Source organism: Streptomyces sp. NPDC005574 (genome assembly GCF_040605435.1).
Classification (GTDB): Bacteria; Actinomycetota; Actinomycetes; order Streptomycetales; family Streptomycetaceae; genus Streptomyces.
Genome location: NZ_JBEXCW010000072.1, coordinates 1 through 43,592, shown reverse-complemented (window position 1 = coordinate 43,592; position 43,592 = coordinate 1). Strand labels below are relative to the sequence as shown.

At 70.9% G+C, this 43,592-nt stretch carries 37 protein-coding genes, 1 rRNA gene, 1 pseudogene and 1 riboswitch; of the genes and pseudogenes, 10 read left to right on the top strand and 29 right to left on the bottom strand.

The window, feature by feature from the left end; all coding sequences use genetic code 11:
* Nucleotides 1-56: 56 nt before the first annotated feature.
* The 4 genes from ABZT03_RS32255 to ABZT03_RS32240 all read right to left on the bottom strand — a co-directional run bounded on the left by ABZT03_RS32255 (nt 57) and on the right by ABZT03_RS32240 (nt 3,777).
* Nucleotides 57-896: a class II glutamine amidotransferase gene (locus tag ABZT03_RS32255; protein WP_356045989.1), complete on the bottom strand. Its 840-nt coding sequence runs from the start codon at nt 894-896 to the stop codon at nt 57-59.
* Between the two features lie 39 nt (nt 897-935).
* On the bottom strand, nt 936-1,415 hold the full coding sequence (locus tag ABZT03_RS32250; protein ID WP_356045987.1) for an SHOCT domain-containing protein: 480 nt from the start codon (nt 1,413-1,415) through the stop codon (nt 936-938).
* A gap of 118 nt (nt 1,416-1,533) precedes the next feature.
* Entirely contained in the window at nt 1,534-2,892 is a 1,359-nt protein-coding gene (locus tag ABZT03_RS32245; protein WP_356045986.1) for a hypothetical protein, read from the bottom strand.
* Nucleotides 2,893-3,114: 222 nt separating this feature from the next.
* Nucleotides 3,115-3,777: a DUF308 domain-containing protein gene (locus ABZT03_RS32240; protein WP_356045985.1), complete on the bottom strand. Its 663-nt coding sequence runs from the start codon at nt 3,775-3,777 to the stop codon at nt 3,115-3,117.
* A gap of 195 nt (nt 3,778-3,972) precedes the next feature.
* Here ABZT03_RS32240 and ABZT03_RS32235 point away from each other — a divergent pair, with 195 nt between their 5' ends.
* Nucleotides 3,973-4,542 carry an ion channel gene (locus tag ABZT03_RS32235; RefSeq protein WP_356045983.1) on the top strand — a complete coding sequence of 190 codons (570 nt, stop codon included), beginning with the start codon at nt 3,973-3,975 and terminating at the stop codon, nt 4,540-4,542.
* A gap of 81 nt (nt 4,543-4,623) precedes the next feature.
* Here ABZT03_RS32235 and ABZT03_RS32230 read toward each other — a convergent pair whose 3' ends face one another.
* The 3 genes from ABZT03_RS32230 to ABZT03_RS32220 all read right to left on the bottom strand — a co-directional run bounded on the left by ABZT03_RS32230 (nt 4,624) and on the right by ABZT03_RS32220 (nt 7,204).
* Nucleotides 4,624-4,821, bottom strand: a complete 198-nt coding sequence (locus ABZT03_RS32230) for a hypothetical protein (RefSeq protein WP_356045996.1) — start codon at nt 4,819-4,821, stop codon at nt 4,624-4,626.
* Nucleotides 4,822-4,965: 144 nt separating this feature from the next.
* Nucleotides 4,966-5,484 (bottom strand): hypothetical protein, encoded by a 519-nt coding sequence (locus ABZT03_RS32225; RefSeq protein WP_356045981.1) that lies wholly within the window; start codon nt 5,482-5,484, stop codon nt 4,966-4,968.
* Nucleotides 5,485-5,566: 82 nt separating this feature from the next.
* Nucleotides 5,567-7,204 (bottom strand): MFS transporter, encoded by a 1,638-nt coding sequence (locus ABZT03_RS32220; protein WP_356045979.1) that lies wholly within the window; start codon nt 7,202-7,204, stop codon nt 5,567-5,569.
* A gap of 328 nt (nt 7,205-7,532) precedes the next feature.
* On the opposite strand from ABZT03_RS32220, the gene ABZT03_RS32215 reads away from it, so the two are divergent.
* Nucleotides 7,533-8,342: a PhzF family phenazine biosynthesis protein gene (locus ABZT03_RS32215; protein ID WP_356045977.1), complete on the top strand. Its 810-nt coding sequence runs from the start codon at nt 7,533-7,535 to the stop codon at nt 8,340-8,342.
* Nucleotides 8,343-8,478: 136 nt separating this feature from the next.
* On the opposite strand, the gene ABZT03_RS32210 is transcribed toward ABZT03_RS32215, so the two are convergent.
* On the bottom strand, nt 8,479-9,279 hold the full coding sequence (locus tag ABZT03_RS32210) for a type II CAAX endopeptidase family protein (RefSeq protein ID WP_356045975.1): 801 nt from the start codon (nt 9,277-9,279) through the stop codon (nt 8,479-8,481).
* Nucleotides 9,280-9,465: 186 nt separating this feature from the next.
* Here ABZT03_RS32210 and ABZT03_RS32205 point away from each other — a divergent pair, with 186 nt between their 5' ends.
* Entirely contained in the window at nt 9,466-11,235 is a 1,770-nt protein-coding gene (locus ABZT03_RS32205; RefSeq protein ID WP_356045973.1) for a substrate-binding and VWA domain-containing protein, read from the top strand.
* Nucleotides 11,236-11,244: 9 nt separating this feature from the next.
* Here ABZT03_RS32205 and ABZT03_RS32200 read toward each other — a convergent pair whose 3' ends face one another.
* Nucleotides 11,245-12,762 (bottom strand): glutamate--cysteine ligase, encoded by a 1,518-nt coding sequence (locus ABZT03_RS32200; RefSeq protein ID WP_356045972.1) that lies wholly within the window; start codon nt 12,760-12,762, stop codon nt 11,245-11,247.
* Nucleotides 12,763-13,323: 561 nt separating this feature from the next.
* Here ABZT03_RS32200 and ABZT03_RS32195 point away from each other — a divergent pair.
* The 3 genes from ABZT03_RS32195 to ABZT03_RS32185 all read left to right on the top strand — a co-directional run bounded on the left by ABZT03_RS32195 (nt 13,324) and on the right by ABZT03_RS32185 (nt 15,871).
* The gene (locus ABZT03_RS32195; protein WP_356045970.1) at nt 13,324-13,911 is read left to right on the top strand and encodes a hypothetical protein; all 588 of its coding nucleotides are present in this window, start codon (nt 13,324-13,326) and stop codon (nt 13,909-13,911) included.
* A 434-nt stretch (nt 13,912-14,345) separates the two neighbouring features.
* Nucleotides 14,346-14,552 carry a DUF5999 family protein gene (locus tag ABZT03_RS32190; RefSeq protein WP_356045968.1) on the top strand — a complete coding sequence of 69 codons (207 nt, stop codon included), beginning with the start codon at nt 14,346-14,348 and terminating at the stop codon, nt 14,550-14,552.
* Nucleotides 14,553-14,818: 266 nt separating this feature from the next.
* Entirely contained in the window at nt 14,819-15,871 is a 1,053-nt protein-coding gene (locus ABZT03_RS32185; RefSeq protein WP_356045966.1) for a LacI family DNA-binding transcriptional regulator, read from the top strand.
* Here ABZT03_RS32185 and ABZT03_RS32180 read toward each other — a convergent pair whose 3' ends face one another.
* From ABZT03_RS32180 to kdpF, 8 genes are all read right to left on the bottom strand, one after another.
* On the bottom strand, nt 15,872-16,951 hold the full coding sequence (locus tag ABZT03_RS32180; RefSeq protein ID WP_356045964.1) for an endo-1,4-beta-xylanase: 1,080 nt from the start codon (nt 16,949-16,951) through the stop codon (nt 15,872-15,874).
* A gap of 56 nt (nt 16,952-17,007) precedes the next feature.
* A complete protein-coding gene (locus ABZT03_RS32175; protein ID WP_356045994.1) occupies nt 17,008-17,772 on the bottom strand; it encodes a carbohydrate ABC transporter permease in 765 nt (254 codons plus the stop codon).
* 59 nt (nt 17,773-17,831) lie between these two features.
* Nucleotides 17,832-18,830 (bottom strand): sugar ABC transporter permease, encoded by a 999-nt coding sequence (locus tag ABZT03_RS32170; protein WP_356045962.1) that lies wholly within the window; start codon nt 18,828-18,830, stop codon nt 17,832-17,834.
* A 6-nt stretch (nt 18,831-18,836) separates the two neighbouring features.
* On the bottom strand, nt 18,837-20,129 hold the full coding sequence (locus ABZT03_RS32165; RefSeq protein ID WP_356045992.1) for an extracellular solute-binding protein: 1,293 nt from the start codon (nt 20,127-20,129) through the stop codon (nt 18,837-18,839).
* Between the two features lie 498 nt (nt 20,130-20,627).
* The gene (locus ABZT03_RS32160) at nt 20,628-21,296 is read right to left on the bottom strand and encodes a potassium-transporting ATPase subunit C (protein ID WP_356045961.1); all 669 of its coding nucleotides are present in this window, start codon (nt 21,294-21,296) and stop codon (nt 20,628-20,630) included.
* Nucleotides 21,297-21,319: 23 nt separating this feature from the next.
* Nucleotides 21,320-23,416, bottom strand: a complete 2,097-nt coding sequence (gene kdpB, locus ABZT03_RS32155) for a potassium-transporting ATPase subunit KdpB (RefSeq protein ID WP_356045959.1) — start codon at nt 23,414-23,416, stop codon at nt 21,320-21,322.
* 29 nt (nt 23,417-23,445) lie between these two features.
* Nucleotides 23,446-25,110, bottom strand: coding sequence for a potassium-transporting ATPase subunit KdpA (gene kdpA / locus ABZT03_RS32150; RefSeq protein ID WP_356045958.1), 1,665 nt, complete (start codon nt 25,108-25,110; stop codon nt 23,446-23,448).
* A gap of 8 nt (nt 25,111-25,118) precedes the next feature.
* Nucleotides 25,119-25,208, bottom strand: a complete 90-nt coding sequence (kdpF, locus tag ABZT03_RS32145; RefSeq protein ID WP_356045956.1) for a K(+)-transporting ATPase subunit F — start codon at nt 25,206-25,208, stop codon at nt 25,119-25,121.
* 521 nt (nt 25,209-25,729) lie between these two features.
* On the opposite strand from kdpF, the gene ABZT03_RS32140 reads away from it, so the two are divergent.
* The 3 genes and pseudogenes from ABZT03_RS32140 (at nt 25,730) to ABZT03_RS32130 (ending at nt 29,442) form a co-directional block, all read left to right on the top strand.
* Nucleotides 25,730-27,682 carry an APC family permease gene (locus ABZT03_RS32140; protein ID WP_356045954.1) on the top strand — a complete coding sequence of 651 codons (1,953 nt, stop codon included), beginning with the start codon at nt 25,730-25,732 and terminating at the stop codon, nt 27,680-27,682.
* Between the two features lie 809 nt (nt 27,683-28,491).
* A complete protein-coding gene (locus ABZT03_RS32135) occupies nt 28,492-28,890 on the top strand; it encodes a helix-turn-helix transcriptional regulator (RefSeq protein ID WP_356045952.1) in 399 nt (132 codons plus the stop codon).
* A 131-nt stretch (nt 28,891-29,021) separates the two neighbouring features.
* Nucleotides 29,022-29,442: pseudogene (locus ABZT03_RS32130) on the top strand (TOBE domain-containing protein).
* A 67-nt stretch (nt 29,443-29,509) separates the two neighbouring features.
* Here the strand turns inward: ABZT03_RS32130 and gcvP are convergent.
* Nucleotides 29,510-32,395, bottom strand: coding sequence for an aminomethyl-transferring glycine dehydrogenase (gene gcvP / locus ABZT03_RS32125; RefSeq protein ID WP_356045950.1), 2,886 nt, complete (start codon nt 32,393-32,395; stop codon nt 29,510-29,512).
* 178 nt (nt 32,396-32,573) lie between these two features.
* Nucleotides 32,574-32,668: riboswitch (glycine riboswitch) on the bottom strand.
* A 114-nt stretch (nt 32,669-32,782) separates the two neighbouring features.
* On the opposite strand from gcvP, the gene ABZT03_RS32120 reads away from it, so the two are divergent.
* Nucleotides 32,783-33,154 (top strand): PRC-barrel domain-containing protein, encoded by a 372-nt coding sequence (locus tag ABZT03_RS32120; protein ID WP_356045949.1) that lies wholly within the window; start codon nt 32,783-32,785, stop codon nt 33,152-33,154.
* Here the strand turns inward: ABZT03_RS32120 and ABZT03_RS32115 are convergent.
* The 11 genes from ABZT03_RS32115 to rrf all read right to left on the bottom strand — a co-directional run.
* Entirely contained in the window at nt 33,076-34,584 is a 1,509-nt protein-coding gene (locus tag ABZT03_RS32115; protein ID WP_356045947.1) for a DNA polymerase IV, read from the bottom strand. The genes ABZT03_RS32120 and ABZT03_RS32115 overlap by 79 nt on opposite strands.
* Nucleotides 34,585-34,673: 89 nt before the next feature.
* Entirely contained in the window at nt 34,674-35,318 is a 645-nt protein-coding gene (locus ABZT03_RS32110) for a MerR family transcriptional regulator (protein ID WP_356045945.1), read from the bottom strand.
* A 262-nt stretch (nt 35,319-35,580) separates the two neighbouring features.
* Nucleotides 35,581-36,054 (bottom strand): bifunctional nuclease family protein, encoded by a 474-nt coding sequence (locus ABZT03_RS32105; protein WP_356045943.1) that lies wholly within the window; start codon nt 36,052-36,054, stop codon nt 35,581-35,583.
* A gap of 84 nt (nt 36,055-36,138) precedes the next feature.
* Nucleotides 36,139-36,882: a MerR family transcriptional regulator gene (locus ABZT03_RS32100; RefSeq protein WP_356045941.1), complete on the bottom strand. Its 744-nt coding sequence runs from the start codon at nt 36,880-36,882 to the stop codon at nt 36,139-36,141.
* A gap of 43 nt (nt 36,883-36,925) precedes the next feature.
* On the bottom strand, nt 36,926-37,885 hold the full coding sequence (locus ABZT03_RS32095) for an FHA domain-containing protein (RefSeq protein ID WP_356045939.1): 960 nt from the start codon (nt 37,883-37,885) through the stop codon (nt 36,926-36,928).
* 61 nt (nt 37,886-37,946) lie between these two features.
* Nucleotides 37,947-38,831 (bottom strand): DUF881 domain-containing protein, encoded by an 885-nt coding sequence (locus tag ABZT03_RS32090; protein ID WP_356045937.1) that lies wholly within the window; start codon nt 38,829-38,831, stop codon nt 37,947-37,949.
* Between the two features lie 5 nt (nt 38,832-38,836).
* The gene (locus tag ABZT03_RS32085; RefSeq protein WP_006134295.1) at nt 38,837-39,169 is read right to left on the bottom strand and encodes a small basic family protein; all 333 of its coding nucleotides are present in this window, start codon (nt 39,167-39,169) and stop codon (nt 38,837-38,839) included.
* Nucleotides 39,166-40,002 (bottom strand): DUF881 domain-containing protein, encoded by an 837-nt coding sequence (locus ABZT03_RS32080; protein WP_356045991.1) that lies wholly within the window; start codon nt 40,000-40,002, stop codon nt 39,166-39,168. Before ABZT03_RS32080 ends, ABZT03_RS32085 begins: the two co-directional genes overlap by 4 nt.
* A gap of 167 nt (nt 40,003-40,169) precedes the next feature.
* On the bottom strand, nt 40,170-42,665 hold the full coding sequence (locus tag ABZT03_RS32075) for a mannose-1-phosphate guanyltransferase (RefSeq protein WP_356045934.1): 2,496 nt from the start codon (nt 42,663-42,665) through the stop codon (nt 40,170-40,172).
* Between the two features lie 114 nt (nt 42,666-42,779).
* Nucleotides 42,780-43,388 carry a CDP-alcohol phosphatidyltransferase family protein gene (locus ABZT03_RS32070; protein ID WP_356045932.1) on the bottom strand — a complete coding sequence of 203 codons (609 nt, stop codon included), beginning with the start codon at nt 43,386-43,388 and terminating at the stop codon, nt 42,780-42,782.
* Nucleotides 43,389-43,497: 109 nt separating this feature from the next.
* A 5S ribosomal RNA gene (gene rrf, locus ABZT03_RS32065) occupies nt 43,498-43,592 on the bottom strand; the annotation flags it as partial.

Sequence of the window (43,592 nt, the reverse complement as noted above, 5' to 3'; positions counted from 1 at the left end):
CGGGGACGATGGTCCCCGGGGAGTCCCGCGCGCTTGCTGCGCCCCACCGGTGTCCGCTACGCGGCCATGGGGGTGAAGGGGAGCAGGTCCTGGTCGTCCTCTCCCGGGCGGACCACGCCGTAGGTGTTCTCTGGGACCTCGTTCCAGGCGCCGGGCAGGTCGCCCAGCGGCTCGGAGACGAAGAGGCGGGTGTCGTCGGATATCCCGCGGAGGAACGCCACGTCCGGGTGCAGCGCCCGGAGCGTCTCGACCTTGGTGCTGTAGTACAGCGAGCGGGAGGCACCCTGGCTGGAGTAGCGGAAGGCCCACAGGCCCCGCCCGTCGGTCACCGCCACCGTCATCTGCAGCGGGAACTCCACGCCGTGCCGGTGCCCGACCTCCTCCACCAGGCCCGCCATCCGCGCCACGGCGCCCGGCGGGTCCTTCTCCAGGCCGAAGGTGAGGGCCAGGAAGAACATCATCTCGGAGTCCGTCGACCCCTCGATGTCGAGGAAGAGGTCCGGGTCCACGACGAGGGCCAGGTCACGCCGCATCCGGTGGAATTCGGCGATCGCCCCGTTGTGCATCCACATCCAGTGGCCGTGCCGGAACGGGTGGCAGTTGGTCTGCTGCACCGCCGTCCCGGTCGAGGCCCGGATGTGCGCGAAGAACTGATGCGAACGGACGTGGTTGGCGATCTCCCGCAGGTTGCGGTTGCTCCACGCCGGGGCGGTGTCCCGGACGACCGCCGGAGTGTCGACGTCCGTCGCGTACCAGCCGACGCCGAACCCGTCGCCGTTGGTCGTCTCGACGCCCAGCTTGGAGTGCAGGCTCTGGTCGATCAGCGAGTGCGCCGGTCGGTAGAGGATCGCGTCGAGCAGGATGGGTGTTCCCGAGTAGGCCAGCCACCGGCACATCGGCTACCGCCTTCCTTGTGCTTTCTCGTGCGGGCGCCGTCAGCGGGCGGACGCGGTGGGGGCCGCGGGCGTGGCGCCGGTGCGTTCGGCGGGACCGGAGCCGCTCAGGACCAGTTCCTTGGCCCTGCGGAACTCGTCGTCCGAGATGTCGCCGCGGGCACGGATCTCGGAGAGCTTGGCGAGCTCGTCGACGCTGCTGGTCCGGCCGTCGCCGCCCTGTGCGGTCTGCCGGATGTAGCTGTCGAACGCCATCTGCTGGTCGCGCGCCTGCGCCACCTCACGCCGGCCCATGTTCTTGCCACGGGCGATCACGTAGACGAACACGCCCAGGAAGGGCAGGAAGACGACGAAGACCAGCCAGCCGCCCTTGGCCCAGCCGCTCATCGTGTCGTCCCGGAAGATGTCCACGACGATCCGGAACAGCAGAACGAACCACATGATCCACACGAAGAACACCAGCATGGACCAGAAGACGCTCAGCAGCGGATAGTCGTAGGCGAGGTACGTCTGCCCACTCATGTCTTTCCTCCGATCCGGGCCTTCGCCCGGCAGCAGTTCGATGACGTAGTCAGCGTGCCCGCGGCGAGCGCCGTCGTCCTCACCCGAGAAGGGTGAGCGTGCGGGCCGCCGCCCCGGCTCACGGGACCGCATCCCCGGTGCCCCGGGCGGTCCGGTCCGGTTCGGCGGCCGCGGCGGCCAGCACCGCCACCAGCGCGAGCACGATCAGGATCAGACCGACGACCAGCACCACCCCGCCGATCGTGGGGTGGTTCCAGAGCAGCAGCGTCAGCGCGCCCGCCCCGATGGCCACACCCGTGATCCAGGTGTGGTGGGTGCCGAGCCAGCGCCCGGCCGACCCGGTGCGCAGTCCGGCGCCGCTCAGCGTCCGGCCGGCCGCCGTGGCACCGCGATGGGTCATCGCCCGGGTCCAGCGGGCCGGACGCCCGGGGCCGTAGAGATAGGCCGTCAGCGCCACGATCAGGAAGACGACCAGCAGGGTGCGCGTGCTGTCCCGCAGGAAGCGCAGGAAGGTGTCGAAGATCGCGGCGGCGGTGTCGGGCGGCAGCGCGCCGACGGGCACCGCGTCCAGGTACACCCGTCGTACGACGGCCAGCGCGACGAGCAGCACCACCATCATCACGCTGACGCCGAGGGACGTGATCATCAGCATCAGGCGGTGTCCAGGGGCCGTCCACACCGTGAGGGCGCCGAGGGCGAGCACCACCAGGGGCAGCCAGGTGCCGAGGATGTCCAGCAGCCGCATCCCGTCCTGGGCCTTGCCCAGTTCCTCGGTGCGGAAGAGGGTGACCGTCCGTTCGCTGTCCGGGATGGCGGCCGCCTTGTCGAAGCCCCGGTCGACGAGGCGTTGCCGTACCTGGTCGACCACGGTGCCGATGTCGAGCTGGATGCTGTCCCCCTCGGCGCGCAGCGCGCCCTGCCCCTCGCCGGTGAGCATGCCGACCACGGCGGCGTGCGCCCGCCGGTTCGAGTCCTCCCACGCCTGCCGGAACGCGTCGCTGGTGACGACCCGTTCGACGTTGCGGCGCACCACCGTGTCGACCGCGGAGCGCAGCGGGGCTTCGAGCGCCTGCGCGCCCTGCACCACGCGGGGCGGGGACCCGGCGTCCTCGAGGACCTTGGTGAGCGAGTCCGTCACCGCCCTGACGTCGACCTTCTTCACCACCCGGGCGGTCAGCCGGTCGGTCACGGTCTTCTGTACGGCCGGGTCCGAGGCGAGGGGCGCGACGGTCTGCACGTACCGGTCGGTGTCGGAGACGATGTCGTTCACCCACACGGCGACGACGGCCAGGGGCGCCAGTACCAGGGTCAGCACCAGCAGGATTCCGGCACCCGCCCGGCGCAGTCCCTTGTGGCGCATTCCCGCGGCCCGGCGCAGCCGTTCGTACTCCGCCCGTTCCGCCGCGCTGAGCTCGGCACCGGACTGCGTGGTTCTCCCGGAGTGGGCCGGTTCGGGGGCGCTGCCCGACGGGTCCATGGCTCCTCCTCGAGGTCGGTGCCGTTCCCAGCCGCGGCCGGCTGTCGTCCATGAGGTGACGCGGCGTCAAGGCGCTGAGGGCGTACGGAAGTCGGGCGTCCGCGGTGGAGAGGCGGGGCCGGGACCCGTACGGTCACGAGGGAGCCGTACGACGGGACGGCGCGCGTCCTGCCGGGCGGTGGCCGCGCACCGGGCCGGGCGCCCGGGTCAGCGGGCCGGCGCTCAGACGGTGCCCGCCGGGTCCTGCTGCAGCGCGGCCCGCGACCTGCGCAGGGCGGCCCGCCACGCGAACGCGACCGCCACCTCGACCAGCCCCAGCAGCACGAGCCACAGGCCGAGCAGGCGGGTCAGCGCCAGGGCCGACTCGGCGGGCAGGGCGAGCACCACGATCCCCGCGAGAACCGCGATCACCGCGGCGCCGATGACGAAGCCGCGGTGGGGCAGGTCCTTGGCTGCGAGGGCCGTGTAGAGGGTGAGGATGCCGGACACCAGCCAGACGACACCGACGATCAGCGAGAGCGCGGCGATGGTCTGCAGCGGGTTGCGCAGGCAGAGCACTCCGGCCAGGACGTACAGCACCGCGAGGAGCAGGCTGGGCAGCCGCTCGCCGTGGTCGTCGCGGGCGAAGGTGGCGACGAACCGGAACGACCCGGTGACCAGCAGGTACAGGCCGATGAGGATCGCCAGCACGTTGAGGGTCTCGTCCGGCCAGACCAGTACCAGGATGCCCGGGACGAGGGTGGCGACGGCCGAGCCGAGGATCCACGTCCAGGACCGCCCGAGCTTCGCCAGCACCTCGGCGGGGTCGTCGGCGGCCGGAGGGGCCGCCCCGTCGGGCCTGTGTTCCGGTCCGGTACGCGATGCCGGATCACGCGACACGGTCATGGCTCCTCCTCGCACGATCCAACGGGTCGCATCCGGACCGCCGACGGGGCGGTGTGCGGTGACCTCACGCACCCAGACTCCCGCCGGCCGGCGGCGTCCGGATCACCCTCGACGGGTGATCCCGGCGCGTTTACCCGACGATGGGGTGGGACGCCGAGGCCGCGCCCGTGAGCGGCGGAACGGACGAAAAGACACATGGAAGATCCAGAGGCTGCCGGGAAGGGGCCGGCGCCGTCCGGTACGGCCCCTGTCCGGGGGCGAACCGGCCGGCGCGCGGCCGCCCTGGCGCTGGCGCGTGCGCTGGGCGTCACGGTGGGGCTGCTCACCGCGTACTACCTGCTGCCTCTCGACGAGAACGTCAGCGGCGGCACCTCTGTCCTGCTGGTGACCGGCCTGGTGGCGGTCGCCCTCGTCTTCGTGTGGGAGGTCCGCGCGATCGTCCGCTCGTCCCACCCGCGGCTGAAGGCCGTCGAGGCCCTCGCCGCCACGCTGGTGATGTACCTGGTGCTCTTCGCGAGCGGCTACTACCTGCTGGAACGCTCCACCCCCGGGTCCTTCAGCGAGCCGCTGACCAGGACGGACGCCCTGTACTTCACCATGACCACGTTCTCCACGGTCGGCTACGGCGACATCACCGCCCGCTCCCAGACCGGCCGGGTGGCGACGATGTTCCAGATGGCCGGCGGGCTGCTCCTGGTGGGCGTCGCCGCGCGGATCCTCGCCGGAGCGGTCCAGGCGGGCCTCCGCCGCCAGGGGCGGGAGTAGCGGGTGGAGGCGGGAACAACGGGCGGGGGCTCCGCACCCGCCCCGCGCCGTGGCCGTGGCACATGCTCCGCGTCCGGCCCGTCACTCCGGCAGTTGGCGCATCTCCATCACCCGTAGGCCCAGGGACTGGCAGCGGGCCAGGAGGCCGTACAGGTGGGCCTCGTCGACCACGGGGCCGAACAGGACGGTCTGCCCGGACATCAGCACATGCTCGAGTTCCGGGAAGGCACTGGTCAGCGTCTCGGACATATGTCCCTCGACGCGGATCTCATAGCGCATCAGCTGCTCTCCCCCGGTGGCCTGGGACAGGCGGGCCGCGCCCTTCGTCTGCCCTTCGATGGTCCGTCCCGCCACGCCGTACGACCTCACCCTGCGGAGGTGATACTCCCGCGCCCACGGGTGGTGAGCTGCGTCGACGCGTCGTCAGTGCGTGAGGAACAGCTTGAACGAGATGATCACGAGCCCCAGCAGGAGGTTGATCGAGGCCGCGGTGACCACCAGACGCCAGGCGGCACCCGCGTGCCGTGCCGCGGCCGCCGACCAGCCCACCTGCCCGGCCACGGCCACCCCGAGCGCCAGCCACAGGGCGCCGTCGACTCCGAGGCCGAGCAGCGGGCTGACGGCCACGGCGATCGCCGGCGGGCCCGACGCCTCGACGATCGGCCACTCCTCCCGGCAGACGCGCAGCACCACCCGGCGGCTCAGCTGCCGCTGCGCCAGGCGCTCGCCGAACAGCTGGGCGTGCACGTGCGCGACCCAGAACGCCACCCCGGTGAGCAGGAGCAGCAGCACGAGCTCCAGGTGCGGGAAGGAACCCAGGGTGCCGGCGCCGAGGATCACGGAGGAGGCGATCATGGAGCCGTAGACGCCACCGGTGTAGTCGGCGTCGGCGCCGCGCTCCCCCCGGTGGGGACGGGGTGTGGTCTGTCCGGCCGTGGCCATCGCGGCCTCCCTTCACGGTCGGGGCGCCGGGCCCCGGGAATCGGCGCGGCGGATCCTCGGTCCCGTCCGGCCGGCCGGCTCGTCACACACGGGGTGTCGGGTCGAGCGCGCCGGCGGGTGCCCGGCCGGTGTCGGGCCGTTTCGTGCGGCCCGCGCCACCGGTGGGCAGGTGCGGTGTGACCAGGAAGGCGGCGAGCGTGATGCCTCCGGTGGCGAGGATCGCGGCCCGCAGTCCGTCCAGCTGCGCCGTCGCGTAGGAGTCCGTGACGGCGTCGACCTCCGCGGGCGGCAGCCCGGCGTCCTCCGCCGCCGTGCGCACCTCGCCGGTGGGGACGAAGCTGATCCCGGCCTCCAGGGCGACGCTCGTCTGCTGCTGGGTCTCCGCCGACAGGCGCGGGTTGTCCTGCACCTGGGTGGTGAAGGCGTTCGCGAGGGCGCCGATGAGGATCGATCCGATGAGCGCGGTGCCCAGGGCGGAGCCCAGGTTCTGGGCGGTGAACTGGAGACCGCCGACCTCGCTGCGCTCCTCCTCGCCCACGCTCGACTGCACCACGTTGCCGAGCTGGGAGGCGAGCAGGCCGACGCCCACCCCGAGCAGGGCCATGGCTCCGGCGAACTGGGCGTCGTCGATGACCGGGTCGATGGTCGCCAGCAGCCACACGATGGCGGCGACCAGGATCACCAGGGCCAGCCGGACCACCTGGCGCGGTCCGGCGAAGCGTCCGAGCCGGGACGCGCCGAGGGAGGCGACGAGCATGGTGACGGACACGGGGAGCAGCCTCAGGCCCGTCTCGAAGGCGTTGAAACCCTGGACGACCTGGAGATAGAGCGGGATGGCGAAGAACAGTCCCAGCAGGATGAGGTTCTGGCTGAGCAGGGCCATCAGACCGGAGCGCAGCGGCGGAATCCGCAGCAGGGCCAGGTGGACCAGGGGGTCGGCACCGCGTGCCTCCCGGTGGCGTTCCCAGCGCACGAAGACGGCCAGTACGGCCACCCCGGCCGCGATGACGAAGAGCGTCGGCGCGAAGCCCAGCACGGTGAAGGGCGGGTTGCGGGGTTCCAGCCAGCCCCAGCTGCTGCTCTGCAGCACGCCGAGCACGCCGAGCGCCAGGCCGGTCGCGGAGAGCGCGGCGCCGACGCCGTCCAGCCGGGGGCGAGGGCCGGTCCGGGTGGTCTCCGTGATCGCCTTGCGCAGGCACAGGACGGCGGCGACGACCACGACCTCACCGGCGAAGACCAGCCGCCAGGTGAGGTACGTCGTCACCCAGCCGCCGAGCAGGGGGCCGACCGCGATGCCGGCGCCGGCGAGTCCGCCGATGACGCCGTAGGCGACGGCCCGGTCCCGTCCCCGGTAGGCCTCGGCGACCAGGGCCGCCATGGCCGGCAGCACCATCGCGGCGCCGAGCCCCTCGATGACCGACCAGCCCAGCACGAGGACCCACAGGGTGGGTGACACGGCGGTGAGGGCCGACCCGACGCCGTAGACCATGAGACCGAGGAGGAAGACGCGGCGGCGGCCGAGGATGTCTCCCAGCCGACCACCGATGATCATGAAGGCGGCCATGACCAGGGCGTACAGCGTGATGACGGCCTGGATGGCGGTGACCTCGGTGTCGAAGTCCTCGACCAGTTGGCTGATGGAGACGTTCATGACGGACGTGTCCAGGACCATCAGGAACTGGGCCGTGCCCAGGACGATCAATGCCCGCCAGTGCCTCACCGTGTCCACCTCGCCGAGTCGGCCCGGGATGCCGGCGGAGTCCGCCGGGCGGCGGCCGGCATGTCCCCGTCCGCCAGCTCCATGGCAACGGACGTCGCGGCCGGCCGCCTCACCCGCCACGGGCGAGGCGCCCGGCGAGCGACCAGGCGGCCGGCCCGCTCCGGCGCCGTACTCACGGTAGGCGGCGGTCGGCGGCCCCGCACCTCGCCCGGGCTCGTGCCGCACACCCCCTCCCCGCCCGACCGCTCCCTGCCCCGCGCCCGAAATCGGTCCAGCGACCCGCGATTGGCCTTGGTCCGGCAGGTCGCACGGCCTCTAGCGTCGGGGCATGCGCATCCGAATTGTCGACGCCTTCACCGACCGTCCCTTCGCCGGCAACCCGGCCGGGGTGCTGCTCCTGGACGACTTCCCGGACGACGAGCGCCTCCAGCGGGTCGCCCTGGAGGTCAACCACGCGGAGACCGCCTTCGCGCACCGCCTCCCCGCGGGCGGGGACGCGGACTGGGCGCTGCGCTGGTTCACGCCCGCGGCCGAGGTCGCCCTGTGCGGACACGCGACGCTCGCCACCGCCCACGTCCTGCGCACGACCGGCGCCCATGAGGGCCCGGTGCGGTTCGCCACCCGCAGCGGTGTCCTCGTCGCGTCGCCCCACGAGGACGGTTCGATCACCCTGGACTTCCCGACGGCCCCGATCGCTCCGGTCGAGGTCCCGGACGGGGTCGCCGAGGCCCTCGGCGCCGTACCGCTCGCCGCCCTCGACACGGGTCCGTACGTCGGCGACCTGCTGCTGGAGTTGGCCGACGAGAAGACGGTCCTCGGTCTCTCCCCCGACCACCGGGCGCTCGGGGCGTACTCCGAGCGGGGTGTCATCGCCACCGCCCGCGCCGAGAACCCGGCCCTGGGCTACGACTTCGTGTCCCGCTGCTTCTTCCCGAACGTCGGCATCGACGAGGACCCGGTCACCGGCAGCGCCCACACGGCTCTCGCACCGTTCTGGTCGGAGCGTCTGGGCCGCCCCGTGCTCACCGGCCTCCAGGCGTCCGCGCGCTCCGGCCGCGTCCGCACGGAACTGCGCGGTGAGCGCACCCTGCTCACCGGGCGTGCGGTGACGGTGATCGAAGGCGAACTGCTGGCCTGACGGCGCGCCGAGACATGCGGCGCGCCGGGGCCGCACGGCGGGACCGGACCGCACGGCGGGAATGGACCGCACGGCGGGAATGGGACGTACGGCCGAGGGACGTACGGCACAACATGTACGCCCCTCGGCCGCCCCCTCACCCCGTGGGCAGCCACCCCACCTTCCCGGCCAGCAGCGCGTAGCCGACGAACGCCCCGATGTCGAGCAGGGAATGCGCCACCACCAGGGGGCCCACCCGACCCCAGCGGCGGTACAGGTACACGAAGACCACACCCATCGCCATGTTGCCGAGGAAGCCGCCGATGCCCTGGTAGAGGTGGTAGGAGCCGCGCAGTACGGAACTGGCCACCAGCGCGGCGGCCGGGGTCCAGCCCAGCTGGCCGAGCCGGCGCAGCAGGTAACCGACGACGATGACCTCTTCGAGGATCGCGTTCTGCAGCGCAGCGAGGACCAGCACCGGGAACTTCCACCACACGTCGGGCAGCGCCTCTGGCACCACCGTCAGGTTGAAGCCCAGCCCGCGCGCGGCCAGGTAGAACGCGATCCCGGTACTGCCGATCACGGCCGCCACCCCGGCCCCGCGGCCGAGGTCGGGCCAGGGCCGGGTACGGTCGAAACCGAGCGTGCGCAGGCCCTGCCCCTCCCGCAGCAGGAGGTGCGCGACCAGGGCCACCGGCACCAGCGCCGAGGCGATCCCGAACAGCTGCCAGGCGAGATCCAGCCAGGGACGGCCGGGTGCGGCCGAGCCGACGAGCGTGGTCGCCTGGTTCTTGAGACCCCCCGGCTTCGTGACCGATCCGACAAAGCTGATCAGGGCGGACACGCCGCTCGCACCGAGCGACAGGGCCAGGACGAGCAGTGTCTCGTCCCGGAGAATTCGTCGTGAGGGCCCGTCCTGAGAGAAAGAATCGGCCACCGGGCCCGCCTCCGCCTGCACACCTGCCTCCAGTTGAGTGTTCCTGCCTCACGCCCACCGGCGCCCCGCTAGGGTCTCGAAAGAACTTACGAAGATCGTGCGTGACAGGCCGTTGGGGGACGGACGCCGTACGGGCGTGCCTCCCCCTTTCGCATGCCGTACGGCCGTACTGCGGCACGAGGTTCGACAGGGAGGGGCACCACCGTCATGGGACGTCACAGCTTGCCCGATCAGTATGGGGCGGGCGGCAGCGACCCCCGCGTACGCGCACGCCGCCGCACGGTGGCCGTGGCCGCGGTCCTCGTGCTCATCGTCGCCGGCGGTGCGGCCGCAGCGGTGCGCAGCGGACTCCTCTCCTTCGGTTCCTCCTGCCAGGACGACGCGGTGCGGCTGAAGCTGGCCGCCTCCCCGGACCTGGCGCCCGCCCTGAGGGCCGCCGCCGCTCGGGCCCGCTCGGCGGACATCACCTCCGACGGCCAGTGCGTCGCCGTCGCCGTCACCGCCCGCGAGTCGTACGAGGTCGCCGACACCCTCATGGCGGGCAGGAGCCCCGACGCGCAGGTGTGGGTGCCGGACTCGGACGTGTGGGTCCAGCGGGTCACCGCGAACCGGGCCGCGACCCAGGTGACGGCGGCCGGCAACGTGGCCTCCACTCCGGTCGGCGTGGCCGTGGTCCCGGCGTCCGCGAAGTCGCTCGGCTGGCCGGACCGGACGTACAGCTGGATCGAACTGGCCGGAGCCACCCTGCGCGACGACACCCTCAGGCTGGGTGCCGCCGACCCGGCGCGCAGTGCGACCGGGCTGCTGGCGCTCACCCAGCTGAGCACCGCGGCCGCCGGCCTGAAGGACGGGGACACCCAGGCCGCGGCCATGATGAAGACGCTGTCGCAGCGCACCTCCGACACCGACGGCCAGGTGCTCGGCACCCTGCCCCGCGATTCCTCGGGCACCGAGCAGGGCAATCCCAGGCGCAACCAGGCTCTCGTCCTCACCGAGCAGTCGGCCTTCACCCACAACTCCTCGGCCGACGCCGCCGACGACCTGGACATGTTCTATCCCAAGGACGGCTCTCCCCGGCTCGACTACCCGTACACGCTGGTCGACCAGTCGCGGCTGACGACGGACCAGAGCCGGGCCGCGATCCGCTTCATGACGTACCTGCGCCGGCCCGAACAGCGCGGTCTCCTGGAGAGGTCCGGTTTCCGGACCACCGGCGAGGCCCCGAAGGCGGTCGTCGCCCGGGCGGGCGGCAGCAGTCCGCAGCCGTACGGCGAGTCGGCCCCGCAGCCGGCCACCGAGGCGGCCGTCGAGGAGGCCCTCGGCATGTGGACGATCACCGTGCAGAGCGCCCGGATCACCACCGTCGTGGACGCCTCCTCGTCCATGTCGGAGACCGTGCCGGGCACCGGCCGGTCGCGGATGGACGTCACCAAGGCCTCACTGCTGCAGGCACTGGCCACGTTCACGCCCGAGGACGAGATCGGCCTGTGGAAGTTCTCCACGAAACTGGACGGCGACAGGGACTACCGGGTCCTCGTGCCGACGAAGCGGCTCGGCGACCGAAGCGGCGACGGCACCCAGCGGGACCGGCTGTCGGCGGCGTTCAGCGGCCTGGAACCGGTCGCGAACGGTGCCACCGGCCTGTACGACACCACGCTCGCCGCGTACCGGGCGGCGACCTCCTCCTACGCCGAGGGCAAGTTCAACGCCCTGGTCGTGCTGACGGACGGGGTGAACCAGGACCCGGGCAGCATCTCCCGCGGCGATCTCGTCGAGAAGCTCCAGACCCTGTCCAACCCCGAGCGTCCGGTCCCGCTGATCGTGATCGCCGTAGGACCGGACGCCGACCGCCAGGAGGCCGAGCAGATCGCCCGGGCCACCGGCGGCTCGGGCCAGCAGGTCAGCGACCCCGCGCAGATCCACTCGGTGATCCTCAAGGCCATCGTGGCGGCCGGAGCGCAGGGCGAACAGCGCTGACCCGGCCGCTCACCCCAGCGGCACCGGCTCCGGCAGCCCCACCGGCCAGGTGTGCACGGGCTCGCCGACGTGCATCAGCTCGCGGTAGCGGCGGGTCGTGGCGGCCAGCGCCTCGTCCCGCGACAGGCCCGCCTCCAGCCCCCGGTGGAACGTCGCCGCCTGCCAGGTCGCCCCGTTGGCCCGGCGCCGGCAGCGCTCCTCGATCACGCCGAGGTACAGGTCCCGGTCGGCGGGCTCGATGCCCCACGCGTCCAGGCCGGCCGCGGCCAGCGGCAGCAGCTCGTCGCGTACGAGACTGACCGCGTCGACCTCGGCCGTGCCGCCGTACCGGCCGCGCCGGGGCCAGGTCAGCCGGGCGTCGATGCCGTGCCGGCACGCCTCGTCGAAGTTGGCCGCGGCCGCCTCGAACGGCAGCCTGGTCCACACCGGGCGCGACTCCTCGGCGAGGGCGCGCACCAGACCGTAGTAGAAGGCCGCGTTGGCGATGACGTCGGTGACGGTGGGCCCGGCGGGCAGCACGCGGTTCTCCACGCGCAGGTGCGGGACGCCGTCCGCGATGCCGTAGACGGGCCGGTTCCAGCGGTACACCGTGCCGTTGTGCAGGACGAGTTCGCCGAGCTTCGGCACCCCGCCGGCGTCCAGGACCTGGAGCGGGTCCTCCTCGTCGCAGATCGGCAGGAGGGCCGGGTAGTAGCGCAGGTTCTCCTCGAACAGGTCGTGGGCGGAGGTGATCCAGCGCTCCCCGAACCAGGTGCGCGGCCGTACGCCCTGGGCCTGGAGCTCGGGCGGGCGGGTGTCGGTGGACTGCTGGAACAGCGGGGGCCGCGACTCGCACCACAGCTCGCGGCCGAACAGGAACGGCGAGTTGGCGCCGACCGCGACCTGGGCGGCGGCCACGGCCTGCGCGGCGTTCCAGACGTCGGCGAAGCGTCCGGGGGTGACCTGGAGGTGCAGTTGCACGGAGGTGCAGGCGGCTTCAGGCGCGATGGACTTGGAGGTGCACGTGAGGCGTTCCACGCCGTCGATGTCGAGCGCGAAGTCCTCGCCCCGGGCGGCCACGATCTGTTCGTTGAGCAGGGCGTAGCGGTCGACGTCGGAGAGGTTGGAGGAGACCAGGTCGTCGCGGTCGAGGGTCGGCAGGATGCCGATCATCACGATTCCCGCGTCGAGCTCGCCCGCTTTCCGGTCGGCATATGCCAGTGACGTACGAATTTCCTCGGCGAGCTGGTCGAATACCCGCCCGCTCAAAGCGTGTGGAGCTATGTTGACTTCCAGGTTGAACATGGCGAGTTCTGTTTGGAAATCGCGGCTTGCGATGCGCTCCAGAACCTGCCCGTTGAGCATTTTCGGTGCACCGTCCGGGCCGGTGAGATTCAATTCGATCTCCAGCCCCAGGAGGTTCCGCGCGCGATCGAACCGCTTCTCGGCCAGGAGCCGCTCCAGCGCCGCCAGGTTCTGCCGGAGCTTGTCGCGGTAGCGCTGGCGATCGGACAGGTCGAACGGCCCTGCCACGACCTTCTCGCCCATGGAAGGGTCCTCCTCGGTGTGGGCGGGCCGAGCGTTCGGCCGCCGGTGTGCGGGTCACGTGGGATGATGCCCCGCGAAAGCGATCGATAACGTCCCCGGCCGCTCCGGCGCCCGCTAGTCTGTCGGAGGTGACCGGCGGCACATTCACCGGGCATGGGGCACGACGCAGTTTCAGGTGCCCCGATGAACTCGTGAAAAACGCCGACGAGAATGGGCCGACCGCTTGCCCGGCATTTTTCGAGGTCAACGCCGCGTCGCCGCCCGGGAATCGGGATGATTCTCGCGGATCGCCGACCGAATAGACCCTTGCTCCGCGCCTCGGAAACGGCTAGCCGAAACATCGCGTGAACATATGTCGTATAAACTCCGCGAACAAGGCAGAAGGCCGGCGCCCGCGGTCCTTTGTCCTGCCGTCCTGATGACGTGCCGAACGGCAGGGCTCACTCCCACCACGTGTTCACCGACCAGGGCACCCGTCTCTCTGTCCTCGTGTGCTGACAGCGCCGTCCGCCCCGCCCCGCCCTCGCGCCCTTGTGCCTGTCGAATGAGAGGCGACCCACCATGCCGCTGCATGTCCCCCCGGCCCCCGCACCCGCCCTACGCTCCGTCCTCACCGCGCTGGCTTCCCCCACCGCGGTCCGCGAGGCCCGAACTCCCTCCTTGCTGCGCGCCCAGGGACCCGCCACCCCCGAACTCCCCCTGCCCGTTCACGTGTTGGAGCACATCAGTGCCACCGGAGCACCCACCACGCGACTGGCCGGGTGGCGCTTTTTGATCCGCTGCGGCGACCGGGCGGTGGCCGCGGCCGAGACCATGCTGACCCCCGACGGCTGGGCGTTCTCCCGCTTCTTCGAGGGCCCCTACATCGCCTCCACGGAACTCGCGCTGCGCCAGGCGGAGACCGTGCAGCAGCCCTACCAGCCGCGGCTGCTGTCGGTTCCCGGCCTGTACATGCTCACGCTGTGGCTGCACGACGACCCCACCGCGGACGGCGCCACCGGCCACCCCGCGGGCACCGATCTGCTGATCCCGCTGGCACCGGCGCCGCCCGGCATCGCCGCCCACCGCCCGCACCGGGTCGCCGAACTGCTGCCCGCCCTGACCCGCCGGGTGACTCCGGCACCGCTGTTGTCGTCCCCCGCCGCCTGACAGGCAGCCGCGCGACGGCTCCTCGCACTCCTCATTCTCTTCGTACCCCGTCTCCGAATTCCGGAGACGGGGTACAACGACGTGTGCGCGCCGCGCGCGGCCCCGTCTCTTTTCCGTAACTCCCTTTTGCTCGTACGAGCGTCAATTGGCTCGTCCGAGCCCGGAAAAGCCCGTGACCAGTGCCGACTAGCACTATCCGGTCACCACGAATGACCCGAAGTGACGGTCGGCGCCGGATGAACCATCCCCGGGGGTGAAGCGTCATCAACCTGTGAGAAGCGGTGCCGCGAAATCCCTGCGGATCGGCCTCCGTAGGGCAACACTGGGTTCGGAACGACTTATCACAACGGGGGGCGGCCATGAACGAGGCTTCAAGCCGCGGGACAGACAGCACAGCCAACTCACACCTCACGACCACGCGAAAGATCCCACCCATGTGCCAGCACCAGCCACCGTGTCCGACAGCCGTCTCCGCCGACCGGGAGTCCGCGCGCCTTCTGGCGCACCACCCGGAACAGGGTTGGAGCCTGCTGTGCAACGGCGTTCTGCTCTTCGAGGACACCGGTGAGCTCCTGCCCGACGGCCGGATCATCGCGCCGCACCGCCCCATGGGCGCCGGCCACGTGATGACAGCCGCCTGAGCGGACCGGTCGGGCGGTCCGCCGGACCGCCCACCGACACCTGAGGGGCCGGATCGCAGCGACCACTGCGCACCGGCCCCGACGCGCGTCCTGGCCCGGTCACTGCGCGTAGTCCCCCGTGCGCGCCCTTCCCGGGCCGGTCCTCGTCCTCCCGTACGCGCCCTTCCCCGGCCGGTCGGAAGGACCCACCCCTTCCCACGGTCGCCCGCCTTCCGGAAGACTCCTGGAAGTTTCGCGAGAGCACGTCGGCGAAGGCAGGTGGGGAAGTGACAGCACGCGAGGCCGCCGCCGGACCGGCGCCCGGGGCCGGGGGCAAGGTCACCATCACGGAGATCGCCCGGCGGGCCGGAGTGTCGGTCCCCACGGTCTCCCGCGTCGTCAACGGCCGGTCGGACGTCTCACCCCGCACCCGGGCCCGCGTCGAGGACCTGCTGCACCAGCACGGCTACCGCAGACGCAGCCCCGCTCCCGGCGCCCGCGCCGCCCTGCTCGACCTGGTCTTCGACGATCTCGGGAGCCCTTGGGCGGTGGAGATCATCCGGGGCGTCGAGGAGGCCGCCCACGCCGCCGGCGCCGGCACCGTGGTGTCGGCGCTGCGCGGACGCCCGGGCGACCCGCGGGACTGGATGCGCAACCTGCGTGCCCGCGCCTCCGACGGCGTCGTCCTCGTCACCTCCGCCCGGGAGCCGGTCCTGCACGACGAACTGCGCGTCCTCGGCGTGCCCCTGGTGGTGGTCGATCCGGCGGGCTCCCCCGCGCTCGACGCCCCCACCGTCGGTGCGGCCAACTGGTCCGGCGGTCTCGCGGCCACCGGGCACCTGCTGTCGCTGGGCCACCGCAGGATAGGCCTGATCACCGGCCCGCCCCGGCTGCTGTGCTCACGGGCCCGCTTCGACGGCTACCGCGCGGCCCTGGAGGGCGCCGGCCTCGCCGTGGACGAGGACCTCGTCGTGCCGGGCGACTTCCGCCCGGAGTCCGGTTTCGCCGGCTGCACCGCCCTGCTGGACCTGCCCGACCCGCCGACCGCCGTGTTCGCGGCCGGCGACCAGATGGCCCTCGGCGCCGTCGAGGCGCTGCGGCGGCGCGGGCTCAGGGTGCCGGAGGACATGAGCGTCGTCGGGTTCGACGACCTCCCCGAGGTCCGCTGGTCCGCCCCGCCGCTCACCACCGTGCGCCAGCCCTTCACCGAGATGGGACGGCTCGCCGCCCGTACGGTGCTCGCGCTGGCCCGCGACGAGCAGCCGGCCTCGCCGCGCGTCGAGCTGGGCACGGAACTGGTGGTGCGCGCCAGCACCGCGCCTCCGGCCCGCCACGGCTGACTACCGGCCGCCCAGCGCCTCCCGGATCGCGAAGTAGGCCGGTTTGGGAGCCAGTCGCTCGTCCCACGGCAGCGCCGCGCCCTCGCCGGGGAAGAACGCCGGGATCCACGAGTACCGGTCGGTGTAGTCCCACACGGTGAGGCCCACGCAGCGCCGTACCGCGAGACACGCCGTGGTCAGGTCGGCGTACCACTGCGCCTGGGTCGCGAGTTTCGCCTCGTCGGCGGGCAGCAGCATCCGTACGTCGACCTCGGTGAGCGCGGTGTCGAGGCCGAGCCGGGAGAAGCGGCGCAGGTTGTCCTCCAGCGTGGCCGGATAGCCGTACTGCAGGGCGAGATGGGCCTGCAGGCCGACGCCGTCGAGCGGGACGCCCCGCGCCTTCAGGTCCTTGGCCAGCGCGTAGTAGGCGTCGCTCTTCGGGCCGACCGCCTCGATGTTGTAGTCGTTGAGGTAGAGCTTGGCGTGCGGGTCGGCCCGGTGGGCCCAGCGCAGCGCGTCGGCGATGTAACCGGGGCCGAGCGTCTTGTAGAAGACGGTCTCCCGGTAGGTGCCGTCCTCGTTGAACGCCTCGTTGACGACGTCCCAGGAGTAGACCTTGCCTCGGTAGTGGCGCACCTCGGCGAGGATGTGTTTCTTCAGGACGCTCCGCAGCTCGTCCGCCGTCCAGTCGCGTCCGGTGAGCCAGTCGGGCAGTTGGCTGTGCCAGACCAGGGTGTGGGCGCGGATCCGCTGGTGGTGCTGCCGGGCCAGGCGGACGATCTCGTCGCCCTGCGACCAGTCGTACACGCCCTGTTGGGGTTCGGTGGCGTACCACTTCATCCCGTTGCCGGGCGTGATCATGTCGAACTCGCTGCCGAGGAGCGCGGTGTAGGCGCTGTCGGTGAGTTCGGGGTTGTCGGTGGCGCTGCCGAAGTAGCGGCCGTGCTGTTCGGCGAGGCGGGCCAGGGTGAGCGGTGTGCCGTGGCCCTGGCCGGCGTGGGCGGCGGGGCCGGTGGCGACGCCGGCGGCGACCAGGACGGCGGCGAGGGTGCCGGCGAGTCTGAGCCGGGCGCGGGAACGGGTGCGGGTGGTGTTGCGCATGGTGCGACTCCTCACGGTGCGGGGGTGTGGGTGAGCCGTACGCCGGGCGGCGCCCGTCAGCCCTTCGTGGCGCCGGCGGTGAGGCCGCTGACGAGCTGGCGCTCGGCGACCGAGTAGAAGGCCAGGGCGGGAACCATGGCGAGGACGAGGTAGGCGAAGACGCGTGCGTACTCCGCCGAGTACTGCCCCTGGAACTGCTGGACTCCGATGGGGAGCGTCCACCAGGCGTTGTCGGTGAACACCAGCAGCGGCAGGAGGAAGTTGTTCCAGCTGGTGACGACGGCGAGCACCGAGACGGTGCCGAGGGCTGGACGCGCCATGGGCAGCAGCACCCGCCAGAAGAAGCCGAAGGGGCTGCAGCCGTCGAGTGTGGCCGCCTCCTCCAGTTCGCCGGGGATCTGCCGGAAGAACCCGCGCAGGATGATGATGGTCATCGGCAGCGCGAAGGCGGCCTGCGGAAGGATCACCCCGAGCGGGTTGTCCAGCAGGCCCAGGTAGCGCACCAGCAGGAACAGTGGCAGGGCCGCCACCGCGAAGGGGAACATCAGCCCCATCGTGAAGACGGTGAACAGCACCTCCCGCCCGCGGAAGGCGAACCGGGCGAAGGAGAAGGCCGCGAGCGCGGACACGGCGACCACGAGCACGGTGGTCGCCACCGCGATCAGCGTGCTGTTGCCGAGCAGCTTCCAGAAGTCGCCCGAGCCGAGGATCTGGGTGTAGTTGCCGGTCAGCCAGTGCTCGGGCAGTCCGAAGGGGTTGCTGGAGAGCTCGTCGGTGGACTTGAAGCCGGACAGCACGGCGTACACCAGGGGCAGCACCATCACCGCGCCCACCAGGACGAGGATCAGGTGCACCGGCAGGTTTCGTACGGTCTTGCGGGTCACGTGCCGTCCCCCCTCATCGTCGTGGTGGCCCCTTCGAGGTCGCGGCGGAGCACGAACCGCTGGTAGGCGAGGGCGAAGACGAGGCAGATGCCGAACATGACCACGCTGATCGCGCTGGCGTAGCCGACCTGGTAGCGCTTGAAGCCGTACTGGAACATGGTCACGGCCATCGTCTCGGAGTGGTGGTCGGGGCCGCCCTGCGTGACCACCCACACCAGGTCGAACAGCTGGATCGACCCGATGACGGACAGGAACACGCTGATGCGCAGGGTGGGCGCGAGCAGGGGCAGGGTGACGTTGCGGAAGCGCTGCCAGGGCCCGGCGCCGTCGATCAGCGCCGCCTCGGTCAACTCGGCCGGGATGGACTGGAGTCCGGCCAGGTAGAGCATCATGTGGAAGCCGAAGTACTTCCAGGTCATGACCAGGAAGAGGGTCGCCATGACGGTGGAGGGGTCGGCGAACCACTCACCGCCCACCCCGTCCAGGCCGATGCCGCCGAGGAGGTGGTCCGCGAGCCCCTCGTCGGGGGCGAAGACCATGCCGAAGAGCACGCCCGTGATCGCCTCGGACAGCACGTAGGGCGCGAAGAACAGCATCCGGTAGACGGCCCGGCCGCGCAGCCGCTGGTTGAGCAGGACGCCCATGGCGAGGGCGAAGGGCAGTTGCAGCGCGAGGGAGAGGCCCACCAGGACCAGACAGCGCCACAGGTCGCCGAGGAAGACGGGGTCGTGGAAGAGCCGGGTGAAGTTGTCGGTGCCGGTGTAGTCGGAGGGCATGCCGAAGCCGCCCCAGCGGAAGAAGGCGGCGTACAGCGCGAACAGCATCGGCAGCAGCACCAGGACGACGAACAGGATCAGGGCGGGCACCTGGAAGCCGACCGCGGTGAGCCAGTGCAGCACGCGCCGCCGTGCCCGTCCCCGGGCCGCGCCGGCGGCCGGGGGCGGGAGGGCGAGGTCGGAGCCGCTCCGCTTGTCCGGAAGGAACGTGGAGGTCATCGCCGGCTACTGCTCTTCCTTCGCGGCCTTCGTGACCGACTCGGCGACCTGCTCGGGGGACTTGGAGCCGGCGATCAGCGCGGCGACACTGTCGTTGACCTCCTGGCCGACGGCGGGGGCGTAGGCCTGGTCGAGGTAGAGCTGGAACCCGGTGGCGGCCTTCAACTGCTTCTGTACGGCCTGGGTGTTGGGGTCGGTGACGGCGCTCTCGACGGCCGGCACCACCGGCAGGACGCCTGTCTTCTTGACGAGTTGGAGGTCCGTCGCCTGCGAGGCGAAGAACTTCAGGAAGTCGACGGCCTCCTGCGGCGCGCCCTTGCGCAGGGCGTGTCCGCCGCCGCCGCCGAACACCTCGGTGATCGTTCCCTTGCCGCCCTCGACCGCCGGGAACGGGAAGAACCCGAGGTCGTCCCCGAGTCCCTTGCCCGCGTCCGCCTCCACGACCGGGGCCCACTGGCCCATCAGCTCCATCGCCGCCTTGGCGTTGCCGACGGATGCCGCCTGGCCGGTGGGGCTGGAGTAGGCGGCGCCCAGGAACCCCTTCTGGAACGGCTTGAGCGCCACGAGGTCCTTGAGGTGCTGTCCGGCCTGGACGAACCCGGCCCCCGTGAAGTCCTTGTCCTCGTCCGCCTTCCGCAGGGCGTCGACCCCGGCGGTGCGCATCGCGAGGTAGGCCCAGTAGTACATGCCGGTCCACGCCTCCTTGCCGGCCAGGGCGAGGGGGGTGACACCGGCCGCCTTCAGCTTGCGTACGGCGTCGAGGAAGCCGCTCCAGGTGGTGGGGGGCGCGCTGACGCCGGCCTGCTCGAAGAGCGCCTTGTTGTACCAGAACCCGATCATGCCGATGTCGAACGGGATGCCGTAGACCTTCTCGTCGAGGAGGTAGGGCTGCTTGGCGACCGGCAGCAGGCCGTCGGCCCAGGGCTTGGTGCGGTCGGTGAGGTCCTCCACGAGCCCGGCGTCCACCTGTTGCCGCAGGACGCCGCCGCCCCAGGTGTGGAAGATGTCGGGCAGCTTCCCGGAGGCGGTGAGGGCCGTCATCTTCGCTTTGTAGGCGTCGTTCTCCAACTGCACGATCTTGATCTTGACCTTGGGGTTCTCGGCCTCGAACTTCTTGGCCAGGCCGGCCCACACGTTCTTGGTCGGCTGGGTGGTGGAGATGTTCCACCACTCGATCGTGGTCGTCCCCGACGACCCTCCGTCCGAGTCGCCACCGCAACCGCTCAGTGCCGTCATCCCCAGACCGGCAGCGGCCGAGGCCGCCAGAAAGCCGCGGCGGGACAGTGCCGGGTCACCCATCATGCGCTCCTTGGGTACGGGACGGCACGTAGACGCGTCCGCCCTGACCGAAAGTTTCGAAGATGATTCAGAAAGCTTCGCTGTTGCCGCACCCTAGAGACAGCGCCCAAACGGTGGCAACCCCCTGTACGCGGCAAATCTGCGGCCAACATGCGCGGAGCCCGGGGCCGTTGGCGCCGAGGCGCTCCACCGCGAGGGCGGACCGAGAGTTTCCGGCGGGTTCCGGAAGGCCTGGACGCACGCCAAGGCGGGGGCGAAGGCGGGTGGTGAGGGGATGCCGTACGCCCGTATCCGTGCGGGTGCCGTCAGGGAGCGGGCGAAACATTCGGATGAACCGGCGAACGTTAGGCCGCGTGTGGAGAGGGGGACGAGAAAGCGGAGACATCCGGAGGAGAGACGGTGACGCGGGGCGGGGCAGCGCGGCGCGGGGGCCGGCGGCCCGGGACACCTCCCGGTCCACCGACCCCCGCACGGCTGTCGCGGGGTCCTGCAAGGGGGTCAGCCCGACGTGGCGAGCTCCTTGAGCGCGATGTTCAACTCCAGTACGTCGACCCGGGGTTCGCCCATGAAGCCGAGAGTGCGGCCCTCGGTGTGCTCGTCGACGAGGTGCCGCACCCTGGCGACGGACAGATGGTTCCTGGCGGCCACCCGCCACACCTGGAGGTCGGCGTAGCGCGGGGAGATGTCCGGGTCGAGACCCGAGCCGGAGGAGGTGACCGCGTCGGCGGGGACCTGGGACGCCTCGACCGTGTGGCCGGGCACGGAGTTGTCCCTGACGACGGCGGCCCTGGCGGCCTTCACCCAGGCGATCAGCTCCTTGTCGTCGGCGGCGCGGTTGGTGGCGCCCGAGAGGATCAGCCGGTAGTGGGTGTTGACGGTGTTGCCCCCCAGACCGTTCTGCGGGCGGCCCTGGAACCATCTCAGGTCGGGCCGCGGGGTCTCCTGCCCCTTCTTCAACGGCAGGTTGTACAACTGACCGATCAGGGCGGAACCGACGACCCTGCCGTCCGCCCTGACCTCGGAGCCGTTCGCGCCGGCGCGGAACAGGCCCTGGGCGATCCCGGTGACGAGCAGTGGATAGACGACGCCCGTCACCAGCGTCAGGACGAGCAGGGCGCGCAGCCCCGCCCCGAGCAGCCGGGCGGTGTTCAAGGCCGCGTTGTTCATGGCGATCAGCACGCTTTCAGGAGTTACAGCCCGGGGATGAGGGAGATGGCCAGGTCGATGAGCTTGATGCCGACGAAGGGCGCGACCAGTCCGCCCAGGCCGTAGATGCCGAGGTTGCGCCGCAGCATGCGGTCCGCGCCCATCGGCCGGTACCGCACCCCGCGCAGCGCGAGCGGCACCAGCGCGATGATGATCAGGGCGTTGAAGATCACCGCCGAGAGGATCGCGGAGTCCGGCGAGGACAGCCGCATGATGTTGAGCCGGTCCAGGCCGGGATAGACCGCCGCGAACAGCGCCGGAATGATCGCGAAGTACTTCGCGACGTCGTTGGCGATGGAGAACGTCGTCAACGCGCCCCGGGTGATGAGCAGTTGCTTGCCGATCTCGACGATCTCGATCAGCTTCGTGGGGTTCGAGTCGAGGTCGACCATGTTGCCGGCCTCCTTGGCGGCCGACGTGCCGGTGTTCATCGCCACGCCGACGTCCGCCTGCGCCAGGGCCGGCGCGTCGTTCGTGCCGTCACCGGTCATCGCGACCAGCTTGCCGCCCGCCTGCTCCCGCTTGATGAGCGCCATCTTGTCCTCGGGCGTGGCCTCGGCGAGGAAGTCGTCGACGCCGGCCTCCTCGGCGATCGCCTTCGCCGTCAGGGGGTTGTCGCCCGTGATCATGACGGTTCTGATGCCCATGCGCCGCAGTTCCTCGAACCGCTCCTGCATGCCCGGCTTCACGACGTCCTTGAGGTGGATCACGCCCAGGACCCGGGCGCCCCCGGCGTCCCGCACCGCCACCAGCAGGGGCGTGCCGCCCGCCGCGGAGATCCGGTCGGTCGACTCCAGCGCGTCGGCGCCGGCCTCCCCGCCCTGCTCGCGGACCCAGGCGAGGACGGATGCGGCCGCGCCCTTGCGGATCCGGCGCCCGTCGACGTCCACGCCCGACATGCGGGTCTGCGCGGTGAAGGCGATCCACTCGACGCCGGCCAGTTCGCCCTGGTGCCGTTCCCGCAGCCCGTACCGCTCCTTCGCCAGGACGACGATCGACCGGCCCTCGGGCGTCTCGTCGGCCAGCGACGACAGCTGGGCCGCGTCCGCGAGTTCCGCCTCCGTCGTACCGCCGACCGGCACGAACTCCGCCGCCCTGCGGTTGCCGAGCGTGATGGTGCCCGTCTTGTCCAGCAGCAGCGTCGACACGTCGCCCGCCGCCTCCACGGCCCGGCCGGACATGGCGAGCACGTTGCGCTGCACCAGCCGGTCCATGCCGGCGATGCCGATCGCGGAGAGCAGCGCGCCGATCGTCGTCGGGATCAGGCAGACCAGGAGGGCCACCAGCACGACCATCGTGAGGTGCGTGCCCGCGTAGTCCGCGAACGGCGGCAGGGTCGCCACGGCGAGCAGGAAGACGATCGTCAGCGAGGCGAGCAGGATGTTCAGCGCGATCTCGTTCGGTGTCTTCTGCCGGGCCGCGCCCTCGACCAGGTTGATCATCCGGTCGATGAAGGTCTCGCCGGGCTTCGTGGTGATCGTGACGACGACCCGGTCCGACAGCACCCTCGTCCCGCCGGTGACGGCACTGCGGTCCCCGCCCGACTCCCGGATGACCGGAGCGGACTCTCCCGTGATCGCCGACTCGTCGACACTCGCGACGCCCTCGACCACGTCGCCGTCGCCGGGGATGAGATCGCCCGCCTCGCACACCACCCGGTCGCCGACGCGCAGTTCGGTGCCGGGCACCCGCTCCTCGCCGGCAGCGGTGAGCCGTCTGGCCACCGTGTCGGTCTTGGCCCTGCGCAGGGTGTCGGCCTGCGCCTTGCCGCGCCCCTCGGCGACCGCCTCGGCCAGGTTGGCGAACAGGACGGTCAGCCACAGCCAGGCACTGATCGCCCAGCCGAACCAGTCGCCGGGGTCCTTGAAGGAGAACGCGGTGGTCAGGACCGAGCCGATCCAGACCACGAACATCACGGGCGATTTGACCAGCACGCGCGGGTCGAGTTTGCGGGCGGCGTCCGGCAGGGACCTGAGCAGTTGCCCGGGGTCGAAGAGGCCGGCGCCCACCCTCGCTCGGGGGGAGGTGTGGTCGCCCGGCACCGCGTCGTGCGGCGCCCGGGTCGGGGTGGCTGTGGACATGGAGTCCTCTTGCTTCGTCGCGTCGGTTGTCATGACGCCAGCCCCTCGGCCAGTGGGCCCAGGGCGAGGGCCGGGAAGTAGGTGAGTCCGGTGATGATCAGGATCGCGCCCACCAGCAAGGCGGTGAACAGCGGTTTCTCCGTGCGCAGGGTGCCCGCGGTGACCGGGACGGGCCGTTGTCCGGCGAGCGAGCCGGCCAGCGCCAGGACGAACACCATCGGCAGGAACCGGCCGAGGACCATGGCGAGGCCGATCGTGGTGTTGAACCACCGAGTGTCCGCGTTCAGGCCGGCGAAGGCCGAGCCGTTGTTGTTCGCGCCGGAGGTGTAGGCGTACAGGATCTCGGAGAAGCCGTGCGCGCCGCCGTTGGCCATCGAGTGGCCCGGGGTGGGCAGGGCCATCGCGAGGGCGGTGAAGACCAGGACGAGCGCCGGGGTGACCAGGAGGTAGCAGGCCGCCAGCTTGATCTCGCGGGTGCCGATCTTCTTGCCCAGGTACTCCGGGGTACGGCCGACCATCAGACCGGCGATGAACACCGCGATGACCGCCATGACCAGCATGCCGTAGAGGCCGGAGCCGGTGCCGCCGGGCGCGATCTCGCCCAGCATCATGCCGAGCAGGGTGATGCCGCCGCCGAGGCCGGTGAACGAGGAGTGGAAGGAGTCCACCGCGCCGGTCGAGGTGAGCGTGGTCGACACCGCGAAGATCGACGAGGCGCCGACCCCGAAGCGGGTCTCCTTGCCCTCCATCGCGCCCCCGGCGAGCTGGAGCGCCGGGCCGTGGTGGGCGAACTCGGTCCACATCATGAGGGCGACGAAGCCGACCCAGATCGTGGCCATGGTGGCGAGGATGGCGTAGCCCTGCCGGACGGAGCCGACCATGATGCCGAAGGTGCGGGTCAGCGCGAACGGGATGACCAGCAGCAGGAAGATCTCGAAGAGGTTCGTGAACGGCGTCGGGTTCTCGAAGGGGTGGGCGGAGTTGGCGTTGAAGTAGCCGCCGCCGTTCGTCCCCAGCTCCTTGATGGCCTCCTGGGAGGCGACCGCGCCGCCGTTCCACTGCTGGTGGCCGCCCATGAACTGGCCGACCTCGTGGATGCCGGAGAAGTTCTGGATCGCGCCGCACGCCACCAGGACGACCGCCGCGACGAGCGCACCCGGCAGCAGGACGCGGACGACTCCGCGGACCATGTCCGACCAGAAGTTGCCCAGTTCTCCCGTGCGGGACCGGGCGAAGCCGCGCACGAGCGCCACCGCCACCGCGATGCCGACGGCCGCGGAGACGAAGTTCTGCACGGCGAGCCCTGCGGTCTGCACGACATGGCCCATGGCCTGCTCGCCGTAGTAGGACTGCCAGTTGGTGTTGGTGACGAAGGAGGCGGCCGTGTTGAACGCCTGGTCCGGGTCGATCGACCGGAAGCCGAGCGAGCCGGGCAGGACGCCCTGGAGGCGCTGGAGCAGATAGAGGAACAGGACGCCGACGGCGGAGAAGGCGAGGACCCCGCGCAGGTACGCGGGCCAGCGCATCCCGGCGTCCGGGTCGGCACCGATGCCCTTGTAGATCCACTTCTCCACGCGCCAGTGCCGGTCGGAGGAGTAGACCTTGGCCATGTAGGTGCCGAGGGGGAGGTAGGCGAGCGCCAACGCGCCTGTGAGGGCCAGCAGTTGCAGCACGCCGGCGAGTACGGGACCCATGTCGGTTCTCAGAACCTCTCCGGGAGGATCAGGGCGAGGACGAGATAGCCCAGCAGGGCGACGGCCACGACCAGGCCGACGATGTTCTCTGCGGTCACAGCTTCGTCACCCCCCTGGCGACGAGGGCCACCAGCGCGAAGACCGCGAGCGTGATGACGACGAAGGCCAGATCGGCCATCGTGGGCTCCTGGGATGAGGTTCGGATCGATCGGACGGTTCGAGCAAACCGCTCCGGGAGTCGCTCGCGGCCCCCGTTGACGCGTCCCTTACGGCGGCCCGCACGCCTTTGACGCGCCCCTGACGGGCTGCCGCCGAAACGGTCCGCCCAGCACCTCGGTGGGGTGTGCGCGGGCGGCCCGCCCGCATCTGGCGTGACGCTGGGTGTCCGCGCCCGACCGGTCGGCCGCGGCCTGCCGCCCCGACCCCCGTACCGCTCGCCGACGGGCCCTCAGCTCGGGCCTTGCCCTGTGGCCCCCTGCGGCACGGCCAGTCTTAACGGAAGATTGACGCGGACGGACCTCACATCCGTGGGCCCTCACGTCACTCTCCGCTTACGCTGATCCCGCCGTCCGCAGATGGCCGGAACCGCATACCGAGCCACACCCCAGGAGCCCGTTCGATGGCGACCACCGAGCACCCCCCGCCCAGTCGCCTGCGCTCCTGGATGCTGGAGGGCCTGTCCGACATGGGCAAGGGCGGCGGCCACCAGGGACCACACGCCCGGCCGGAACCCGCCCACCAGGGCCAGCGCTGGTGGCGCGTGATGTGCCTGACCGGCGTCGACTACTTCTCCACCCTCGGCTACCAGCCCGGCATCGCGGCCCTCGCGGCCGGCCTGCTGTCGCCGGTGGCGACCATCGTGCTGGTGATCGTCACCCTCGCTGGCGCCCTGCCCGTGTACCGGCGGGTGGCCGAGGAGAGCCCCCACGGCGAGGGCTCGATCGCGATGCTCGAACGGCTGCTGTCCTTCTGGCAGGGCAAACTCTTCGTGCTCACCCTGCTCGGCTTCGCCGCCACCGACTTCCTGATCACCATCACCCTGTCCGCCGCCGACGCCTCGACCCACCTGGTCGAGAACCCGCACCTGAACAGCGCGCTGCACGACAAGCAGATGCTGATCACCCTGTTCCTCGTGGCACTGCTGGGCGCCGTGTTCCTCAAGGGCTTCCTGGAGGCGATCGGCGTCGCGGTCGTCCTGGTGGGCATCTACCTGGCACTCAACGTCGTCGTCGTGATCGTCGGTCTGTGGCACGTGGCCACCGCCGGCCACGTCGTCACCGACTGGGCCACCGCCCTGACCGCCGAGCACGGCAACATCTTCGCGATGATCGGCGTGGCCCTGCTGGTCTTCCCCAAACTGGCGCTCGGCCTCTCCGGGTTCGAGACCGGCGTCGCCGTCATGCCGAACGTCCGGGGCGACGGCGACGACACCGAGGAGCGGCCGACCGGCCGCATCCGGGACACGAAGAAGCTGCTCACCACGGCGGCCCTGATCATGAGCTGCTTCCTGATCGCCACCAGCTTCATCACCACCCTGCTGATCCCGGAGAAGGAGTTCGAGCCGGGCGGCCCGGCCAACGGCCGCGCGCTGGCCTTCCTCGCGCACGACTACCTGGGCGGCGCCTTCGGCACGGTCTACGACGTCTCGACGATCGCCATCCTGTGGTTCGCAGGCGCCTCCGCGATGGCCGGCCTGCTCAACCTGATGCCCCGCTACCTGCCCCGCTACGGCATGGCCCCGCACTGGGCCCGCGCGGTGCGCCCCATGGTCATCGTCTTCACCCTGATCGCCTTCCTGGTCACCTGGATCTTCGACGCCGACGTCGACGCGCAGGGCGGCGCCTACGCCACCGGTGTGCTCGTGCTGATCAGCTCGGCCGCGATCGCGGTGACCATCGCCGCCCGCAAGGCCGGCCAGCGCAACTGGACCATCGGCTTTGCGGTCATCTCGGCGGTGTTCCTCTACACGACGGTCGTCAACGTCATCGAACGCCCCGACGGCGTGAAGATCGGCGCCTGCTTCATCGCGGGCATCATCCTGGTCTCCCTGCTGTCCCGGCTGGCCCGCGCCTTCGAGCTGCGCGTGACCAGCGTGACGCTCGACCCCATGGCGGAACGCTTCGTCCGGGACATGGCCAGCCGGAAGATACGGTTCATCGCCAACGAGCCCCAGCAGCGCGACAAGGCCGAGTACCGCGAGAAGATCGAGCAGATCAGGGCGGACAACGACGTCCCCGGGGAGGACTTCGTCTTCGTCGAGGTGACGGTCCTCGACCCGTCCGAGTTCGAGGCGAGCCTGACGGTGCGCGGCGAGGTCCTCCACGACCGCTACCGCGTCCTGACCCTGGAGTCCTCCTCCATCCCCAACGCCCTGGCGGCCCTGCTCCTGCACGTCCGCGACTCGACCCGCTGCACCCCGCACATCTACTTCGAGTGGACCGAGGGCAACCCCTTCGCCAACTTCCTGCGCTTCTTCCTCTTCGGCCAGGGCGAGGTCGCCCCGGTCACCCGCGAGGTCCTGCGCGAGGCGGAACCGGACCGCGACCGCCGCCCCCGGGTCCACACGGGCTGACACCCGGCGACACGAGGACCCGCCCGAGACGGAACCGGACCACGACCATCGCCCCCGGGTCCACACGGGCTGACACCCGGCGACACGAGGACCCACCCGAGACGGAACCGGACCACGACCATCGCCCCCGGGTCCACACGGCCTGACACCCGGCGAGGCGACAGGCCACCGCGGGGACCGTCCCGGCAAGCCAACACACCATCCGTTACGGCGACACACCCGCGCACCACAGCCACGCACCGGGCATGGCAGCACACCCGGCCCGGCGCACACTCGCCCGCCATGGCAGCGCACCGCCGACCAGCGGCAGCACATCCAGCCCCGCAGCACACTCGCCCATCCCGGCGGCACCACCGACCAGCGGCAGCACACTCGGCCCGGCAGCACACTCGCCCATCCCGGCGGCACCGCCGACCCATGGCAGCAGCACACCCAGCCCGGCAGCGCATCCGCCCGCCATGGCAGCGCACCGTCGACCCACGGCAGCGCACCCGGCACGGCACGGCGGCGAGCCCGGCACCGCTGCACACTGGCCCCGCACGGCAACACACCGCCGACCCACGACAGCTTCCCGCCCCGCACGGCAACACACCGCCGACCCACGACAGCTTCCCGCCCCGCACGGCAACACACCGCCGACCCACGACAGCTCCCCGCCCCGCACGGCAGCCCACCGCCACCACCGCAGCACGCCACCCGGCACGGCCGTACACCCGCCGGCACCGCAGCGCCCCGTCGGGGCGCGCGGCGCGCCCCGCCCGCCGACCCCCCGCCCGTCGCACCGGTCCGCAGCCCCTATCGTGATCGCCATGCAGTCCTACACGATCGGCCAGGCGGCGCGGCTGCTCGGCGTGAGCCCGGACACCGCCCGGCGCTGGGCGGACGCGGGCCGGGTGGCGACCCGGCGCGACGAGGGCGGGCGGCGCGTCATCGAGGGCCGGGACCTGGCCGCGTTCTCCGTCGAGTTGGCCAGGACCGGCGGCGGCGAGGACGAGGCCGTCTCCCACACCTCCGTGCGCAACGCCTTCCCCGGCATCGTCACCGCGATCAAGCTCGGCGACGTGGCGGCCCAGGTCGAGATCCAGGCCGGGCCGCACCGCCTGGTCTCCCTGCTGACCCGGGAGGCCGTGGAGGAACTGGGCCTGGAGGTCGGCATGGAGGCCACCGCCCGCGTGAAGTCGACGAACGTGCACATCGACCGCGTCTGACCGGCGCCCGGAACGCCGGAGGGTGACGCGGACCCGCGCGTCCCGAGCGGCCGACACCTCCGCGACTACCGTGGAAACCTCCCCAGGACTTTCCCGCAGGGGCATCCCCCACCGTCAGCGAGGCGCACTCCATGAGCCTGAGCATCCGCAACCAGCTCCCCGGCACGGTCACCGTCATCACCCCCGGCGAGGTCCTGGCCGCCGTCCGGGTCAGCCTCGCCGGTGGCCAGGACCTCACCGCGGCGATCACCCGGGAGGCTGTCGAGGAACTCGGACTCGCCCCCGGAACGGCCGTACGGGCCCTGGTGAAGTCGACGGAGGTCGCACTCGCCACCGGCCGGGGTCGAGGGTCTCTCGATCCGCAACCGGCTGCCCGGCACCGTCCGGGACATCGCGACCGGTGGGGCCATGGCCTCGGTGAAGGTCACCGTCGAGGGCGGCGAGCTGACCGCCGCGATCACCGCGGACGCCGTCGCGGACCTGGGTCTGACCGCCGGGACGCCCGTGGTCGCCCTGATCAAGTCGACCGAGCTCTCCCTCGCGACCGGGTGAAGCGCGAAGGGCTCCGCCCGGGCCGCTGTGGCCCGGGCGGAGCCCTTCACCTGCCGGGAACTGGAACTCAGTCCTCGTACGCGTCCAGCGGCGGGCAGGAGCAGACCAGGTTGCGGTCGCCGAATGCCTGGTCGATCCGGCGCACCGGCGGCCAGTACTTGTCCGCGGCCGAGACGCCGGCCGGGAACACGGCCTCCGCGCGCGTGTAGGCGTGCTCCCAGTCGCCGCCCAGCGCGGCGGCGGTGTGCGGGGCGTTGCGCAACGGGTTGTCCTCCGCCGGCCACTCCCCCGCGCCGACCTTCTCGATCTCCGCACGAATGGCGATCATCGCCTCGCAGAACCGGTCGATCTCGATCAGGTCCTCGGACTCGGTCGGCTCGATCATCAGCGTCCCGGCGACCGGGAACGACATCGTCGGCGCGTGGAAGCCGTAGTCGATCAGCCGCTTTGCCACGTCGTCGACGCTGACGCCGGTCGCCTTGGTCAGCGGACGCAGGTCGATGATGCACTCGTGCGCGACCAGGCCGCCGGGACCGGTGTAGAGCACCGGGTAGTGCGGTTCGAGCCGCTTGGCGATGTAGTTGGCGCTGAGCACGGCCACCTGCGTGGCCCGCTTGAGCCCCTCGCCGCCCATGAGGCGGACGTACGCCCACGAGATCGGCAGGATGCCCGCCGAACCCCACGGGGCGGCGGAGACGGGGCCGACCCCGGTCTCCGGGCCGGCGGCCGGCTGGAGCGGGTGGTTGGGCAGGTACGGCGCCAGGTGGGCGCGCACCCCGACCGGGCCGACGCCCGGACCGCCGCCGCCGTGCGGGATGCAGAACGTCTTGTGCAGGTTGAGGTGCGAGACGTCACCGCCGAAGTGCCCGGGCTTGGCCAGCCCCACCAGGGCGTTGAGGTTGGCGCCGTCGACGTAGACCTGCCCGCCGGCCTCGTGCACCTGGGCGCAGATGTCGGCGACGTGCTCCTCGAACACCCCGTGCGTCGACGGGTAGGTGATCATCAGCACGGACAGCTCGTCGCGGTACCGCTCGATCTTGGCCCGCAGGTCCGCCACGTCGATCTCGCCGTCCTCGGCGGTCTTCACGACGACGACCTTCATACCGGCCATCACGGCGCTGGCGGCGTTCGTGCCGTGCGCGGAGGACGGGATCAGGCAGACGGTGCGCTGCTCGTCGCCGTTGGCGCGGTGGTATCCGCGTACGGCGAGCAGCCCGGCAAGCTCGCCCTGGGAACCGGCGTTGGGCTGGAGCGACACCTTGTCGTAGCCGGTGACCTCGGCGAGCCGGTCCTCCAGCTCACGGATGAGGGTCAGGTAGCCCGCCGCCTGCTCGACCGGCGCGAACGGGTGCAGCTGGCCGAACTCGGGCCAGGTGACGGGTTCCATCTCGGTGGTCGCGTTGAGCTTCATGGTGCAGGAGCCCAGCGGGATCATGCCCCGGTCGAGCGCGTAGTCCCGGTCGGCGAGCCGGCGCAGGTAGCGGAGCATCGCCGTCTCGGAGCGGTGCTCGTGGAAGACCGGGTGGGTGAGGTAGTCGTCGGTGCGCAGCAGCGTGTCCGGCAGGACCTCCGCCGTCGCCGCGTCCAGCGCCTCGATGTCGCCCTCGACCCCGAACGCGCTCCACACCGCGCCGACCTGGGCCCGCGCGGTGGTCTCGTCACAGGTGACCGCCACGTGGTCGGCGTCGACGAGGTACAGGTTGACGCCCCGGTCGCGGGCGGCGGAGACGACCTCCGCGGCACGGCCCGGCACCCGTGCGGTGACGGTGTCGAAGTAGGCGCCGTGCACGAGCTCGACCCCGCCGGCCTCCAGGCCGGCGGCGAGGATCGCGGCGTAGCGGTGGGTGCGCCGGGCGATGCCCTTGAGTCCCTCGGGCCCGTGGTAGACGGCGTACATGCCAGCCATCACGGCGAGCAGCACCTGGGCGGTGCAGATGTTACTGGTGGCCTTCTCACGGCGGATGTGCTGCTCGCGCGTCTGCAGGGCGAGCCGGTAGGCCTTGTGCCCGTCGGCGTCGACGGAGACACCCACGAGCCGGCCGGGCAGGCTCCGCGCGAAGCTCTCACGCACCGCCATGTAGCCGGCGTGCGGTCCGCCGAAGCCCATCGGCACGCCGAAGCGCTGCGTGGTGCCGACCGCGATGTCCGCGCCGAGCTCACCCGGCGACCGCAGCAGGGTGAGCGCGAGCAGGTCGGCGGCCACGGTGACGAGCGCGCCGAGCTCGTGCGCATGGTCGATGACCGGCTTGAGGTCCCGTACGGCACCGGAGGCGCCCGGGTACTGCAGCAGCACGCCGTTGATCTCACGCTCGGCGATCCCGGCCGGGATGCCCTCGCTCAGGTCGGCGACGACCACCTCGACGCCGGCCGGTTCGGCACGGGTCTCGATCACGGCGATGGTCTGGGGCAGGGCGTCCGCGTCGACCAGGAACAGGCCCTTCTTGTTCCGGCCCATGCGCCGGGACAGCGCCACCGCCTCGGCGGCCGCGGTGCCCTCGTCGAGCAGGGAGGCGCCGGAGGTGGGCAGCCCGGTCAGCTCGGCGACCATGGTCTGGAAGTTCAGCAGGGCTTCGAGCCGCCCCTGGGAGATCTCCGGCTGGTAGGGCGTGTAGGCCGTGTACCAGGCCGGGTTCTCCATGACGTTGCGCAGGATCACCGGCGGCGTGAAGGTCCCGTGGTACCCGAGCCCGATCATCGGGGCCAGGACCTGGTTGCGGTCGGCCAGCGTACGCAGCTCCGCCAGCACCTCGGCCTCGGTCCGGGCGCCCGGCAGGTCCAGGGCGTCGGCGTTCTTGATCACATCCGGGACCGCGGCGGCCGTGAGCTCGTCGAGGGAGCCGTAACCGACCTGGGCGAGCATCTTGGCGCGGGCCTCGTGGTCGGGGCCGATGTGGCGCTGCTCGAAGGGGATTCCCTGTTCGAGTTCGGAGAGCGGAATGCGATGGGCGGTCATTGCGGAGGCCTCCTGGTCTGACGCGACCTTCGAGGGGTACCCCGGCGCGGGTACCCCGACGGCCTCCCCCTCTGTCATCTCGACCTGAGAGCTTCACCGGGGCGCCCGAGGGCACTCCCGGCTTTCACCGTCGGTGAGAACGGAGGCCGTCGGCCTCCGCCCTGCTTTCCAGAGTGACCTCGTCCGTGCGGTACGTGGGCCTGAGAGATTCCGGGGAGGATTTGCTCCTTCGGCGCCTCCATGATCTCTGGAGGACTCTCCCGCACGGGGTCAGCAGCCATCGCCAGCCTACCAGCGAGGTCAACGCGCCGACTTTCGAGTGGCCCCCAGGTGAAAAGTGCTCTTTTGTAGTGCTTACGGATGGGTTGCGACCACATGGAGGGACCCGTGCAGACCGACATCGATCCGCGCCACCTGATCGGCCGCAAGGCGTTCGACCGCGACGGGACCAAGATCGGCACGATCGACGAGGTCTACCTCGACGACGCGACCGGCGTACCGGAGTGGGCAGCCATACGGACCGGCCTGTTCAGCAGGGACGCGTTCGTGCCCCTGGAGCCCAGCAAGCTGATCGAGGGCACCCTGCACGTCCCCTTCGAACGCGCCCTCATCAAGGACGCCCCCGACTTCGGCGTCGGGCGCCACCTGTCACCGGAGCAGGAACTCCAGCTCTACCACCACTACGGCCTGGACGTGGCCGCGCCTCCGGCGTTCCCCGACCGCGACTTCGGCAAGCTCGCCGGGTCCGACGACTCCTGAGACACTTCGGCCCCCGGCCCGCCGGGTCTTCGCGCCCCGCCCGGAGCGGGCGAAGCGGACGGCACTGACGGAACGGACCGTACGGAAGCGTCAGGCGGCACGGACCGCACGAGGGGCAGCGGGTCCGCCGGCTCCAGGTCCGGGTCGTCGGTCCGGAAGGTCCGCACCCGCCCGGGCTGCGAGTCGGGCGTCTCGAACCGCACGGTGACCCTCCCCAGTCCGCTGCCCTGCACCCATCCGTGTCCGTACCCGGCGTGCCGTACGTCGTGACCCGCGGGCCACCGGCGTTCGGCCGGCGCCCGCTCCTCCTCGCCCGGCCGGTCCCCGCCCTCCTCCACCGGATCCTCCGTCAGCTCCCCCGCCGCCTGCGCGAACAGGTCCTCCTGCGTGTAGTCGGCGAGCCCGGAGACACCGACGCCCAGCAGCCGCACCCCGCCCGTGGTGTCCACCGAGTCCAGCAGCCGCGCCGCGGCCTCCCGGACCACCGCCGGGTCGTCGGTGGGCCCGCGCAGGGTCTCCGACCGGGTCAGCGTGGAGAAGTCGTACCGGCGCACCTTCAGCACGATCGTCCGCCCCGACAGCCCGGCCTCCCGCAGCCGCCGCACGCACCGGTCCGCCAGCCGCCGCACCTCCAGACCCACACGTGTCCGGTCGTGGATGTCCACGTCGTAGGTGTCCTCCACGGACACCGACTTCGCCTCCCGCTCGGCCACCACCGGCCGCTCGTCGTGCGCCAGCGCCATGGCGTACAACGCGTGCCCGTGGGACTTGCCCAGCAGCCGCACGAGTTCGTCCTCGCCGGCCTCGGCGATCTCGGCGACCGAGGTGATCCCGGCCCGCCGCAGATGGTCGCCCGTCGCCGGACCGACACCCGGCAGCGTCCGCACCGACAGCGGACCCAGCAGGGCCCGCTCGGTGCCCGGCTCGATCACCACCAGACCGTCCGGCTTGGCCTGCTCGGACGCGATCTTCGCGAGCATCTTGCAGGCCGCCAGCCCCACCGATCCGGTGAGCCCGGTGAAGGCCCGTATGTCCGCGCGCAGCCGCACGCCCACCAGCCGGGCCGAGGCCTCGTCCCAGGCCTCTTTGCCGGCCTCCAGGTCCACGAACGCCTCGTCCAGGCTGAGCGGCTCCACCAGCGGCGACAGCGCGCGCAGGAGCCCCATCACCTGCTCGCTGATGGACCGGTAGAACCCGAACCGCGGAACGAGATAGGCGGCGTTCGGAGCGAGCCGGCGCGCCTGGGCCATGGGCATCGCCGAATGGACACCGAACACCCGCGCCTCGTACGACGCGGTCGCCACCACCCCGCGCGGCCCCAGCCCCCCGACGACGACCGCCTTCCCGCGCAGGCTCGGCTTGGACGCCTGCTCCGCCGAGGCGAAGAAGGCATCCATGTCGAGATGCAGGATCGTGGGCGTGGTTCTCACAACTCCGATGCTGCCCTACGCCACTGACAATGCCGACTCGCCAGGGCGGGCCGCGGGGAGCGCATGCGGTCGGGGCGAGCGGGACGCGGTCAGACCGCCCGGTTGCGCCGCCGCGCCAGTTCGTCCGCGGGGTTGTGTCCCACGAGGGTCTCGCCGGTGTCGACGCGTTCGCCGTGCAGCTGGGAGAGAGCGCTCTCCACATCCCGCCACACCACGCCGACCGCGATACCGAACACGCCCTGTCCGCCCTGGAGCAGCGCGTGCACCTCGTCGGGCGAGGTGCACTCGTAGACCGAGGCGCCGTCGCTCATCAGGGTCATGCGCTCCAGGTCGCTGAAGCCCCGCTCCCTGAGGTGCTGGACCGCGGTGCGGATGTTCTGCAGGGACACCCCGGTGTCGAGAAAGCGCTTGACCACTTTCAGGACCACGACGTCCCGGAAGCTGTACAGCCGCTGTGTCCCCGACCCGTGCGCGGGCCGCACGCTCGGCTCGACGAGCCCGGTGCGCGCCCAGTAGTCCAGTTGCCGATAGGTGATACCGGCGGCCGCGCAGGCCGTCGGGCCCCGGTAGCCGATCTCCTCGGACGCCATGGACGTCGCCCCTCCGCTGCTCGGCACCGCCGCCGGTCGCTGCGAAGCGTGATCGGCCGCGCTGCTGTGAAGCGGGTACGGACCGCTCGCTCCGAGACTGCGTCCGGGAGCACCCCCAGCCGTACCGTCGCCGCTGCTTCTCACGCCGACCTCCGTCCTTGACCTGCCTTCTCGACGGTAGGCAGTCACCAGGGGTGCGTCAACGATCGCCACACTCGGCACGCCGAGTGATAATCACCCTAGGAGTGGTTTCCCGCACCCCACCGCGGGGAAAGGCTAGCCGAATGTGCCCGAAGCGGGCCGCAGGACGCTCTCACGCGCCACCGGCAAATGCCGGCATTTGAGGCGATGTCCACCACGGCCCGAGCCGAGCACCGGTCCGTCTCGAACAGTGCGTTCGCCGCGCTCACTGGCTGCTGGAGCCGAAGTCCTCGGGGGAGATCTGGTCGAGGAACTCGCGGAACTTCTCCACTTCGTCCTCCTGTTCGTCGGGGATGGCGATACCGGCGTCGTCGAGCACGCCGTCGCTCCCGTAGATCGGGGTCCCCGTGCGCAGGGCCAGCGCTATGGCGTCCGACGGACGCGCGCTCACCTCCACACCGCTCGCGAAGACCAGCTCCGCGTAGAAGACGCCGTCACGCAGGTCCGTGATGCGTACTTCCGTGAGCTCCTGCCCGACGGCCTCCAGCACGTCCTTGAACAGGTCGTGGGTCAGCGGTCGCGCGGGGGCCATGCCCTGCTGGGCGAAGGCGATGGCCGTCGCCTCCCCCGGTCCGATCCAGATGGGGAGGTAGCGGTCGCCTCCCACTTCACGCAGGAGCACGATCGGTTGGTTGGAGGGCATTTCGACCCGGACACCTACGACATCGAGCTCGTTCACACAGCAACCCTAGGCCGTGCCCGGGACGTTTGGGTAGTCGGGCCCGGATCGGGCGGCCGATCGGGCCTCCGCGCACCCGCCCCGTCAGGGCAGCCGCACACCGAGCGCGGTCTGCACCAATGCCGAGTGGAGCTTGACCGCGAGTCCCGCCAGTTCCCGGGTACGGGCCTCCGCGTGCACCCGGGTCTGCGGATTGCGGTGACGTCGCAGCGGAGCCACCACCTGGTCCACCAGACCGGCCTCACGGTCCGCGGCGGCCTTCATCACCCGCAGATGCCGCGGCTCGATCCCGAACCGCCCGAGCTCGGCGACCAGCGACGCCACCGTCACCGTCTCGGCGTCGTAGGCCCCGTCCGGCAGCGGTGCGATGAGTCCGTACGACTCCCACTCCTCGAGGTCCCGCTCGTCGATCCCGGCGGCGGCCAGCAGCTCGGCCCGCCCGATCCGGGCCGCGGTCGGCAGGTCGGCGGGCTCCAGGACGGCCTCACCGTCCCGCTGACGGCCCACGGTCGGCGGCGGCACCACGCCCACGTCGCCGCGCCCCGTCGCGTCCAGGTGCTCACGGATGACCTTGAGCGGCAGATAGTGGTCCCGCTGCATGCGCAGTACGTGGCCGAGGCGTTCGACGTCCTCGGCGCTGAACTTGCGATACCCCGACGGGGTGCGCCGCGGCTCGATGAGGCCCTCGGACTCCAGGAAGCGGATCTTGGAGATGGTCACTTCGGGGAACTCGTCGCGCAGCACGTTCAGCACCGTGCCGATGCTCATCAGCCCGCTGTCCGCGGCGGCGGCGCCGTGCCCGGCACCGCCGCTCGGTGTTTGCAGCATGGACCTTCCCTCGGGGTCCCCCCGGACGGAGCCCGGGAGAGGGTCAGTAGCCCCGCTGGCTCGCGTAGAACACCAGCCGGTACTTGCCGATCTGCACCTCGTCGCCGTTGGACAGAGCGACCTGGTCGATCCGTTCACGGTTGACGTAGGTGCCGTTCAGACTGCCCACGTCGGCCACCGTGAACGAACCGTCCGGACTGCGGCGGAACTCCACGTGCCGACGGGAGACCGTGACGTCGTCCAGGAAGATGTCGCTCTGCGGGTGGCGGCCGGCCGTGGTCAGCTCACCGTCCAGCAGGAAGCGGCTGCCCGAGTTGGGGCCCCGACGCACCACCAGGAGCGCCGACCCGAGAGGCAGCGCGTCGACGGCGGCCTGCGCCTCCGGGGAGAGCATCGGCATCTGAGTCTGTCCGGTGACCTCCGCGTCGTAGGCCTCCAGGCCCGAGATGGAGATCGTGGACGTGGTCTCCGACGGACGCTCCGGAACGGCGCCGGCCCGCAGGGGCGCGCCGCAGTTGGAACAGAACCGGCTGTTCTCCGCGTTGCGGTTGCCGCACCTCGTACACACCAGGGCCGACATCGACGGATCCTCCTGCCGCGGCTGCCCCGACGGGGCGTTGGACGCGTACGGGTCGGCGGAAAACCCTCCACCCGTACCTGAGGTTGACGGTTGCCCGAAACCTATGCCGCCGGACTGAGCAGGGTCAACAGACGGCGCACCCTGGCCTCCGGACGCGTCGCCGCCCTGACCGGAGAGCTGATCCCGGAACAGCGGGCGCTGCCCCTCCGCGTCAGGCTGTGCGCGATGACGAGCGGTCGCGTTGTCGCTGCCCTCTCGCGCGCTCTTGCCGAACAACTTCGCAAACAACTTCACGGGCGATTCCCCTTGACCGAAACAGACCCGCCCGTGGGGCAGGACGAACCCTGATTGAACACACCGGTCGACCCGGACATCCTCACAACGTCCGTAACCACCAGACAGTTTCCACCACGCACCACCCATTCGGTGCGCCGACCCCCCGCAACCTCATGCCCTCGCCGGACGACCGCCATGCACTTGCGGTTCACCGGGAGGACGACCGAGCGTAGTCAGGCCGCTTCGCAGCTCGCAAGGCGTCCACCACGATGTCGTCCGTCCGCACGACGCTCACCGTGGCCTGCTCCTTCTCAAGAGTCTGCACCACGCCTCCAGGGATGTTCAGCGCCGGCTCCAGGTCCTGCGGCTTGCCGATGACCTTGAAACGATACGGGGCGTTGATCTTGTTCCCGTCCACGCTGACGCCGCCGCCGGAGTCCGTCAGGTAGGTGCCGGCGACCACTCGCACGCTGTTCACCTGGATCGCCTCGGCACCCGCCGCACGTAGTTCCTGGATCGCGTCGAGCAGCATGTCGGCCTGGACCGTTCCCTTCGGGTCGGAGATGGTCATCGAGATGCCGGGACCCTGCGCGGCCACGGTGCCTGCCAGGATGCCGAGCTGCCTCTCCTTCTCGACCGTCTGCTTGCGGGCCTCCTCGGCCTGGTCGGAGCTGTTCTCCAGCTCGTCCCGCTGCTTCACGAGCCCCTGCTTCTCGTCTGCAAGACGCTGAGTGCGGTCGTCCAGTTCATCGAGGATGCGCACAAGATCTTCCTGGCGTGCGCCGCGCAGCGCGCTGTCGCTGTCACTGTTCGACGCCACCTGGACGGCCAGACCGAAGCCGAGGCCGAACAGCAGGACCGCGACGATGAGTTGGGCCCTGGAGGCCCGCGGCGGCCACAGTCCGTCCACCAGCCGCTGCCGCCCGGTGAGCTTCGGCTCCGGCTCGGGCGCGTCCACCTTCGCGGACACGGGCACGGGCCCGGTCGCCGGGACCTCCTCGGGCAGCTCCCGGCGCAGGCGGTTCCCCGGCGCTCCGGCGATCCCGTCCGTGCTGTCGTCGGACTTCTCGTTCTGGTTGCCGTTCTCGCTCATCGTCGTCACGCCCGGAACACGTGCCGGCGGATCGCCGCGGCGTTGGAGAAGATCCGGATCCCGAGGACCACGACCACGCCGGTCGACAGCTGAGCTCCCACGCCGAGCTTGTCGCCCAGGAACACGATCAGCGCGGCCACCACCACGTTGGACAGGAACGACACGACGAAGACCTTGTCGTCGAAGATGCCGTCGAGCATGGCCCGCAGACCGCCGAACACGGCGTCGAGCGCCGCGACGACGGCGATCGGGAGATACGGCTCGACGACCGCCGGAACCTCGGGCCGGACCAACAGGCCGGCCACCACTCCCACGATGAGGCCCAGTACGGCGATCACGATGTGCCCTTCTCGATTCTCGGCTGCGCTGTACGTACGATCACACTCGGTGCGGCGGGCAGCCGGAGGTCGCTCTCCACCGAGATGCCGGTCCGGATGCCGTAGTTCTCCTGCAGGGCATGCAGATACAGTCCGTCGGCGCTGTTCTGGAACCTGGTGCTCAGCTTTTTCCCGTCCCCCACGGCGAGCACCGTGTAGGGCGGTACCAGCGGCTTGTTGTCGACCAGTATCGCGTCACCCGCGGCCCTGACCGCGGACAGGGCCGTCAGCCGCTGCCCGTTGATGGACACGGCCTCCGCGCCCGACGCCCACAGTCCGTTGACCACGCGCTGCATGTCACGGTCGCGCACCCGTCCGGTGTCGGAGAAACCGGAGGTCTCGCGCGGGTCCCCGTCGCCGCCCGTCGTTGCTTCCTTGGCGTCGTTCACCACGAGTTTCACCCCGGGACCCTGCACTTCCGTGGCGCCCGACAGGATGCCGACCAGTGACGTCCCATCGGTGCCCCCGGACTGCCGGAGCGCCTCGCGCTGCCGCGCGCTCACGGTGTCACGCAGGGTGTCGACGGTCTTCTCGAGCCGGTCCGCCGCCTCGGTCTCACGGTCGATGCGGTCGATCAGCTCCTCGCGCTCCTTGGCGACGACGGGAGCCGCGACCCGGGCCTGTGCGGCGCCCACGGTCACCACCAGTGCCGCGAGCACCAGGCCGGCGGCCAGACCGAGCTTCGCGCTCAAGGTCTTCGGCAGGCCGCCCACGCCGTCGGCCTTCTTCCGGGCAGCGGCCTCTGCGTACCCGTCGTCGAGGCTGTGGTCCATGACGTTGGTCAGCAGCGACATGGAGGCGTCCGGGCGCGCGGGACGCGCGGGTCTGCTCCGAACGGGGGGCTGCTGCGGCATGCCGCACATCGTCGCACGTTGCGACCGGTACCTCCGAATGGCCCCACCGGCGTGCCGGACAGGCCCCCTTGGGGGCACTTGTCCGGCACGCGCGGGTGATCCGTGTTTCAGCGGCCGGCGCTGTCCACGACCGCCGCCCACTCGTCCAGCAGGGCCTGCGCGGAGGCGTCGTCCGGCCCCTCCGCCCACAGGTGGGTGACCGCTTCCGCGGGGTCGGGCAGCACCATCACCCAACGGCCGTCGGTCTCCACCACCCGCACTCCGTCGGTCGTGTCGACGAAGCGGTCTCCGGCCGCTTCCACGACCCGCCTCATCACCAGGCCCTTGACGGCCCACGGGGTCGCCAGGTCCCGCTTGAGGACGTGCGCCCGCGGGATGCGCGCGTCGATCTGGCTCAGCGTGAGCTGTGTGCGCGCCACCAGCCCGATCAGCCGGACGAAGGCCGCCGCACCGTCGAAGACGCTGCTGAACTCCGGGATGATGAAGCCACCCTTGCCGTCACCACCGAAGATCGTGGTCTCGTCCCGGCCGACCCGGGTGAGATCGTCGGGTGAGGTCGTCGTCCACTCCACCTGCGTCCCGTGGTACGCCGCCACCTGCTCGGCGATCCTCGTGGTGGTCACCGGCAGCGCCACCCGCCCACTGCGCCGCTCCGACGCCACCAGGTCGAGCATGACGAGCAGCGCGCGGTCGTCCTCAACGATCCGGCCCTTCTCGTCGACCAGCGAAAGCCGCTCGCCCACGGGGTCGAACCGCACACCGAACGCGGCCCGCGCGGACGCCACGATCTCGCCCAGCCGCACCAGACCCGACCGGCGCGCGTCGGTCGTCTCCGTCGGCCGGGACTCGTCCAGACCGGGGTTGATGGTCAGGGAGTCGACGCCGAGCTTGCCGAGCAGGCTGGGCAGGACCAGACCGGCGCTGCCGTTCGAGGCGTCGACGACGACCTTGAGCCCCGACTCGGAGATCCCGGTGATGTCGACGTTGCGCAGCAGCGACCCGGTGTACGAGTCGAAGACACTTGCCGGGAAGTGCAGGTCCCCGATCTCGCCCGGGAAGGCACGCCGGTACTCCTGGCGCGCGAAGACCCGGTCCAGCTTGCGCTGGCTGGCCTGCGACAGGTCGGCGCCCTGACTGTCAAAGAACATGATGTCGACCGAGTCCGGCACACCGGGAGTCGTACGGATCATGATGCCGCCGGCACTGCCGCGAGCGGTCTGCTGCCGGGCGACGGGCAGCGGTACATTCTCCAGGTCCCGTACGTCGATGGCGCTGGCCTGCAACGCCGAGATGACCGCGCGCTTCAGCGCACGGGCACCACGGGAGTGGTCGCGGGCCGTGGTGACGGTGGAGCCCTTCTTGAGCGTCGTCGCGTAGGCACCGGCCAGACGCACCGCCAGCTCCGGCGTGATCTCGACGTTCAGGATGCCGGAGACCCCGCGGGCGCCGAAGAGGTGTGCCTGGCCCCGGGACTCCCAGATGACCGACGTGTTCACGAACGCGCCGGCCTCGATGGTCTTGAACGGGTAGACCCGTACGTTGCCCTGCACGATCGATTCTTCACCGATCAGGCATTCGTCACCGATGACGGCGCCGTCCTCGATGCGCGCCGCCCGCATGATGTCGGTGTTCTTCCCGACGACGCATCCGCGCAGGTTGCTGTGCTGCCCGACGTACACGTTGTCGTGCAGGACCACCTTGTGCAGAAACGCGCCGCTCTTCACGACGACGTTGGAACCCACGACGGTGTGCTCACGGATCTCGGCGCCGGCTTCGACCTTGGCGTAGTCCCCGATGTAGAGGGGCCCGCGGAGCACGGCGTCGGGATGCACCTCGGCACCCTCGGCCACCCAGACGCCCGGAGAGATCTCGAACCCGTCGATCTCGACGTCGACCTTGCCCTCCAGGACGTCGGCCTGCGCCTTCACGTAGCTCTCGTGGGTACCGACGTCCTCCCAGTAGCCTTCCGCGATATAGCCGAAGACCGGCTTCCCCTCCTTCATCAACTGCGGGAAGACGTCACCGGACCAGTCGACGGGAACGTCGGGGTCGACGTAGTCGAAGACCTCGGGCTCCATCACGTAGATGCCGGTGTTCACGGTGTCGGAGAACACCTGGCCCCAGGTCGGCTTCTCGAGGAAGCGCTCGACCTTGCCCTCTTCGTCGACAATGGTGATGCCGAATTCCAGCGGATTGGGCACACGCGTCAGGCAGACCGTGACGAGCGCGCCCTTTTCCTTGTGGAAGTTGATGAGTTCGGTGAGGTCGAAGTCCGTCAGGGCATCGCCGGAGATGACGAGGAAGGCATCGTCCTTCAACGCCTGCTCGGCGTTCTTGACGCTTCCGGCGGTACCGAGTGGCTTCTCCTCGTTGGCATAGGTGAGCTCCATACCGAGCTCCTCGCCGTCACCGAAGTAGTTCTTGACCAGCGAGGCCAGGAACTGGACGGTGACGACGGTCTCGTTGAGCCCATGCCTTTTGAGCAGCCGCAGAACGTGCTCCATGATCGGCCGGTTGGCCACCGGCAGGAGCGGCTTGGGCATGCTCGAGGTCATGGGACGAAGGCGTGTGCCTTCGCCTCCGGCCATCACGACGGCCTTCATGTCGGAAGCGTCCTCCTCTGGAGACGAAGGTCCAGCCGACTGCACCCGTCCCTATTGTCCCGCACTTTTCCGCGGCGGGCCATCGAGCCCTCACGGGCGTATCAATGGGCGGGGTCAATCGGCCATGGCGTCCGCGCGGAGCAGCCGGCGGACTTGTACTACGTAGAGGACTCCTGCCCACCAGTACAGGGTTGTACCCCATCCAGCGAACGCCCATCCGAAAATAGCACCCAGTGACGAGAGCCACCCGCTTCCGTCACTGAGGAGGAGCAGCGGGAAGGCGTACATCAGGTTGAACGTGGCGGCCTTGCCCAGGAAGTTCACCTGCGGCGGCGGATAGCCGTGGCGTCGGAGGATGCCCACCATCACCAGCAGGACCAGCTCTCGCGCGACAAGTGCAGCGGTCAACCAGATGGGCAGAATCTCGCGCCAGGTCAGACCGACCAGGGTGGAAAGAATGTAAAGCCGGTCAGCTGCCGGGTCGAGGAGCCGGCCGAGGCTGCTGATCTGGTTCCAGCGACGCGCGAGCTTGCCGTCCAGGTAGTCGCTGATGCCGCTCAGCATCAGTACCAGCAGGGCCCAGGTGTCACTCTTGGGGCCACCGAACTCGGGCCTGAGGATCAGCCACAGGAAGAGCGGCACACCGAGGAGCCGCGCCATGCTGAGGATATTGGGGATGGTGAGCACCCGGTCCGTCTGGACGCGGGTCTCTTGGACCTCCACCCGGGGGCCTCCTGTGGGAAATGTGCCGACGATGCCCCCTGACCCTACCTCAACGCAAAAAAGCTCCGGTTCCTGGGCTGCATGCCCAAGAACCGGAGCTCTAAAAGGAGTTCGGCGGTGTCCTACTCTCCCACAGGGTCCCCCCTGCAGTACCATCGGCGCTGTAAGGCTTAGCTTCCGGGTTCGGAATGTAACCGGGCGTTT

Excerpts from the sequence above, each read along its gene's own strand:
- ABZT03_RS32160 (WP_356045961.1), bottom strand. The coding sequence starts at position 21,296 with ATGAACAACGCGGCCTTGAACACCGCCCGGCTGCTCGGGGCGGGGCTG.
- kdpA (WP_356045958.1), bottom strand. The coding sequence starts at position 25,110 with ATGGGTCCCGTACTCGCCGGCGTGCTGCAACTGCTGGCCCTCACAGGC.
- ABZT03_RS32205 (WP_356045973.1), top strand. The coding sequence starts at position 9,466 with ATGGGACGTCACAGCTTGCCCGATCAGTATGGGGCGGGCGGCAGCGAC.
- gcvP (WP_356045950.1), bottom strand. The coding sequence starts at position 32,395 with ATGACCGCCCATCGCATTCCGCTCTCCGAACTCGAACAGGGAATCCCC.
- ABZT03_RS32135 (WP_356045952.1), top strand. The coding sequence starts at position 28,492 with ATGCAGTCCTACACGATCGGCCAGGCGGCGCGGCTGCTCGGCGTGAGC.
- ABZT03_RS32180 (WP_356045964.1), bottom strand. The coding sequence starts at position 16,951 with ATGCGCAACACCACCCGCACCCGTTCCCGCGCCCGGCTCAGACTCGCC.
- ABZT03_RS32190 (WP_356045968.1), top strand. The coding sequence starts at position 14,346 with ATGTGCCAGCACCAGCCACCGTGTCCGACAGCCGTCTCCGCCGACCGG.
- ABZT03_RS32255 (WP_356045989.1), bottom strand. The coding sequence starts at position 896 with ATGTGCCGGTGGCTGGCCTACTCGGGAACACCCATCCTGCTCGACGCG.
- ABZT03_RS32250 (WP_356045987.1), bottom strand. The coding sequence starts at position 1,415 with ATGAGTGGGCAGACGTACCTCGCCTACGACTATCCGCTGCTGAGCGTC.
- ABZT03_RS32095 (WP_356045939.1), bottom strand. The coding sequence starts at position 37,885 with ATGGGTGGTGCGTGGTGGAAACTGTCTGGTGGTTACGGACGTTGTGAG.
- ABZT03_RS32245 (WP_356045986.1), bottom strand. The coding sequence starts at position 2,892 with ATGGACCCGTCGGGCAGCGCCCCCGAACCGGCCCACTCCGGGAGAACC.
- ABZT03_RS32170 (WP_356045962.1), bottom strand. The coding sequence starts at position 18,830 with ATGACCTCCACGTTCCTTCCGGACAAGCGGAGCGGCTCCGACCTCGCC.
- ABZT03_RS32235 (WP_356045983.1), top strand. The coding sequence starts at position 3,973 with ATGGAAGATCCAGAGGCTGCCGGGAAGGGGCCGGCGCCGTCCGGTACG.
- ABZT03_RS32240 (WP_356045985.1), bottom strand. The coding sequence starts at position 3,777 with ATGACCGTGTCGCGTGATCCGGCATCGCGTACCGGACCGGAACACAGG.
- ABZT03_RS32225 (WP_356045981.1), bottom strand. The coding sequence starts at position 5,484 with ATGGCCACGGCCGGACAGACCACACCCCGTCCCCACCGGGGGGAGCGC.
- ABZT03_RS32200 (WP_356045972.1), bottom strand. The coding sequence starts at position 12,762 with ATGGGCGAGAAGGTCGTGGCAGGGCCGTTCGACCTGTCCGATCGCCAG.
- ABZT03_RS32230 (WP_356045996.1), bottom strand. The coding sequence starts at position 4,821 with ATGCGCTATGAGATCCGCGTCGAGGGACATATGTCCGAGACGCTGACC.
- ABZT03_RS32080 (WP_356045991.1), bottom strand. The coding sequence starts at position 40,002 with ATGTCGCTGCTGACCAACGTCATGGACCACAGCCTCGACGACGGGTAC.
- ABZT03_RS32195 (WP_356045970.1), top strand. The coding sequence starts at position 13,324 with ATGCCGCTGCATGTCCCCCCGGCCCCCGCACCCGCCCTACGCTCCGTC.
- ABZT03_RS32090 (WP_356045937.1), bottom strand. The coding sequence starts at position 38,831 with ATGAGCGAGAACGGCAACCAGAACGAGAAGTCCGACGACAGCACGGAC.
- ABZT03_RS32165 (WP_356045992.1), bottom strand. The coding sequence starts at position 20,129 with ATGGGTGACCCGGCACTGTCCCGCCGCGGCTTTCTGGCGGCCTCGGCC.
- ABZT03_RS32215 (WP_356045977.1), top strand. The coding sequence starts at position 7,533 with ATGCGCATCCGAATTGTCGACGCCTTCACCGACCGTCCCTTCGCCGGC.
- ABZT03_RS32075 (WP_356045934.1), bottom strand. The coding sequence starts at position 42,665 with ATGAAGGCCGTCGTGATGGCCGGAGGCGAAGGCACACGCCTTCGTCCC.
- ABZT03_RS32175 (WP_356045994.1), bottom strand. The coding sequence starts at position 17,772 with ATGGTGCTGCCCCTGGTGTACGCCGTGCTGTCCGGCTTCAAGTCCACC.
- kdpB (WP_356045959.1), bottom strand. The coding sequence starts at position 23,416 with ATGTCCACAGCCACCCCGACCCGGGCGCCGCACGACGCGGTGCCGGGC.
- ABZT03_RS32140 (WP_356045954.1), top strand. The coding sequence starts at position 25,730 with ATGGCGACCACCGAGCACCCCCCGCCCAGTCGCCTGCGCTCCTGGATG.
- ABZT03_RS32100 (WP_356045941.1), bottom strand. The coding sequence starts at position 36,882 with ATGCTGCAAACACCGAGCGGCGGTGCCGGGCACGGCGCCGCCGCCGCG.